Genomic DNA, 57,671 nt, shown 5'->3' with positions numbered 1-57,671 from the left:
CGAAATACGCGGGGTGAAGCTACATGGCGGGATGTAGTGATAACCATTCAAGGCGATCGCTATATGGATAACAGTTCGGATAATTGTGCTAGAGAAATGAAGCGCCTATAGTTCCCAAAATAGAAGATGTATGGTGCACATTGCATCCTTTTAATTGTTGGCCGTAATACAAAAACAATAGACAAACTTTAAACCGATACCATTAAATATGAACATGTTAACAATCTTCACTGCAGTGGTTTTATTGACATCCTGTAATGGACAGACAACTAAGCAACAGGTTAATTCAGTAGAAATTGTAAAAGGCGACATTGTATCAGAACTTGGAAAAAATATTATGGTAATCCATCAAGACAAAAAGAATGTCTATTGGTTCGGAAGTTGGGAGACAGGAGTCTATAGATTTGACGGAAAAACAATGACTAATTACACAACAGAACACGGTTTGCCAAGCAACAGAATTGACGAAATTAAAGAAGATAAATTTGGCAACATCTATTTTAATGGCTTCTATCCCAATTCAACAATTGTTAAGTTTGATGGACATACTTTTACTACTTTAACCGCAACACCCAGTAATGAATGGAAACTTCAATCGAATGATGTATGGTTTAAACATTCTTATGAATTTGAAAATAAAATATATCGGTATGATGGAAATATTTTATACGAATTGCAGTTTTCCAAGCCACCAAACCTACCCAATCCTTTTGGAATCTATAGCATTTATCAAGACCAAAAAGGAAATATTTGGTTTGGCACAAACCCATCTGGAGTGTGTCGCTATGACGGAAAATCATTTGAATGGATTACCGAAGACGATGTTACTGAGTTTCGCAACGAAGGTGCAAACGGAGTGCGTTCTATTACGGAGGACAAAAATGGTGACTTTTGGTTCAATACCGAATATCGATACAGTATTTACGATAGCACATCATTAAAAAGCGATAGTTTTTACACAAGACACAAAAGCATAGGTGGTTTAGATGGGAAGAAAGACAGCGATTTGGACGAGTATCTATCAGTGGTAAGAGATAACAATAATAATTTGTGGTTTGTAACCTATCTTGACGGCGTATGGAAATACGATGGGATGAAAATTATTCACTTTAACGTGCAAGCAAATTCAAAAGACATCTCACTGTTCAGTATTTACAAAGACAATAATGGCGGCCTTTGGCTTGGCACACACGAAAACGGAGCTTATAAGTTCAATGGAACAACATTTGAAAAATTTGCAATATAACGAATGAAAAGAGCAGGGATCATCAATGTCGGGATCTTTAACTAACCCATTACAATAGGGAATCGCCCTGCCAACAGGCATGCGACAGTTCCAGCACCTCTTCAACCTCCTACTTCTTACTTCAATTTGTATCTTTACGTATGAAATACACCCTACATTCGGAAAAGCGGGTCTATAACGGCCATTTTAAGGTTCGTGAAGCCAAACTCACTCACGACACCTTCCACGGGGGTGAGCTTACTGTCACCCGCCAGTGTTTTGAGCGAGGAGATTCGGTGGCCGTGTTATTGCACGAGACCAACACCGACCGATTGCTGTTCACCAAGCAATTTCGATATCCCACACTCCCACATACAAATGGTTGGATCGTGGAGATCGTTGCCGGTTCTTTAGAAGAAGGGGATCGCCCGGAAGATCGCATACGCACCGAGGTACAGGAAGAATTGGGATATACCGTTGGCACCTTGAAACACACGCATACTTTCTTTGCGTCTCCCGGTGGAAGTAGTGAACGTATTCTGCTGTATTTTGGGACCGTAACCAGCGATGCCAAGACCCACCCCGGTGGTGGCGCAGCCAACGAAACCGAAGATATTGCCCTTGTTGCACTTCCTGTAGCCGAAACCCGTTCACAGCTGGCAGCCGGTTTCTTTACCGATGCCAAGACCTTGATCGCATTGCAATGGTTCTTTAGTGATCGTTAATAATTATAATGCCTAATCAAAAAAAGAATTCCATTTCTAATTCAAAAAAAAAGATTTTAATTGGAATGCCGGAGATATCGATAATTTGAAAAAGTACTGTATCTTTCCTCTAAAATAAGTATCCTTATGAAAAACACATTCCTACTCGCTCTAATGTTGTGCATTGGTCTAACCGCTCTTGCACAAAACTCGAAATTTGCCGTTACCTATACGCTCACTGTTGATGCTACGGGGGAAGAAGGCGAAATGATGGCAATGATGATGCAAGGCGCAACCATGACACTTGCCAGTGACGGCACCAGTACCTATATGAAAAATAGTATGGGTTCCATGGGCGATCAAGAAGTGTTGATTAATATGGATACCAAAGAAATGACGATGTTAATGACCGGTATGATGGGCGATATGGCCTTTCAAGGAAAAAGCGATGACCTGGGTGAGGAAACTCCCAATACCGGAAAGGTCACGCTGGTTAATGAGACCAAGAAAATTCTGGGAATAAAATGTAAAAAGGCCATCTTACAGGATGCAGAGGGGGAAACCTCGGTCTTTTGGTATACGGAAAAGATCAAGCTTCCAAAGAATTCTAAGAACATGCCAAACGAACTACCGGGACTCGCCCTGGAAATGATCATTAGTACTGCCGGTGTCGATATGACCTACACCGCCACCGATCTAAAAGAGAACATTTCCATGAAGGACTATACCATCACCATCCCTGAAGGTGTGGAAGTTCAGCCGCTGGATGCTCTTATGGATATGGGTGGAAAGCAATAGTGTGATTAATGATGGAAATGGGAAATAGAGAAGTGTAACATCGGTTTTCTTATCGCTTTATTCTGAAAACTACTAAACTTCCCCTTTCAACCATTTATTCCTTATCTTCCAGCAGTGGCACAAATCGGAATTCTCCAAATTCCTCTTTTTCAAATTCTGTATCGTCTGTACGTGTAAAAACCGTCATAATCTGGACGTTTTCACCCACAGGAATGACCAGCTTCCCTCCTACTTTTAACTGAGCCAACAGCGGTTTCGGTACGAAGGGCGCACCTGCTGTTACGATAATCCCATCAAAAGGAGCTTCTGCCTCCAGTCCTGCATAACCATCGCCAAAGATGAGTTTTTTTGGGCGATAGCCCAGTTTCGGAAGAAAACGATTGGTCCTTTTAAACAGTTCGTTCTGTCGTTCGATGGAATAGACCACCGCGCCCATTTCCAGTAATACCGCTGTTTGATAGCCGCTGCCGGTTCCTATCTCCAGGATCTTATCTCCTCGCTCCACATCCAGCAGTTCCGTTTGACGCGCCACTGTATAGGGCTGCGAAATGGTCTGATCGGCTGCAATGGGAAAGGCTTTGTCCACATACGCATGGTCCACAAAACCACTGTCCATAAAGAGGTGACGCGGCACCGCATTGATGGCCTGCAGCACTCCTTTGTTCGCGATCCCCTTCTTTTTAAGGGTTTCGACAAGTCGTTTGCGCATGCCTTGATGAGTAAAAGTGTCTTTCACAGCTTCGGATTTGGTCTTACAAAGTACGTAAATTTTATGCGTTTCTTCAGAAGGATTTCTTCTGAAAATAATTTCTGAAGGTAGCCTTTCTGCTTTAAAAAAAACCCTTAGTGGAGCCCCGGACTAATTCAGAAAGGGCTTCGTATTTTCTTCTGAAACACCTACCTTTGTGAAAAACAAATGCCCATGCTAAAAGCAGGAGTTCTGGGTGCAGGTCACCTGGGCAAGATCCATCTCAAGCTTCTTCACCAGTCTGAAAAATACGAACTGGTAGGTTTCTTCGACGCAAACAAAGAAGCTTCCGCCGCAATAGAATCGGAATTAGGCTACAAGAGTTTCCCTTCCATGGAAGCCCTTATCAATGCCTGTGACATTGTGGACGTGGTGACACCCACCGTTTATCATTTTGAGTGTGCGAAACAGGTCATTGAAGCCGGGAAGCACCTTTTTATAGAAAAGCCCATTACGCACACTGTTGCTGAAGCAGAAGAACTCTTAAGCTTGGCAGAAAAACACGGTGTTCAAGGACAGGTAGGTCATGTAGAGCGTTTCAATCCGGCTTTCCGTGCGGTTCATGATAAGATCGATAACCCTATGTTTATCGAAGCACATCGCCTTGCCGAGTTCAATCCGCGCGGTACCGATGTCTCCGTGGTGCTCGATCTGATGATACACGACATCGATGCGATTCTAAGTGTGGTAGACTCAAAAGTGAAACATATCAATGCCAGCGGGGTATCGGTAATTAGTGAAACACCCGATATCGCCAATGCCCGTATCGAATTCGAGAACGGTTGTGTGGCAAACCTCACTGCCAGCAGGATCTCGCTAAAAAAGATGCGAAAGGCACGGTTCTTCCAGCGTGATGCCTATATCTCTGTCGATTTTCTGGAAAAGAAATGTGAGGTTGTTAAGATGAAGGATGCCCCAGAAGATGCCGATGATTTCGCCATGGTCCTTACCAACGCTGAAGGGATCAAGAAACAGATCTATTTTGATAATCCAAAGATCGATGTCAACAACGCCATACTGGACGAGCTGGAAACATTCGCCGATGCCATTAACCATGACACGACCCCAATTGTCACGCTGGCTCAGGGAACCGAAGCGTTACGCGTGGCCATGCAGATCATTTCCAATTTTAAAAAAATTTAATCAACATATATGAAAAATATAGCAGTCATTGGTGCAGGAACCATGGGAAATGGAATTGCCCACACCTTCGCTCAATATGATTATAAAGTGCAACTCATTGATGTATCGCAAGCATCACTGGATAAAGGAATGGCAACCATTACCAAGAATTTGGATCGTATGGTGGCTAAAGAGTCCATCACCGAAGCCGATAAAACCCGAACACTTAAAAATATCACTACCTACACCAATTTGGAAGAAGGTGTGGAATACGCAAGCCTGGTCGTGGAAGCTGCCACGGAGAATCTGGACTTGAAGCTGAAGATCTTTAGAGATCTTGATACCTTCTGTCCGGACGACACCATCCTCGCAAGTAACACCTCTTCTATTTCCATCACACAGATCGCCGCTGCGACCAAGCGGCCGGGGATGGTGATAGGAATGCACTTTATGAATCCAGTCCCCATCATGAAACTGGTGGAGATCATTAAAGGATATAGCACCAGTGAAGCGACCTATACTACGGTGAAGGAACTTTCAGAAAAGCTTAACAAGGTACCGGTAGAGGTGAACGATTACCCCGGATTTGTGGCTAATAGGATCCTAATGCCTATGATAAATGAAGCCATAGAGACGCTATACAACGGTGTGGCGGGCGTTTCTGAGATCGATACTGTGATGAAATTAGGGATGGCACATCCTATGGGGCCTTTACAATTGGCAGATTTTATTGGACTGGATGTTTGTTTGTCCATTCTTAAGGTGATGTACGATGGCTTTAAGAACCCAAAATACGCTCCTTGTCCGTTACTCGTCAATATGGTCATGGCCGGAAAACTGGGTATAAAAAGCGGTGAGGGCTTTTACGATTACAGCGAAAGCCGCAGGGCCGAGAATGTGGCAGCGATGTTTCGTTAGTCTTAAGGGTCCGTCTTGTATTGGTTCGTGATATAACTAATTAGTGAAGGCATTAAAAAAAGGTGTCACGGCATTGATGTCACTATTAATATTTAATTGAAAAAATGGCAACCATTCTTCCGTTCAAAGCAGTTCGACCCACCAGAGACAAGGTAAGTCTGTTGGCGGCACGATCTTATGATAGTTACACGCCTGCACAGGTGGAGTCGCGTCTTCGGGACAATCCATTTTCCTTCTTACACATCATCAATCCCGGGTATAAATACCAGAAGGAGATAGAAGGAGAAGAACGTTACACATTGGTTCGAAACAGATATCAGGAATTCAAGGAAGACGGAATATTTATGCAGGATGAAAATCCTTCGCTCTACATCTATAAGATCGTTAATCGCGACGGACTTGAATTTAACGGTTTGGTGGCTGCTGCGAGTGCACAAGATTACGAGAACGATGTCATCAAGAAGCACGAGGACACCTTAGAATACAAAGAGACCATCTTTGTAAAATACTTGAAAACCGTTGGCTTTAATGCCGAACCTGTGCTACTCACCTATCCCGATCACGACGAACTTGCCCACATCATTGAAACGGTGATGCAGGATCGCGCCGAATATGAGTTCACTACCACCTACAGGGATACTCACTATCTATGGAAGGTGGACGACACGGCATTGGTGAAACGCATCACTGCCATCTTTGGTGAGATGGAAACACTGTATATTGCCGATGGCCACCACCGTTCTTCCTCATCCTACCTCTTGGCAAAAGAACTTAAAGCCGAAAATGATGCGCATACCGGAACTGAAGCTTACAACTATTTTATGAGCTATCTCATCCCCGAGAGCGACCTGAAGATCTATGAGTTTAACCGGTTGATCAAAGACCTCAACGGTTTGACCAAAGAAGAATTTTTGATTAAATTAGATGCGCTATTCCGTATTGAAAATCGCGGACAAGAATATTACAAACCTTCAAAAAAGCATCATTTTAGTATGTATCTGGACGGTGCGTTCTATTCGCTATACCTTCGGAAGAACAACTATTCCATTGACACGGCGCTGGATGCCCTGGATGCGCAGATCCTGTTCAAAACCATATTACGTCCTATCCTGGGGATCGAAGACCTTCGGAATGATCACCGTATCGAGTATTCCCACGGAAAGAACGATCTCGCCTATGTGAAGACAGCCGTCGACAGAGGAGATTTCAAAGTAGGTTTCGGACTCGTGCCCGTAGACACAGAAGAGCTGAAGCAGATCGCCAACGAAGGACTAAAAATGCCTCCTAAGAGCACCTATATAGAGCCGAAGCTTCGAAGTGGGGTCACGATTTATGAATTTTGATAGAATGAAGAACGTTGAACAGCAGGTATGAACATTTCAGAAAATATAACGCAATTCAAAAAAAAGATTCCTACTCATGTCACACTGGTAGCGGTTTCCAAGACCAAACCGGTCTCGGAGATCATGGAAGCCTATAACACCGGACAACGTGTTTTTGGTGAGAACAAGATCCAGGAAATGGAAGCGAAATGGCAGGAAATGCCTAAAGACGTGCAATGGCATATGATCGGTCACGTGCAACGCAACAAAGTAAAATATATGGCACCATTTGTGAGTTTAATTCATGCGGTGGACAGTGAACGATTGCTGAAGGAGATCAACAAGCAAGCAAAGAAAAACGATCGTGTGATCGATTGTTTGCTGCAAGTCAAGATCGCCGAAGAAGACACTAAGTTTGGGATGGAAGCAGAGGAAGCCTTGGCGCTACTTACTTCAGAAACCACAAAAAACTTTAGGAATATTCGTGTGGTAGGGCTTATGGGAATGGCTACCTTTACTGAAGATGAGGCACAGCTTACAAGAGAATTTCAACAATTGAAATCTTTCTATGATGCTCATAAAGAGCGCTATGACTTTCATACACTTTCTATGGGCATGAGCGGTGACTATGAAATCGCCATCGAAATCGGCAGTACCATGATACGGGTTGGAAGCGCGATCTTTGGAGAACGAAATTATTAAATAACGCATATAGAATATACAGAATACGAGTGTACGCGATCTTAGATATAGAAACGACCGGAGGAAAATACAATGAAGAAGGGATCACTGAAATTGCGATCTACCGTTTTGACGGGCAGCGTATCGTAGACCAGTTTAGCAGTTTGATCAATCCCGAACGAAAGATACAGCCATTCGTTGTGAATCTTACCGGTATCAATGCCGAGATGTTACGCAACGCACCTAAGTTCTACGAAGTGGCCAAACGCATTATTGAGATTACAGAGGATTGTATTCTTGTGGCGCACAATGCACAATTTGACAACCGTATTCTTACTACAGAGTTCGACCGTCTGGGATATCCTTTTGAAAAAGAAACCTTATGTACAGTGGAACTTTCAAAGAAACTCCTCCCGGATCTTCCCTCCTACAGTCTGGGTAAACTCGTACGAAGCCTGGGAATTCCCTTGAGTGACCGTCACCGGGCCCAGGGAGACGCCAAAGCAACCCTGACACTTTTCAAGATGTTGCTGGCAAAAGACACTTCAAAAGAGATCATTACCCAACATGTGCGAAAAGACCCTAAGCGACAGCTGGAACCCAAACTACTGGATATGATCGCCGCGGCTCCTTCCTCCACCGGCGTGTATTATATGCACAATGCCGAAGGGGATATCATTTATATTGGAAAGAGCAAGAACATTAAGAAACGTCTTACACAACACTTTACAAACGACAACAGAAAATCGAAAAAAATCCAGTTGGAAGTGACCAGTGTGAGTTTTGAAGAGACCGGAAGCGACCTCATTGCTCAGCTAAAAGAAAGTGAGGAGATCAAGCACAACAAACCGTTATTCAACAGGGCCCTTCGAAGATCGATCTACAGCTACCAACTGGGCGTGTCCACAGATGATGATGGATACAAGCAATTAAAGATAGAAAAAGCAGATCCACGCAAACAACCCATACTCACCTTCACCAACTATCAACAGGCAAAGGCTGCCGTATACCGGATCACAGAAGAGTATCAATTATGCCAGAAGCTTACTGGGCTTCATAAAACACAACACAGTTGTTTTTCCTACGGAATCAAAGAGTGTCAGGGTGCTTGCATAGGCGAAGAAGCTGTAGAAACCTACAATGCCCGAGTAGAAGCTTTTTTGGAAAAGAACAGCTATGAGAATAGCCACATGCTGGTTATTGATAAAGGAAGAGATGTCGATGAACGATCGGTGATACTTATTGAGAATGGGAGTTACAAGGGATTTGGGTTTTACAATCTCAATTATCAGATCAATAATCCGGAGATCCTGCGATCTATCATCAGTCCTATGAAGAACGACCGCGATGCGCAGCATATCATACAGAGCTATTTACGGAAATATAAGGTAATGAAAATCGTAAATCTGCCCAAAGAGCCTGCTATCTAGAGAAAGTTGTTTAAATTTAGGGCAGTACATAAATACCACCTCATTGGAATCACAGCCAAAAAGAACCTGGAGAACTAAGTTACACACCATCATCTATGAGGCCGATACGCCATTAGGGAAGCTTTTTGACGTTGTTCTGCTTATACTCATCTTGTTGAGTGTCTTGTTCGTGATGCTGGAAAGTGTAAGAACGATAGACGAAAAATTTCACGACATCCTTTATGTTGGAGAATGGGTCATTACCATCTTCTTTACTTTCGAGTATATAGCCCGCATTATTACGGTAAAGAAGCCTAAGAGCTATATCTTTAGCTTTTATGGGATCATCGATTTTCTATCTACCATCCCGTTATACCTTTCTTTTATACTGGCAGGGAGTAACTTTTTACTTACGGTTAGGGCCTTGCGATTGTTACGGGTCTTTCGAATCTTAAAGATCACCCGTTATGTAGGGGAATCCAATAAATTAAAGAAAGCACTCATCGACAGTCGGCCCAAGATCTTCGTTTTCTTGTTCGCAGTGCTTATCATTTCCATCATAGCCGGAACACTCATGTACCTTATTGAAGGAGAAGAAAGCGGCTTTAAAAGTATTCCATCGAGTGTTTATTGGTGTATCGTAACTCTTACCACCGTTGGGTTTGGAGACATAGCTCCGGTGACTCCCTTAGGGCAGTTCATTGCAGCCATCATTATGATCATGGGATATGGCATCATTGCGGTCCCTACCGGAATTGTTAGTGCAGAATATGCTAAATCCATGGACAAAAAGACTCAGGATGATCCGCATTATGTACACGTGAATACCCAAGTGTGTCGCCACTGTGGCGCTTCACGCCATAGGGATGATGCAGACTATTGTCACCGTTGCGGAAACCACTTACATCCCGAAGATATAATTCCCGAGGATGGTAACTCCTAGACCCTTACTTGTTTGTATTGTTGGTCCTACGGCTATTGGCAAAACAGCCTTGTCTATTGACATTGCGCGTGCGTTTAAAACCCACATCCTCTCGGCCGATTCCAGGCAGTTCTATAAGGAAATGTCCATTGGCACTGCGGTTCCTTCTTCGGAAGAACTTTTAGCCGCCCCTCATCATTTTATTCAAAATAAGAGTATTTTCGAACCTTACAGCGTTGGGGATTTTGAACGAGAGGCCCTGGAAACACTGAATCTATTGTTTAAAGAACATCCCGTAGTGGTTCTCGTAGGCGGTTCGGGACTGTATGTTGATGCCGTGGTCAACGGTCTGGATGAATTCCCCGAGGTCCCTTCAGAAATACGCGAAGAGCTCAACAGCCTTTATGCTACGGCAGGTATCGAGCCACTTCAGAAAGAACTATCGCAGTCAGATCCTGTGTATTTTCAGAAGGTAGACATCCATAATGCACACCGCCTTATTAGAGCTTTGGAAGTGTGTCGAGGCACGGGGCGTCCGTATTCCTCCTTTCTGAAAAAAGGTAGCGTATCCCGGTCCTTTGATGTATTGTATATTGGATTAAGGGCGGAACGATCCCTCATCTACAACAGGATCAATGCACGTGTCGACGCAATGGTCGCTGCGGGATTGGTGGAAGAAGCACGCACATTATACGCACATCGTGAATTGAATGCTTTGCAAACAGTAGGCTACCGGGAACTGTTCGATCATTTTGAAGGATCGTTATCACTGGAGGAAGCCATTGAAGCGATCAAAAAGAACAGCAGGCGGTTTGCCAAACGCCAACTTACCTGGCTTCGGAAGAACGATGCCATCCACTGGTTCGATTTCCCTGTGGACCCTTCCGAAGTGATCCAACTTATTTCCATAAAAAAAGCCCGATAAACGGGCCTTCTTTACACTTATTCTTGTGGTCTTAAACTATTGATCTACCTCGTCCTTTACGACCAGACGAAATCCTTCACCATGAATATTGATGATCTCTACCCCGTCGTCCTTGCTTAGGTATTTACGCAGTTTTGCAATGTATACATCCATACTGCGTGAGGTAAAATAATTGTCGTCACGCCATATTTTGGTGAGAGCCAGTTCACGCGGCATGAGATCGTTCTTATGCAGTGCCAACAATCGCAACAGTTCATTCTCTTTGGGCGAAAGTTTAATAGGGGATTCCTTCTTATAAGTAAGAAAACGAAGCTTCGAATTAAGATGGAAATTACCCACGTTGAATTCAAATTGTTTACTGTCGGCGATCGAGTCGGTTGCCTTACGTTGAATGATCGCTTTGATCTTCATTAACAGTACCTCACTGTCGAAAGGTTTGTTAAGATAATCATCGGCCCCTACTTTATAGCCTTTTAAAACATCTTCCTTCATTGCCTTAGCCGTTAGGAAAATGATAGGCACATCTTCGTTCTTTTCTCTAATTTCTTTTGCCAAGGTAAATCCGTCTTTATACGGCATCATGACATCAAGAATACAGAGGTCGAAGTCGTCTTTTTTAAACTTTTCGAAACCTTCCATACCGTTCTTGGCATGAGTTACTTGATAATCGTTCATGGCCAGGTAGTCTTTAAGTACCGTACCAAAGTTGGGGTCGTCTTCTACTAAAAGGATTTTTTTGTTTTCAGTTTCCATAATTTAAGATATTAAGTGTAGTTTTAGTATAAATGTACTGCCTTTGCCTTTTTCGCTTTCTACGTAGATTTCTGCATCGTGATCGTCTAAGATGCGTTTTACGTAGGCAAGGCCAAGACCATGCCCTTTGACATTGTGTATGTCGCCGGTGGATTCTCTATAAAATTTTTCAAAGATTCGTTTTTGAACCGCTTTACTCATCCCCATACCCTGATCACGGATCTTTAGGATGATACTGTTCTTTACATTTTCGGTGTAGATATCGATCTTTGGAGTGTCTTCTGAATATTTTATCGCATTGTCCAGTAAATTGACCACCACATTGGTGAGATGCGAATCATTTCCCAACACCGAAGATTTCAAAGCGCCAAAATGTGTGGCTACATAGCCGCCGCGATCTTCCACTATGAGTTCTACGTGCGTAATAGCACTCTCTACAATATCGTGAATTTTTAAGCGCTCTTTTGGCAGATCTAATTCATTCTTCTCCAATTTGGAAATTCGCAGTACGTTCTCCACTTGAGCGTGCATTCTGCGGTTCTCATCCCGTATCATTCCCAAATACCTATTCAGGAATTCATGATCGTCCTTCACCTTGGGATTCTTGAGTGCGTCCAGCGCCAAATTGATGGTAGCGATGGGCGTTTTAAACTCATGGGTCATGTTATTGATAAAATCGGATTTGATCTGTGAGATCTGCCTTTGTTTGAATAGTTGAGATAAGGCACTGGAATACGCCAAAATGATCACTCCCGTAAAAACAAGAGACAGGAGTGCCATTCCTAAAATGGAACTAAGCACCTCCTGGCGTTTTCCCAGAAAATTTACATGTAAAGTATAGTTGGCGTTCATTTCTTCATTTTCAAAAAGCGGTACCTCATAAGTGGATTGGGGGTCCATTTTAAACTTCTTGGAGTGCACTTTGGTGGCCAGATCATTGCTATATACAGCATATTCAAACTTGGAGGTAACCCCTCTTTCCATAAGTTCCTTCCGAAGTTCTTTTTCGATCTCTTCCCCACTCACTCGTTTGTGGATGGGAGTTTTAGCCGATATATTTCTGAAAGCATCCTCGAATTGTTTACGCTCGTAGTCCTTTAACCTACTGAACGATTCTATGGTGCTTTTAGCTACATTGTTACTGCCGTCTACCCCAGGAAGCAATTTTGTGGTACTTTTTTTATTGGTGATCTTTTTAAACCGAATGCTGTCTATTTCGGTATCGAGAAAATTGGACGATAACTTATAATCCTCTTCCAGGATACCATCGGAAAAAATAACGGTTTCATCGGTTTCGTTATTTCGGGTAGTATAGATCAGTTCACTGAAATTTACATTATCCGGAACGTCAATACTGTCTACATAACCACTGTACACATTATAATAATCCTCTAATTCCCGAAGCTGTATAGTCGATGCCACTGCAATAAGTGTGTTGCGAACGTTAAAACTAAACTGATCTTCCTTGGTTTGATAGGAGTTTGTGATCCAATATCCCTGAACAAAAATGATCCCCAGCAATGAGAGCGTCATTAGGGCGATAAGGATTGCGAAAAGCTTTTTGTTCATATCCCCAAATGTAAGATTTTAACATTTAGGCGACTTTCCATTTAACCAAATGTTAACAAAATGATTTGGTCAGGTCTTCTCCCCTGTATTGATAAGCTTTTTGTGGATTTGTTTCACCTGTGCTTGCGTAGCCTTCAGATCAGTATTTTCAATGACAAAATCGGCCAGCGGGACCTTTTTTTCATCGGGCCATTGATTGGCCATTCGTTGTTCTATTTGTTCGATAGTCGTATCGTCTCGCTGCATAATCCGTTGTATACGCGTTTCGCGAGGAGCTACAACCAGTATGGTGAGATCGCATTGTTTATATCCTTCGTTCTCAAACAATATCGCTGTTTCTTTGATGCAGTAAACGCCCTGTTGACGTTTCATCCATCGTTTAAAATGTGCTGCTACCTTTGGGTGAATAATATTATTCACTTGTTGTAATATCTTAGGATCACTAAATACAATAGAGGCCACATAGGCTCGATCAAGACCTCCATGGGTATAAGCTGCTGCTCCCAAAAGTGCAATCAACTTCTTCTTTATAACCTTAGAGGTATTGGTGAGTCTCTTTGCTTCAACATCTGCGATGTACACCGGAACCCCCATGTGGTGAAACATTTCCGCCACTGTGGTTTTTCCACTTCCAATTCCGCCGGTAAGTCCTATGATCTTCACGATTTTTCAGTTACGTATGTATTATTTAAAAACAAGGTAATCGATCTTCTTTTCACTAAATTCTATGTTCCTAATGTTGGCGGGGCTTTCTTTAAGTTTGGGAATCATAAAATGTTCTTCCTGATTTCGTTCAGCAAAATCGCAGATCAATCGGAACTGTTTCAGATCGATCGTATTAAAGTCGGATACCGAGACTATAAAAGTAACTACAATCCGCTCCGGTATTAGTTTCAAAGAGATCCCTTCCGGAACGTTGACCACGCTTATGGGGAGGGTCAATTCTTTTTGGGTGAACTCTTCAGCATTTAACACAATTCTTGCTGTTGTGGTGCTTAATGATAGTTTTTTGTTGGGCGGGATTTGCAGCCCGATCTCTCGGTCAATATCACTATCAATATTTTCCAGTAACAGGGGTTCTGTATTAATGAATTGTATGGAATCCAATTGTGGTGCCGGACCTGTAACTTGTACCGAGTCGGGAGAAATTCGAAGTGAATCGGTAGTATTGAAGCCTTCTTTAAATGTGATTGAAACTTGTGGATGCAGCGGTACTTTTTTAGAGATCACTTCACTTAAGGAAATACGCAGTTCCTCCAGGGAAATGTTCTTCACCAGTATTTGCTGTTCCAACTGACTAGAAATAATCCTTGCCAGTTCGGTCTTATTGATCACAACCTGCGCTGCGTTCTTCTTATAATAGTTCCCTACATTGATCCTCACTTGAGGTCTTTTCAATTCATACAACAAAAACTGAAATCCACTCGCTGTCATATCGAAGCTCAACTCAGTTGGATTATCCTCTCCCAAAACCCTTGTTGCAGGCGGATTCTCATAGTGTAATGAAGCACTTAAACTTGCGGTATACTCTTTTGAGAATTTAGTGAGTGACCAGAAAAGTGCCGCTAACAAAAGAAAAAATAAAAAGGATTTTACTTTGGCACTTTTGTATTTTTTCTTTTTTAGCATAGATGAAGTGGGTATAGTCTCTAAATTACTTAAAAAATAAGTTTGGGAATTGTTTTTGCGGATCTCTTTTCAGCAACCGAATATAAAAAGAAGACCTTAAAAAAGAAATTCCGTAGCCAAAGAATTGAACAAAAAGAGCGATAACCGCTAATAACCCGATCCGTACACTCTTATTCTTAATGGCAGCATCGAAAAATAATAAAAGTACGTAACCCGCTAAAGGGATCAAAAACTTCCAGTCCAAAAAAAGTGCGCTTATCAAAGACGCGATCACAAAAGCAATAAACAAAGAAGGCAGCCAAAAGGTTACTTTGGCTGCTTTTGGATGCCATGTATTCAAAATAGGTCGCACCAGCCCGAATTTTTTGACTTGTATATAGAATTTTTTCCAAGAGATACGGCGCTTGTGATAGACATATGCATTGGGTAAAAAAGTTGTTTTAAAACCTTGCTTGCGAATACGTTGTGAAAGATCGGGATCCTCTCCCGGATGTATTTTACCAAACCCCCCTGTTTGTTCGAAAGCTTGCCTGGAGATGCCCATATTGAAACTTCTGGGTTCAAATTGTTGAACGCTTCTTTCACTGCCGCGAATGCCTCCGGTAGTTAGAAAAGAGGTCATTACATAATTGATCGCTTTTTGAAGGTTAGAAAATCCTGGGTGTGCAGCATCCGCCCCTCCATAACAATCAACATAGTGCTTCGACAAATAGGCGTCAACCGTATCGAGATAATGAGGCGGGATAAGGCAATCGGAGTCCAGTATGATAAAATAATTTCCTTTGGCCTTTTCCATTCCAAAATTTCTAGAATCGCCCGGTCCGGAATTCTCTTTGTAGTAATACGAAATTTGTAACGTCGTACTATATGCTTTACTTATTTCTTCTGAAGAAACGGTCGAACCATCTTCCACGATCACAACTTCAAAAGGGACACCAGTCACCATCTTTGAAAGGCTCTCAAGCAATTCTTGGGTTTCGTCCGGTCTGTTGTAGACAGGTATAATAAATGAATATTGACGATTCATTTACCAAAGGTACTCAAAAAAAAAAGCCACTCGCGTATAGCGAATGGCTTTTAAAACTAACTTGAAAAAAATTACTCCTTAATAATCTGATACGTTCCTATCTGTCCGTTCACGGTTGCTTTCAGGATATAGGTCCCTGTAGCAAATCCTGAAACATCCAGTTGTGAACTTGTAGCATTGATCTTCTGGTTCAACACCGTTTGACCCAGCATGTTGTATACGGCCACATGCTCGATAGTATCCAGTGCACTTATCGTCAAGATCTCATTGGCCGGGTTCGGATAGAAGCTAAAGCCTTCGATTCCATTCTCGTCCACACCTAATAAGTATCCCTGGATCAAGATATCGGACGCAGCTCCTGTGTTCAATACAAACACATAGTATGCCTGTCCGGCTACCGTATTGATCGATGCATTCACGCCCGGACCACACTGGTTGGTTCCCTGAGGTACCAAAGTAAGTTCTGCTTCGGTCGAGCTCTCATCCGGAGCTGTATAGAAAGTAACGGAACTTGCTCCTCCAGGATTCAAGATCGTACAAGACGCTCCGCCGTTTCCTTGAGAGACAAAGTTGTACCAAACTCCATTGGCTCCGTCTATGTTACAACCCGTTGGGTTGCCGGCCTCTGTCGTTGCAGCAGGCATCGCTACGTTAGGATCGGTATAAGGGAATCCTATCTCATCCACGTCAATGGAGTTGGCGATCATATCGTTTGGTGGAGGTACCGGAGTACAGTTAAGGTTCAAGGAGAAGTCGCCCTGAGCGCCTCCAAATCCGTGTACTAGGATGTAGTAGGTTGTACTACCATCACCCTGGAAGGCTACTTCCGACTGAAGACCACAGGTGTCGTCGTTGTCACCAATACAGGTCAACGTACCACAGTCTCCCGAGTACACCGTAAGTTTACTGTCATAAGCAGTGCCACCATCACAAAGTGATACCACATAGTCGGTTAGTAAGCCGCTAGTATCGGTAAAGGTATACCAAACACCGGGCGCAGTGATCGAAGTGTTACACACCGGAGCCGCAGCATCCAAGGTGGCAAAGTTGGTAGAACCTAAAATGGTCTGTCCACAGCTAATGGTTTCAGCATTCGCACATTCGTCGTTGGCAGCCACCGGGTTACAACTAACCGTCATGCTGAAAGCACCGGAATTTGTTCCAAATCCTTCCACAGCAATATAATATGTGCTTACCCCATCAGAAATAAAGGATACTTCAGACTGAAGGCCACAAGCGTCGTCGTTATTGACAACCACAGCTCCGCCACAGGCATCATACACGGTAAGCATAGAATCGTACGAAGTACCGCTACACAATGAAAGTGTCACGATCTCACCCACAACGGTCCCTGTAAACGAATACCACTCGTCCGGAGAAGCATTGAAGCCACCTTGATTGGTGTTGTCTGCTGTAGTACCTGTGATCACATCACCACAAACAACGGGAATTGCACCTGCACATTCGTCGCTGGTTGGAACTTCAACAAAGCTAATGTCCATCATAAGGTCCGGACCTGTACCTCCGGCAACACCGCATGTCGTTTGTCCGGCACCCCAAGAAGCACATGGAGTTCCAAAACCACCACCCGGGTTTTGCCATTGATAAGGGTTATCGTTGCCATCTGTAGCAGTAGACCAAAACCATTGTCCGCTTGTAGCAAAAGACATTTGTGCAACTACGCTTAACCAATAGGTTTCACCACCGGTTAAATTTGCACCACCAGTAGGTGAAAGTGTAAATGATCCTGTTCCACCCGGATCTACATCTGTTCCTAAGAACGATTCTGTATAAATGACATTTCCAGGTACCCCCGCCATATCATCGTAGATACGCATAATGATCATATTAGTAGGATCTGCCGGAATCCCGGCTCCAATACCTGTAATACTTACCTCACAAATGGCTCCGGCCATAGAAGGACCAACGGCTACAATAAAGTCATCTGCCGCCATGCTGTCAAATATATCATTGGCGGGAGAAAAATCCTGAGAGGGTGCTCCGTTTCCGGCATTTGTGCCATTAGTATAGTTGGCAATGGTTCCACCACAAGTGGGTCCGCCACCGCCGCCGCACACGAGTCCGGTTTCGGTGGTATCTGTACCTCCGGCGAGTTGACCACTAACGATCACGTTCCCATCGCAGGAAATAGTATAGTTAGGCGTGTTGTCATTGAACGTTCCCATGGATTCGATAAAGAATTCCAGAGGCTCATCTGAGGTGGTAACCATCTGCGTATCGCTATAAGGAGGTGCACCGTAAGGGCCGCCGCTTAACAGGATGTTCCCTCCATTGTTTCTCAACTCCCAGGTCACTTCATCTCCAAAGTTAGCTGTATCTTCAACCAATACGGTCCACATGCCGGAGCTTCCGCCTCCACAGACCAATCCCGGTTCTGTAGTATCGGTACCTCCTGTCAATTGTCCGGTAACGATAACGTTCCCGCCGCAAGACACCGTGTAGATTGGTGTATTGTCATTAAAGGTCCCCATGGATTCAATAAAGAACTCCAAAGGTTCGCCACTGGTAGTTACCATCTGGGTATCGCTGTAAGGAGGTGCACCGTAAGGGCCACCACTTAATATTACATTACCTCCATTGTCGCGAAGTTCCCATGTTACTTCATCTCCAAAGTTTGCGGTATCTTCCACAGTCACGGTCCATACATCACCACCACCGCCACCGGCAGTTTCGTAGATGATATTTCCATTAAAAACGCGGGGGCCGAAAGTTGTTCCTGTAAAAGGATACGGTTTGGCCGCTCCTTCTATAAATTCCATATTTGCATCACTCGCCCAAACATTTCCTACTCCGGTTCCATTGGTATACTGAAAACCATTACCGGTGGTAGGGTTAACAGGGGTCACATAGAATGCATGGGTCTCACCTGCAAGCATGCTATACCCTAAATTCAGGTTGAGTGGTGTAGGCACACCCAATCCGTTAGAGGTAATCCCCGTTGCGGTACCAATCAAAGTCCAGGCTGCAGCATTTCCTTCGAACCCTACGTGTGTACCCACTTTTGCATACACTTCTACATCGAATACTGCGGTAGCTTGACCATGAACGTCAAACGAGGTAAGCGTCACATCGTTCAGGATGTTCAGGTCGAACATATTTCCGAAGTTTCCGTTACCGCCAGCAAAACCGGTTGATAATACTTCGGTAGGAAGCGAACTTGCTGCTCTGGTATTAGACTGATCCAGGATTGCTCTTTGACAGTACTCTCCATTATCAGTGACCACCATTTCAGTAGCAGACTGCTTATAATCTACTGCTCTTTGCGAAGTATTCGCTTGTCTGTAATCAAGTACTCTTTGAGAAGGAGTTACTTGTTTTTTCTGAAGGGGTATCGTGGTCGATAGTCCCTTTGTTTCCTTTACCGGAATTTTTTGTGCCGTCGCTGTCCCTATAAACAACAGCATACACAACAAGAATGTAATTTTCTTCATAATAATTTAAAAGATTAGTTAATATCTTATGGAAGATACATAAATAACTATTCTCTTAAACTAAAATTCGACAAGTGACATTTTTTAACGCCAATAAGCCATTCAGAAAAATAAAAATCCTTTTAAGACCAAAAAATGCCTTAAAAGGATTCACTATATATTATTAAGGATCCTATTGCTATTGGTTGTCCATAAAGGACTCCATCACTTCGTTGCTAACACCCATATTGGAGAATCCGCCGTCGTTGTATAAATTCTGAAGGGTCACTCGTTTCGTAAGATCGCTAAACATGGCCACCGTATAATTTGCACAATCTAAAGCTGTTGCGTTGCCTAAGGGCGACATTTTTTCGGCATAAGCGATAAAGCCGTCAAAACCTTTGACTCCTTGACCCGCAGTGGTAGGTGTTGGTGATTGTGAAATAGTATTCACACGTACTTTTTTATCCTTTCCGAAGAAATACCCGAAGCTTCGCGCAATAGATTCCAGATACGCTTTATTATCGGCCATATCATTATAATCGGGAAAAACACGTTGCGCCGCCATATAAGTAAGCGCTACGATACTCCCCCATTCGTTCATTGCATTCTTGTTGTACAACACATTCATGGTCTTATGAAATGAGACCGCAGAAACATCCCATCCCTTGTGGGTCCAGTCGTAGTTCTGATCGGTATAATGCTTCCCTTTACGAACATTCACAGACATTCCAATAGAGTGAAGAACAAAGTCGAGCTTTCCTCCCAGGATCTCCATGGATTTTGCAATTAAATTCTCCAGATCCTCCATATTGGTTGCATCTGCAGGGATGATCTCAGATCCCGTTTTTTCGGCCAAGGCATTGATCTGCCCCATACGCATTGCAATGGGCGCATTCGTCAATACAAACTTTCCACCTTCTTCGTGTATGCGCTCTGCTGTCTTCCATGCGATGGAATTCTCATCCAGTGCGCCAAAGATAATTCCTCGTTTTCCTTGTAGTAAATTATATGCCATTGATTAAGTTGCTTAGATTAATACTTATGGTTTGATTGTAAAGATACATTTAATTCAATAATTCTTTAGCGTGGGCAATGGCCGAATCTGTCACTTCCTTCCCGCCTATCATTTGAGCGATCTCGACAATACGCTCTTCCTCGGTCAGGGTCTTTAATCGGGTTGCCGTCACCGCACCACTGTCCTCTTTATACACTTTTACGTGGTGATCTCCCTTGGCGGCGATTTGCGGTAAATGGGTGATACTAAAAAGCTGCATGGAACGACTCATCGTGCCCATGATAGTTGCCATTTTATGAGCGATCTCACCCGAAACACCTGTGTCGATCTCATCAAAAATAATGGTTGGTAATCTTTTATAATGAGAAAGCACCGCTTTTATTGCCAACATGATCCTGCTAAGCTCCCCGCCGGAAGCTACTTTTTTAAGCGGACTAAATGCCAGCCCTTTATTTGCCGTGAACAACAATTCCAACCGGTCTGTGCCCAGCATTCTAAAGTTTTCCGAAGGAGTCAGCTCGAATTGAAAACGTGCATTTGCCAAGCCTAACTCTTTTAATATTTCTTCCAGTTGTTCCTTTAATTTGGGAATGGCTTCTTCCCGCTTTTGATGCAGACTGTTGGCTTTGTCCAGGGTTATTTTCTTTTGAGAATGCACTTGCACTTCAAGCGAAGCAATGCGTTCGTCCATAGATAAGGTCACATCGATCTTTCCTTCCAATTCTTCCTGCAACGTCAGCAATTCCTTCACACTAGACACCAAGTGTTTTTCTTGAAGCGCATATAATACTCGTAATTTTTCGCCTATTTCCAATAATTTTTCGGGGTCGGCTTCAACCTGTGATGCTTTTTCTGAAAGGGTCTCCTCTATGTCCTCCAGTTCAATAATGACACTGTTCAGCCTATTCCAGAGGGACTCATATTCCGAAGAAAACGATCGTAACTTACCTAAGGCGATGCGTGCTTCTTTAGCTGTTTCCAGAGAACCTATCTGTTCTTCAGAAAGCAACTGAAGGATCCGAGCCAAGGATTCCTGTATATCTTCGGTATTGTTAAGGGTTTCATAGGTTTCTTCCAGGTCCTGTTGATCGATCTTATCCAGACCTGCCTGCTTTAGCTCATTGTATAAAAAAGTATTGTAATCGAGGTCTCGAGTGGCATCCTCTTTTTCTTTTTTGGCTTCGGAAAGTGCTTCGGAAAGATGCTTATATGTCTCCAGATTGTGTTGGTACTCCTGAAGCAACGAGGCATTACCAGCCAGTGCATCGATCACTTCCAACTGAAAGGTTTCTGAAGATAAAGTTAACGTCTCATGCTGACTATGGATATCGACCAAATGCGGACCCAGCTCCTGAAGCTGCGTCAAAGCAACGGGCGTATCGTTTACAAAAGCACGGGATTTACCTCCCGGTAGAATTTCGCGGCGTACGATGGTGCGGGGCTCGTAATCAAGATCATTTTCATCGAATACAGTTTGTAACTTATATGCTCCAATACTGAATTCGGCTTCAATCACGCATTTCTGGGTCGCATCCTTCACACTACTACTGTCGGCCCGTTTCCCAAGGACCAAGGCCAAAGCACCCAGTAAGATGGACTTCCCCGCTCCGGTCTCACCGGTAATAATGGTTAATCCGCTGTGGAAGTCCACGCGAATATCGTCGATGAGTGCGTAATTTTTTATGGCAAGGGTTGTAAGCACGGGTACAATTTAATACAGCAACGGTAAGTTGCTTAGATAGCTTCTAAAATAGAAGAGTTTTGTTACTCCTGCAAGAAAATCGAGGCGTTGTTTAAAACTTAATTTCAGCCCAGTTGGTGCGCTTGGTAGGTGCCATCCTATTGAGGTTCTCAACGAGGGAAACGATCTCTACCTGAGGTCCGCCGCTAAAGATCGCCTGGATCTCATCGCTCTTGGCATCAAAGAATGTGCGTAATAAGAAAGAGTTTGGGCGTCTGTCATTAATACTCTTAAGTTTCTCGATAGCCTTTACAATCTCGACTTTGGCTTCTTTGGGATTCTCATGCATCTTGTCGATCCCCAAACGGTGGTAATCGTACATTGCATCGTGGAATTCTTTGTAAACGTTAGACAACAATGCATCGTTGTAGCGGTAGCGCGATTGCACCCCGTCTGTAGCACGCCATCCCGAAAAGTTACTGGATGCTGCCGTATTGATGATCTGTTTTGCTACTTCAAAATATTCCTGACCGCCGTTCAACTCGAAGGTATCTGCATCCAATCCAATGATGGTGTATACGTGATATGCGATCACCGATATAAGATTACTATCGAAGCTGTTGATGTTAAAATTTAACGGCTGGAATTCAATATATCTAAAATTGAACTGCTTATCGTTATAATTATAAACAGGACTGTCGTAGGTAGAACCATATGCGGGACGCGAGGATTGGATTTGTAAAGTAGCCCCAAAGGAATCTCCGGTATATTCAGTAATGATAATGGTCATGTTACAATCAATACGCTCTTGATTGTTGTATGCCTTATCTGTCCATTTGCTGTTGTTGATAAATTCTGTTACCTGTTGTTCCAAAGTTCTAAACACCTGCTGATTGGGTTGTCCGGACTGCTCGGCGTCTACGGTTACGGTACAGTTCAATTCTTGGGCTTGAACGATCAAGCTGCTACACACTAAGGAACATAAAAATAATAATCTACGCATGGAGTTGTTCTATAATATATTGTAAAATATCGTTTGCGACTTCTGTCTTGGGTTTAACTGAAAAAGGAAGGACTTTATTGTCTTTTGATACCAAAGTTACTTTGTTGGTATCTTTACTAAATCCGGCTCCTTCATCATTCAGCGAATTTAACACAATTAAATCTAAATTCTTTTTTTTGAGTTTCGTTTTTGCATTCTCCAGTTCATTCTCGGTCTCCAATGCAAAGCCTACCAAAAATTGCCGCTTCTTTCGTGCGCCCAAAGATGCGAGGATATCATCTGTTTTTTCCAAGGAAAGTGTAAGTGGCCCCGCTGCTTTTTTGATCTTTTGTGTAGACACTTGTTTTGGGCGGTAGTCGGCTACAGCCGCACTTAAGATCGCAATATCGCAAGAATCGAAGTGGGAATGAGTCTCATTGTACATTTCTTCGGCGCTGGTGACTTTTACGAGGGTAAGCCTTTTTTCATTTACAGAAAGCGAAGAGGGTCCTGAAATAAGGATCACCTCAGCCCCGAGTTTTACTGCGGCTTCGGCAATGGCATAGCCCATTTTTCCGCTGGAATGGTTTCCTATAAAACGTACCGGATCTATGGCTTCATACGTAGGACCGGCCGTGATAACTACTTTTTTTCCTCGTAGCGGAAGTGTTCTTTTAATGGCATCTTCCAGAAAAGCGATAATGGTTTCGGGTTCTGCCATGCGCCCCTCCCCTACCAGACCACTGGCAAGCTCACCATGTTCGGCCGGAATACGAATGTTTCCAAAGGAATCCAGCGTCTCAAAGGTTTGTTTGGTCGACGGATGTTTGTACATATCCAGATCCATAGCCGGGGCATAATAGACAGGACATTTTGCCGAAAGATAGCAGGCAAGTAATAAATTATCGCTGGTGCCATGGGCCATCTTCGAAAGGGTGTTTGCAGTGGCAGGGGCGATCACAAATAGATCTGCCCAAAGGGCTAACTCAACGTGGTTATTCCATTGGGCATTTTCATCCTCATCATTCGTAAATGAAGAAAAGACCTCGTTCTTAGAAAGTGTGGAAAGTGTAAGCGGTGTCACGAACTCCTTGGCAGAAGGTGTCATCACAACTTTTACCTGTGCTCCTGCCTTTACAAGCAGCCGAACCAGAAAGGCCGATTTATAAGCGGCTATACCGGCTGTGACGCCTAAAAGTATATTTTTACCGCTTAGCACAGACATGATCTTATTTTTCTAAGGCTTCGTCCTTCGTGTTACGGTAGTAGATTTTATTCTCCAACCATTCCTGAACTGCCAAAGCGTGTGGCTTAGGTAGTTTTTCGTAGAATTTTGACACTTCTATCTGCTCTTTGTTCTCGAAGATCTCTTCCAAACTATCGTTGTAGGTAGCAAACTCATCTAGTTTTTCCAACAACTCCTTTTTAATATCCCCGTTGATCTGCACAGCTCTTTTGGAAATAATAGAGATGGCTTCGTAGATATTGCCGGTGGGAGCATCTACCATGTTCTTATCAATGGTGGTGGTATTGATAGGTGCTTCAGAATTTTTAATATCGCTCATAATCCTAATTTATACTTGTTGTTGCTGTTTCTGACTCCAAACGTTTGTTGATATCGTTCAAGATTTCATCCGCGTCGGCCTTCAGGTCACTATCGCTATAATATTTAATAAAACTGTTGTAATAACTCTTCGCTGTTACCAATCGTTCGTTCACCAAAGCAGGAATACTGTTGATGGCTAACTTATACGCCGCTTCAAATCTGCCAAAAAAGGCGTCTTTACGGTAGGTCGAGCCCGGATTGTCTGTAATAAAGTTATCGAACGCACTAATGGCAGCCTTATAGTCGGATACCCGCAAGTACTGCGCAGCTACTTCGAACTCTTTCTTCTCCTTCTTTTGTCTCAATTCTGAAACCAGGGAATTCACCTCGGTGCGTTTTTCACTATTTGGATACTTGTTCACAAATTCCTGAAGACGCTCCAGCGCTTTATCGGTATCTGTTTGGTCCAAAGAATAGCGCGGTGAGAGCTCGTAATAACTTCTGGCCGAAAGATAGGCGGCAGTTTCTACACTGTCACTCTTTGGATAAGAGGTCTCAAAACGCTCAAACTGATATCCGGCCAAATAAAAATCCTCAAGATTGTAAAAGGTATTGGCATACATGAACATCAATTTCTCTGCCTGTGGCTTTCCACGATATGCCGGAACGATCTGCTCCATAAGCTGCAATGCTTTTTTATATTTTCCCTGTTGGTACAGCGAATCTGCCATTGCGTACTTAGGTGCTATCTCGTCCGCTCGTAATACCTTTTGGTATTCGCTACACGAAACAAAAAACAACGCCATTACCAAAATTAAAAGACTCGCTTTCATATATTTAAAAAACATCGTGCAAAAGTAGTGAATTATACGTGATTATAAAAACTTATTATGCGACTAAAATAGCGCAATGAACCCCTGCAATTACTGGGGTTTTCAATTATGTAACGTTCTTATCCCTTTTTCAGTATTAAAAAGAGGCAACAAATGAATCAATTTTTGCTTTCAAGTTCTCGCTTACGCCAACCAACGGCAAACGAACCGTAGGTCCGCAGATCCCCAAAGCATTGAAAACGGCCTTTACACCCGCCGGATTTCCTTCAGCGAAAATGTAATCGATAGCCGGTGCGATCTTATAGTGGATCTTATAAGCTTCTACTGCTTTTTTATCCAACCCCAAGCGTACCATCTGTGAAAATTCCTTCGGAAAGACTTCTCCAATCACCGAAATAACCCCGGCTCCTCCCGCCAATACCATAGGTAACGTGACCATGTCGTCTCCCGAAATCACCAGGAAGTCCTTAGGACAGCCGGAGATTAATCGCATGGCCTGAACGATATCTCCCGCTGCTTCTTTGATGGCAACGATACTCTCGAAATCATTGGCCAACCGAATCACCGTCTCCGGCAGCATATTGGAAGCCGTACGTCCCGGCACATTGTAAAGAATAATGGGCTTGGGTGCCATTTGAGCGATGGCCGCAAAATGCTGGTAAATACCTTCTTGTGTAGGTTTGTTATACATTGGGGATACCGAAAGAACGGCTGCGAAATGCGTTAGATCCCTTTCTTGCATTTCATTGATCACAGCACGCGTATCATTCCCACCAATTCCCAACACCAAGGGTATTCTGCTGTTGTTTGCAGCTATAATTGTATCGATGACCAGCTGTTTTTCGCTTTTACTTAAGGTCACACTTTCGGCCGTGGTTCCTAACACCACTAAATAATCAATCCCATTCTCTATGTTGAAGTTCACCACACGGGTAAGTGCTTCGGTATCGACTTTATAATCTTCAGTAAAGGGAGTAATGAGTGCAACTCCGGTTCCAATAAGTTCTTTCATGATTTTTTTCGGTTTAGGCTACCTTTCCTCCGGCGCCGGCGCTTTCGGTTGATTAGCTAATTTTGTTCAATATCTTTAAATACTTTTTTAGTTCGTCTCTAAAAGCATTCACTTCTTCCGGCGGAATGGCAATTATTAGATCGTACAATCGGGGATCGGCATTGACGACACCCACTTTAAATTTGGCTTTGCTTGCGGAGACCATAAGGTCCAGAAATTCATTCGGACCTTTATAATACCCTATGAGCACATCGAAAGGTATGTCTAAGAATTCTTGCGCATTCTGGTTATGTAATTCCCCTTTCCATGTAAAATCTTTATTGTACACCTGATTGTTTCTCAAGGAAGGTAATTTTCGCTTCGACTCCAAGAAGGAAAACACTTTTACATCTTTTCTCTGAATACCCAGCACTGAAGCAAAATCGTAGAGTACATCAAACTCCTGAAACTCGCTCTCATCCACTAAAAATCCTAAGCGTGTCAACGGCGCATTAACCTGTGAAAGGTCCCGTTCTTTCAGGTTTTTCTCTGTAAGCTTTTGTAAGGATCTTTGTTTTAATTTTTTCAACATGGCAGTTCCAAAGAAGTGGAGCAAAAATACGATTTTCGCATCGCTTTACGAAGAATCAATCGATCATTTCCAAAAATTCGTCTTCAGAAATAATTGGCACTCCCAGATCGTCTGCCTTGGTCTTTTTACTAGGACCCATATTCTCTCCGGCAACCACATAATTGGTCTTTCCGGAGATAGAACCCGACACTTTCCCCCCGTTGTCCTCGATCAATTTTTTTAGTTCGTTTCGAGATACTTTCAAAAACACTCCCGACACGACAAAAGTGTTACCTGCCAATTTATCGGTTTGATTTGCCAGCTTCTCCGCCGAGATCTCCAGTTGCACGCCGTGCTGCTTCAGCCGTTCGATGATCTTTTTATTTTTTTCTTCGGAAAAGAACGCAACAACACTTTCGGCAATCCGATCGCCAATTTCATCTACCGTGATCAATTCTTCCACCGAAGCATTCGCCAAGGCATCAACCGTCTTGTAATGTTTGGCTAATTTCTTTGCTACGGTCTCCCCAACGTACCTAATTCCAAGTGCAAACAGCACGCGTTCAAAAGGGATCTTTTTCGACGCTTCGATCCCGGCAATAAGGTTATCGGCACTTTTCTCTGCCATACGATCCAGAGGGATCACTTGTTCTTTTGACAATTCATAGAGATCTGCATAATTCGAGATCAGATTGTTATTCACCAGAAGCGCTACGGTCTCTCCTCCCAGCCCTTCAATGTCCATGGCCTTACGGGAGATATAATGCTGAATACGTCCAATGATTTGAGGAGGGCACCCTTCAGAATTAGGGCAATAATGCTGTGCTTCACCTTCTTTTCGCACCAATTCTGTATGGCATTCGGGGCAATGAGCGATGTATTTTGTAGGGCTCGAATCCCTTTCTCTCTGCGGAAGATCGACCGCAATGATCTTGGGGATGATCTCTCCTCCTTTTTCCACAAAGACCGTGTCCCCTACCCGAATATCCAATTTGGCGATCTGGTCGGCATTGTGTAAGGATGCCCGTTTCACGATAGTACCAGCCAGTTCCACAGGTTCCAGATTCGCTACCGGGGTAATGGCTCCGGTACGTCCCACCTGATATGTGATCTCGTTAAGCACGGTCGAGACCTGCTCTGCCTTGAACTTATAAGCAATGGCCCAGCGTGGTGCTTTAGCCGTATAACCCAGTTCTTCTTGTTGTTGCAGGTCGTTGACCTTTACTACCACGCCATCGGTTTCGTAAGGCAATTGATGTCTTTGTGTGTCCCAATAAGCTATATATTCCAGAACCTCATCCATAGAATGCGCCAGTTTTGCCTCCGGAGGGACCTTAAACCCCCAATCCCTTGCTTTTTGAAGGCCTTCAAACTGTGTCTTAATATCAAGTCGCTCACCTTTTATACTGTAAAGCAAGCATTCCAACGGACGCTTGGCAACTTCACTACTATCCTGTAGTTTTAAACTTCCGGAGGCTGTATTTCGAGGGTTCCGGTACGGCTCTTCTCCAATCGCAATTCGTTCGGCGTTCATCCTCTCAAATCCCGCAAAGGGCAATACGATCTCTCCCCGTATTTCGAAGAACGGCGGATAGCCACCTTTAAGTTGTAATGGCACCGACTTAATCGTCTTGACATTGGTGGTGACGTCATCCCCTTGAAATCCATCACCACGTGTGACTGCCCGTTGCAGTTTTCCATCTTTATACGTGAGACTCATGGATGCGCCGTCGTATTTTAACTCACATGTATAGGTAACGGCATCGTCAATTTGTTTCAGGATGCGTTTCTCCCAGTCCTGCAGATCTTCCTTAGAATACGAATTGTCTAACGAGTACATCCTATAGGTATGCGCCACTGTTTCGAAATTCTTTGTCACTTCTCCCCCTACGCGTAAGGTTGGTGAATTGGGGTCATGGTACTCCGGATGCTCGGCCTCCAGATGCTGCAAGGTTTTCAGCTTTTGATCGAACTCAAAATCGGAAATCGTTGGATTATCCAGTACGTAATAGTTGTAATTATGCTCCCGGAGTTCGTTGCGAAGCTGGATGATCTGCTGTTCGATGTTCATGTAACAAATATAAAATTCCTTCAGAAAAATTAAAGGGGTTGAACACACAGTTTATAAACAAAACTACGTAGCACTTAGGTGCGCTCTTCGGTAAGCCAATGTGGAATGGGGGGTGCTTTAAATTGGGACATTTTTTCCAGCAAACCATCTATGGTCGTACCGACTAAAAGCAATTCGTAATTTTCCATAGAAACAAATCCCTTGCGCACCATGGTTTCCAATAATTGCAGAAGATCATTATAAAAACCATTAATGTTAAGAAGTCCAATGGGCTTGGTATGTAAGCCGAGTTGAAGCCAGGTAAGGATCTCGAACAGTTCCTCCAAAGTACCAATACCGCCGGGCATTGCAATAAAACCATCACTTAATTCATGCATTCTAAGCTTGCGTTCGTGCATATTATCGGTTGTGATCAATTGTGTAAGTCCCAAGTGCACGACCTCTTTCTTTTTAAGGAAGCCCGGGATCACTCCCGTAACCTTTCCGCCTGCATCCAAAGTCGCTTTTGCGATAATGCCCATAACTCCAATCTTGGCAGCACCATACACAAGGGTGATTTCACGCTTTGCAAACGTTTCGCCCAAACGCACCGCAGCATCGATAATGGCCTGATCATTTCCTTCACTGCTTCCGCAGAAAACACATATTTTTTCAATTGCCGGCATGAAGCGTTGCTTTTATCATTCGGTCTTTCCCGAACATGTCCTGTTCAATTACAACATGATCAAATCCTTCATTTTGAAGCATCTGTGTCATTTCGTTACTAAGATACTCATTAATCTCGAAGTAAAGAACTCCTTGATCGCGTAATCCTCTCTTTGCCAGTTGGGCGATTTTTCGGTAGAACCGTAAGGGATCATCGTTGGGAACAAAAAGGGCCCCTTCCGGTTCGTATCGCAACACATTGGCTTGCATTTGCTCCTTTTCCTGTTCCCGTACGTATGGCGGATTTGAAATAATGAGATCGTACTGTTGGGGAAGATTGTCCATAGCGAAGATGTCTTGATGCTGAAGGTTCACGGAAACGTCCTGCCGTGCTACATTTTGTGCCGCGATCTTCAAGGCTTCTTCGGAAATATCCATTGCGTCGACCTTTGCTTGCGGAAGGTGTTTTGCCAGTGCAATAGCAATACAGCCCGAGCCCGTTCCCAGATCTAGAACTGAAACCTTCTCCTCTGTAAAATCTTTTTTGTGATCAAGGATCCATGCCACGAGTTCTTCGGTCTCAGGACGCGGAATCAATGTATGGGAATTCACTAGAAAGGACATTCCGAAGAATTCGGTCTTTCCAAGGATGTATTGAATGGGTTCCTGTTCTTTAAGCCGACGCACCGCAGCTTGAAATTGGCTCTGATCGAGAGTCGAAACCGAAATGGCAGGCTCTAAAGCAATTTCCAATCGCGTCTTCTTCAGGATTTCTTCAGAAAGCATTGAAAAGAACGATTGAACTTCTTCTGTAGGATAACTTGGCTGCAGTTCAGAAAAAAAGAGTTGTTTAAGTTCAGTAATCGTCACATTAAAGATCTTTTATCATGTGTACCGGACACGAATAATGACCGGTGTCCCCCATAGGTCCGTCGATATATCTAAAGCCTACACGTTCGTATAACTTTTGGGCAGCGGTCATGTACGGCATGGTTTCCAGATAACATTGCTCAAACCCGAAGGTTCGCGCCTTGGTGAGACATAGCTTGATCATTGCATCTCCAACGCCGCGCCCCCGCGCTTCCGGCAGGAAGTACATTTTTTGAAGCTCACACACATTGCCGTCATAATTATCTAATGGCGCCACCCCGGCCCCTCCAATGAGTTTTCCGTTCTCCTCTACTACAAAATACGCCATTCGCTCGTTCTGATAGGTTTCAAACATCGCATCCAATGCTTTATCGGCGTAGGCAGTTCCAACCTTTGGGACGCCTAAATCCTCTAACACACTGCGTATCAGGTTCGCAATATGAGGATTATCTTTTTTTTCGATAGGCCGAATGACAGGTGTACTCATCTAACTTATTCCTTGTATTTTTACGTTTTGGAAGGAACATTGAGTGTTCTTCCTTCAGGGTGGTAAAAATAGGATTTAAATTTGAATACGCGTTCCAAATACACAGGATCGAAAACCTTTAACACCCTCTTTTAACCACCAAAGAATCGCATGCCTTTGAGCAAACATGAGACCTATATGATGCGTTGTGTACAACTGGCCCGAAACGGGCTGGGCACCAGCTATCCCAATCCGCTGGTGGGCAGTGTGATAGTGCACAACGATCGCATCATTGGAGAAGGATGGCACTACAAATCGGGAATGGCTCACGCCGAAGTGAATGCCATTGAAAGTGTTAGAGAAAAACACTTTGTAAAAGAAGCCACGCTTTATGTTTCTTTAGAACCTTGCAGTCATTACGGAAAAACCCCTCCCTGTGCCAATCTTATAATCGACAGCGGAATTAAAAAAGTTGTTGTGGGAATCCTTGATCCCAATCCGCTGGTAGCCGGACGCGGAATACAAAAACTGATGGAAGCCGGCTGCGATGTTCTGGTTGGTGTTGCTTCGGAAGCATGTGAGGAATTGAATAAACGGTTTTTTACATATCATACCAAGAAGCGTCCTTATATCTTTTTAAAATGGGCCCAGACAGAAGACAGATATGTAGCACCTTCCAAAGAATTAAGGACCTCAAAAGCGCCTTACTGGATCACCGGAAAAGCTGCTCGCCAATGGTCACATAAGTTACGGGCAGAAGAACAATCCATATTAGTGGGAACCCAAACAGTACTTGATGATGATCCCGGTTTAACGACCCGTGACTGGTCGGGTCCCTCGCCACTACGGATAGTGATCGACCGGAATTTGATCATTCCCGAAACAGCAACTGTTTTTAAGGGAGATGCCGAAACCTTAATCATCACAGAAAAGGAAAAAGAGGATACCACCACGGTGCAATATGCGACGATCTCATTTTCAGAAAACCTTCCGAAGCAGATCTGTGAGATCTTGCACGCTCGCAGGGTGCAATCTGTAATTGTAGAAGGAGGGGCGAGAACGCTTGAGTCTTTTATAGCGTTGGATTTATGGGATGAGGCCTATATTTTTACGGGCAGCGGACGTTTTACATCGGGTATTTTGGCCCCGATACTTTCAGGCAGATTGCTTTCAGAAAAAAAAATAAAAGAAGATCTACTTCATCATTATAAAAACCCCAACACTTGATCTATCTACTCCTTAGTATAGCAGCCTCTGTAGTGATCTTTATCGTCTTCAAACTTTTTAGTCGGTATAAGGTACATACGTTCCAAGCGATCGTCGTAAACTATATTATTGCTTGCAGTTGCGGTCTTATTGCCTATGAAGGGCCGGTTCTTATAAGTGTGATCGTGGATTATGGTTGGTTCTATTACACCTTGGCACTGGGCGCTCTGTTCATTACCGTTTTTAACCTTATGGCCTTAACGACACAGCGCAGCGGACTATCGGTCGTTTCAGTAGCCACAAAGATGAGTGTAGTAGTCCCAATAGTTTTTGGTCTGGTCTACTATAAGGAGTCCTTAGGCTTGTTAAAGGTCGTAGGTATCATCATGGCGCTGGCGGCAGTGTATCTTGCTTCCATTAAAAAAAGGGAAGGACTTACCATAAAGACCAAGAATCTTATCTTTCCCCTTCTGGTATTTGCAGGGAGCGGCGTGATCGACACTAGTATAAAGTATCTTGAGGGTAATTTCGTTGCAGCAAATGATGTCCCGTTGTTTTCGGCAACTATCTTTGCCAGTGCTGCCGTCATAGGCATTATAAGCATGGTGGTTCTAGCAGCTCGCGGCAAGATAACCCTTCAGTTAAAGAACATACTTGGCGGCATCGCATTAGGAATACCCAATTATTTCTCAATTTACTTTCTAGTAAAAGCCCTTAGAAGTGGGCTATTGGACAGCTCGGGAATTTTCACGGTAAATAATGTGGCCATTGTCATGGTATCCACTCTGGTAGGAATCCTGCTGTTCAAGGAGCGGCTACTGCCAAAGAACTGGTTGGGTATAGCCCTGGCTGTACTAAGCATCTTTTTAGTCACAATATCGGGTATGTAATGGATTTTTCAGAAAAGGATACCTATAGAACCATCAGCAAGCCCTCGAAGGAGATTATATATAAAGATCGGGGGAGTAAATTCTACGGGTACGCCTTCCCTGTGAAGGACGAAGAGGCCGTAAAAACGTATCTTGAAACCCTTAAAAAGCAACACCATAATGCACGTCACTGGTGTTATGCCTGGCAGTTGGGGGCAGATTACTCCAGCTACAGAGCCAATGACGATGGAGAGCCCTCGAACAGCGCCGGTATGCCTATATACGGTCAGATCCAATCTTTTGAGGTCACGAACATAGTAGTCGTTGTCGTACGCTATTTTGGCGGCACCAAGCTAGGGGTGGGAGGCTTGATACAAGCCTATAAAACTGCTGCTCAGCATGCTTTGGAGGCCTCTAAGATCGTGACCCGAACCATTGATGTATCTTTTTTCCTCACTTTCGAATATGCTGAGATGAATACAGTCATGCGTCTTATAAAGGAAGAGAATATCAAGATCGTGAAGCAGGACATGGAACTAAAATGTGTCTTTAAGATTGCCGTACGCAAAAAAGAAGCCAACAGGGTTTTCGAACTTTTTAATAATACGTATAAGGTAGAAATCAAGCAACTGGAAAATAGTTGAGCTAATCTTGTAATTTCTTCAACAAATAATCGGGTGCCTTTTGTATTTTTTTGGTGGTACTGTTCACGAAGACAAGGGAGGTCGTTGCAGTGATCAAAAGGACCCCTTCGGCATTGTGAATTTCGTAATAAAATTCAATTTTGAAAGTAGGAATTTTCTTTAATGTCGTTGTAACCAACAAAACATCGTCATAATGCGCAGGAGCCTTATAGTCAATCGTTAAACTAATGACCGGCAGATGGACATTATTAGCTTCCATCCATTTGTAAGAAAAGCCTAAATCCCTTAGCCATTCGGTTCTTCCCTGTTCCAAATATTGTGCGTAATTCCCATAGTAGACCACACCCATTTGGTCGGTTTCTCCGTAACGCACCCGTAATTTTGTAAGATTTTTTTTCACTGCATTTGGCTTAAAAGGGGAACTTTTTTCGTAGATTTGAATGAAGTACAGTATGAGAAAAAAAAACAACAAATTCAATACGCTTTCGGTTTTTTTTTTCAATAATTTGTTCACATATTTGCAGTGTTAAGAAAATGTTACAGAAAACACTTTTTCTACATTTTTCACGGCATCATTTAACTAACTAAAACTTCACCATAAACTATGAGCAAAACTGCGGAATCGGTTTGGAAAAATTGTTTGTCCTTTATTGAAGATAATATCACTTCACAAGCATACAAAACCTGGTTCGAGCCTATCAAAGCAGTGAAGCTTACAGACAACGCCCTTAGTATACAGGTTCCCAGCAAGTTTTTTTATGAATGGCTGGAAGAACACTACGTAAAGTTGTTGAAGGTAGCATTAACAAAAGAATTGGGTGCCACAGCCAAGTTGGTCTACGTGATCAAAATGGAGAACACTTATGGCAACAAGCAACCTTTCACCGAAAAGATCCCCAGTTCCAACAGGAGTAATTCGCAAGCTTCTCAAGAAGTTGACGTTCCATTAAAGAATAAAAGTCCTGAGCTTAAAAATCCTTTCGTGATCCCCGGGATCCGGAATGTGAAGATAGAATCTCAACTAAATCCCAATTATAATTTCGACAACTTTCTTGAAGGAGAGTCCAATAGATTAGCACGCTCTGCGGGGATGGCTGTAGCCAACAAACCCGGAGGCACGTCTTTTAATCCGTTACTTATCTTTGGAGGTGTAGGACTGGGCAAAACCCATTTGGGTCATGCCATAGGCGTGGAGATCAAGGACAAATATCCCGAAAAGACCGTTTTATATATTTCTGCTGAAAAATTCACACAGCAATACATAGAATCTGTAAAGAAGAACAACCGTAACGATTTTATACATTTCTATCAAATCATCGATGTGTTGATCGTAGACGACATCCAACTGTTATCGGGTAAGGCCGGAACACAAGATGTTTTCTTTCATATTTTTAATCACTTGCATCAAAACGGAAAACAGGTGATCTTGACCAGTGACAAGGCACCCGTTGATATGATCGATATTGAGCAACGTTTGTTATCTCGGTTTAAATGGGGTCTTTCGGCAGAATTGAACCACCCCGATTACGATACGCGTGTAGCTATTATAAAAAACAAATTGTATCGTGATGGTGTGGAAATGCCCGAAGATATTGTGGAATTCCTTGCAAACAATATCAAGACCAATATTCGCGAACTGGAAGGAGCTATTATCTCATTGATCGCTCATTCCTCATTCAATAAGCGAGAGATCACTATCGATCTTGCCAAGAAGATCGTTGATAACTACGTAAAGCATACCAAACGCGAGGTATCCATTGATTACATCCAGAAAGTGGTGAGCGAGTATTTTCAAATGGACGTGGATACACTGCAATCAAAAACACGAAAAAGACATATAGTGCAGGCACGACAGCTGGCTATGTTCTTCGCAAAGAAATTCACCAAAGCTTCATTGGCTTCCATTGGCTCCCAGATCGGTCAGCGTGATCACGCTACCGTGCTACACGCCTGTAAGACGGTAGATAATTTGTCGAGCACCGATAAGCAATTCAGAAAATACGTAGAAGACCTTAATAAGAAACTCACCTTGTAATGGACGATCCCCGGAATTTCGGGGGTTTTTACTTTTCCGCATTATGCAAACAAAAATACTCATGGTCTGTTTGGGCAATATTTGCCGCTCTCCCCTGGCTGAAGGTATTCTAAAATCTAAAGTCGATACGGCAAAAATACACGTGGCATCGGCGGGCACCGGTGGCTGGCACGTAGGGGAACTCCCGGATCCTCGAAGTATAGAAGTTGCTCGTAAAAATGGTTTGGACATCACCGACCAACGGGGACGGAAATTTTCTGCATACGACTTTGAAACCTACGACTATATCTTTGTGATGGACACCTCCAACTATCGTGATGTCATTGCTCTTGCACAAAGTGAATCTGAAAAACGAAAAGTACAGCTCATTCTAGATGAACTTTTTCCGGGTGAGAATGTAGATGTTCCCGATCCTTACTACGGGGGCGATCAAGGATTTGATCATGTTTATAAGATGCTGGACGAGGCATGTGAGAAGATCGCGAAACGCATTTAACTTTTATTATAACAGGGTTTTACTTACTTTAGTAGGAAATCAAATTAGCACGCTATGAAAACATTATTCCTCAATGCATTGGGCTTTTTCTTTTTTGGAATGTCGGTTGCACAGGTTAATTTCGCTCCTTTTGTTGAAAATTTAAATAGTCCTGTCGATCTGCAACATGCGGGCGATGATCGCCTATTTGTAGTAGAACAAGGCGGCGTCATTAAAATCCTAGATCTCAATGGAAATGTGAATCCCACGCCATTCCTCGATATCTCCGGTCTGGTATCCGGCGGCAGTGAACAAGGCCTCTTAGGGTTGGCTTTTCATCCTGATTATGCTAACAATGGTTTCTTCTTTGTAAATTATACAAAAATCAACGGTGACACGAGAATCGCAAGGTTTTCTGTGGATCCCGGAGATCCGGATATAGCACTTCTTGGCTCTGAACTAATGATCCTTGAATATTCGCAACCCTTCTCTAACCACAACGGAGGAGGCATCGCATTTGGTCCGGATGGTTATTTATACATCGCTTCCGGAGATGGCGGCAGTGGTGGTGACCCCGGAAACAGAGCTCAAAACACAACCATTCTGTTAGGAAAATTACTACGTATCGATGTCGACAATCCTTCAGGAGGGAATAATTATGGTATTCCGGCCGACAATCCTTTCGCCGGTAGTATTACAAACGCTCAGGAAATATGGGCGTACGGATTACGTAATCCGTGGCGCTTTTCTTTTGACAGCCTTACAGGCGATATCTGGATTGGAGACGTTGGACAAGGAGATGTGGAAGAGATCGATAAAGCAGGGCCTACCGAAGCCGGTTTAAATTACGGCTGGCGGTGTTATGAAGGCTCAGAACCGTTCAATACTTCCAATTGCCCGGATCCAAGTATGTTAACATTTCCTGTGGCCGAATATTCTTCAAGCACAGGTTCCGGAAATTGTTCGGTGACCGGTGGTTACGTGTACAGAGGAGATATCTATAATGGCAGCTACGGACTTTATCTCGCGGCGGATGTTTGCAGCGGAAGAGTATTCACGGTCGATGCCGGCAATAATCTGGTGGATCAAGGAACTTTTGGCGGTTCGTGGGTTTCGTTTGGTGTAGATTTTACAAATGAACTTTACATTGTTGATATTGCCGGGAGAATCTTAAAATTTGAAGGCACCTTGATAGGTGTGGACGAATTCGATGTGAAGACGTTCACATTGATCCCTAACCCGGCTCATACTGAAGTTCGTATTGCTTCGGAAAATGATAAGATCGCGTCCATTGTTGTGACCGATCTTAAAGGAAGTATTATATTTTCTGAAGAGAATGTAGGTGCTTCAGAAGCATCCCTTTCAGTAGAACAATACAGCAAAGGCATGTATTTGGTTCGGATCACTTCCGAAGTTGGTGCAACGAGCGTTCAGAAATTGGCGATCCAATAATAACTTTTATGGATTCCAAAAAGGGACATTTGTACCTAATACCTTGTACCTTGGGCGATACGCCTCCGTTAGAGGTACTCCCCCTATTAGTTAAAAAAGCGGTAGAACACATCGATCATTACATTGTAGAGCATGAAAAGAGCGCACGCCATTTTATAAAAAATATCGTCCCTCGCAAATCACAACCCGACCTCCATTTTCAGCACATCAACAAATTTACGCATGATACAGAGATCCCCGAAATGCTTGCTCCATGTTTTGAAGGACATGATGTGGGCGTCATTTCAGACGCCGGATGTCCCGGAATAGCAGATCCCGGTGCCCTGGTGGTGCGGCAGGCACATTTGCAAGGTATAAGGGTCGTTCCATTGGTGGGTCCTTCCTCGCTTTTACTGGCTATGATGGCCAGTGGCTTCAACGGACAGAATTTTGCATTTAACGGTTACTTGCCTATTGATAAACAAGAGCGAAAAACCGAATTGAAACGGCTGGAGCGACTTTCGGCAGAACAAAATCAATCTCAATTATTTATTGAAACCCCGTACCGGAACAATCAAATGCTTGAAAGTCTGTTGCAAATACTGCATCCGGAAACGCAGTTATGTGTAGCTTGTGATATTACGTTGCCTTCAGAATATATACATACCACCAGTGTAACCTTATGGAAAAAAATAAAGGTGGACCTTCATAAAAGACCCACCTTGTTTATTCTTCAAAAGTGATCGCCTAGATCGCCTTTGCCTTTTTATTCGCTACAATATGAGAAGTATCATACCCTGAGAATTTCTTGAGATAGTAACGAATTGATGTCCCGTTCGCGTCTGCGAAGCCAACTTCGCCGCCACTGCGTAAAAACTTCTTAACATTACCCGCTCCTGCAAGATGCGCTGCGGCCAGTATCCCGGATTCTGTGATCTTCACACCACCTATATAACGCCCTCTGTACCGCTTAATGTCTCTGCGTAAGATCCATTTGTTGCGTGAGGTGTAGGCATCGAAGGCCCTTTCTTGTAAGTATGTATCCCCTAAAAAAGTTTCTGCATTCTTGATACCGATCATTCGTAAGGTTCCTTTACCAAATTGATATTTTCCCAAATATCCAAATTGATTGATCGTTTCGTAATCCCCCCTGGATTCTTTAAAGCCAAGTGCCTCTTTAAATCCAACGTAGGTTTTTCCTAAAAATAAAGTATAGGAAGGAACTATGGTTGAATTGAAGTCCATTACATCCATCTCATTCGGAACATCGTAACAGAGTTCAATTTCTACCATTCGGTACTGTGAAAGATCGACCCCATCTCGTGTCGAAAATCCCGTTACCACAAGTGATGTGATAAACAGCAAACCAAATAATCGTAGTAAATTACGTTTCATTTTTATTAAAAATTTGAATCCCCGGAGGTATTCTCTTTTCAGCGTGCAAAGATACGGCTTTTTTTACAAATTTGATTTTCAGTCTGTTAAAAAATGTTAAAGCCGAACTGGACCTCGTTTGTACGAAAAAGGTTACAGGTTTTGCTACTAAAAATACGCTTTTTTTAGATCAAAAATACTCTTGTGAAATGAAATTAATGACAGGGTTATGAACACAGACCAAAACAGTATAAAATGAAAAAACCAGGCTTGTCAACCTGGTTTTCTCAATAATTATAATGTCGCTTTGGCATTATTATCGGGTAGTATGGAAGTAAGATCGTAGTGTGCAAACTCTTTCATGTACCGTGTTATAGGTACATTATTGGCGTCTGCAAATACGTCCTCTCCATTCGATTCAAGAAACTTCATTACGTTTCCTGCACCGCCCAAATGCGCTGCGGCGATCAAGCCGGATTCGGTTATTCGTATGCCATCAATTACTTGACCATTGAATTTAGTAATATAGTCTTTTAGTACCCATTTGTTTTTGGAGATAAGCGCTTCGAACGCTTTTTCCTGTAACAAAGGGGAGTTTAAAAATTGACTTTTATTATAAATTCCTACCCAGTTAAGGGCAGAACGGCCAAATTGATATTTGCCCATATAACCTAATCTGTTTACAGCGTTGTAATTTCCACTGCTTTCGCTAAAGCCGAGGTCCTCACAAAAGCCTAAATACGACTTCCCAACAAATGGTATATTTTGCTGGGGATTCATATCTACTTCATATGCAAAAGGAACATAGGCGAGTTCACCTTCAATTTCCGAAGTAAATATCGAACTGCTTTTACTTTCCTTGCGAAAGGAAAAACCAGATACCACAAATGTGGCGACTAGCAGCAGCACAGACAATTTCATAAAACGTTTTCGCATGTTCTACTTAGTTTAAGAATTATAATTATTGCACCATTTCCTCGTGAAATGGCGAAATACTCTTAAAAGCAAACAAAAACCGCTCCAAAACGCTTGCTATAAAGGTTTTATGAATTGTAAGGTCTTATGTCAAAGAACATTCTAAAAATGATGTAATTCTTGATTATTAGCGTAGTACAACGCTTGGTCAACGCATTAACTACATTAACAAATATAAGGGGACAGCAAGCCGTTAAAGGAGCTCTTAACAGTCTTTAACCCGTCATTTTGTAAAGGTTTAACAGATTTTAGCGATTCACCCCGTTTGCATTCACCCAACGCACATATTCGGCTTTATTAACATTGTGCTGCGCCAGGGTCTTGGCGAATTTATGGTAGCCGAAGTTGGTAACATCGGCCACAAAATAAAGGTAGTCGTGCTGTTCCGGCTGTAAAACAGCATCGATAGCAGAAATATCCGGCATGGCGATAGGCCCCGGAGGCACCCCGGCATATTTATAGGTATTAAAAGGTGAATCCAATTCAAGATCCACATAAAGTACTCTTTTTATAACTTGTTCAAAGTCGTTCTCTTTTTTCTTTTTGGCATAGATCACTGTAGGGTCTGCCTGTAACAGCATGCCTCGTTTCAGCCTGTTGATGTACACACCTGCAACACGAGGCCGTTCTTCCACCTTGGCGGTTTCCTTTTGTACAATGGCTGCCAGCGCCATGACCTCCCCCTTACTTAAGCCCAGAGCTTTCGCTTTTTGCACTCTGGATTCGTTCCAGAAGCGATCGTATTCGGTACGCATCCTATCCCGAAAGGTTTCGGCAGAACTGTTCCAGTAGAATTCATACGTATTGGGAATGTACATCCCAAGTGCGGTATCTTGGCTGAAATCATTTTCAGTTAAAAATTGCGGATCCCGCATGGCGGTAAGCAACGCAAGGCTATCGGCCTCTATCTGTCTTGAGATATGACCCGCAAGGTCCTCTAGCCGCTCCTGATTATTAAATTTTACGTTAATGGGAATGTTCTTGCTTCTAATGGTATTGATAATATCATTATTGTTCATTCCTTTTTTAATAATAAAATGTCCCGGTTTAATATTCGTGTGGTATCCTTTGCGCCTGGCCACCAGTTCGAACGAATCGATATTGTCCACTAAAGGCTCTAACTCTTCAAGCACATCCCTAAACTGTGCATTGGAAGGGATGTATACATGTGCCTCCTTATTGTTAAAGGCTGTATTTTCTGAAAAGACATTAGTATAAACATAGAATGCAAAGGCACCCATACCCACAAGCCCCAATAGAACGACGGCGATTAGAATTTTTTTAATGTACATCTGCTATTAACTGGTATAAATATTCATTTTTATAGGTCCCTTCGGAAAAAATCCAATCCTGCTTCCGCCCTGCTTCCACAAATCCCGCTTTTGTAAACAATTGCATACTCTTTTTATTGTCTTCGGAAATATTTGCATAGACCTGATGCATTTGTAACTGCCGGAAGGCGAATTTACAAACAAGTGAAACTGCTTCCGAAGCATAGCCTTTACCTCGATCTGTTTCCGAAGCAATAACAATACCCAAACCAACTCGGTGGTTCTTCGGGTCAAAATCAAACAGATCGATCAAACCTATGGCCTTGTTGTTTTCTTTAGTACAAATGACCAGCCGCAGTTGTTTCACCTCGTAAATATCGCGGTGCGCATTCTCAAGATACTGTTTCAGCACAAATTTAGAATAAGGAGTCACGGTATTACTTAGCTCCCAAATGCTTTCATCGTTCTCAATGCTGTAAAGAAAATCCAGGTCTGTAAGCTCCAAGGCTCGAAGTGTAATATCACTTCCCGTAAGTGTGATCATGACCAAATTCCTTTAAATACCTGAACCGCAGGACCAATTAAATAAATATCCTTATATCCGGATGTCGTTTTAGTAAAGGTAACCGTTAAATTTCCACCCGGTGTCTCTAAAGTAACCCGTGGTGCGCTTGTCTTTTCCGTGGCATGCATCGCAATTGCTACTGCCGTAACCCCTGTGCCACAGGACAAGGTTTCATCTTCCACTCCGCGTTCGTAGGTGCGAACTGAAAAAATGTCATTCTCCTTGGGTGTCACGAAATTTACATTCGCGCCGGCTTTTCCGTAGCGATCGTTTCTAATGGAGCGACCTCTCTCAAACACCTCAAACTTGGCTACATCGTCAACGATCTCCACGTGGTGTGGGGATCCGGTGTCCAAAAAGACAAAATCTTCAGATCTGGATACAGCAGTCACATTGTTCATCTTCAAGGAAACAAGATCTCCCTCGACCGTTGCTTCATGCATTCCGTCTACGGCTTCAAATTCTGCTTTGGAATCTATAATTCCTAAATGTTTCGCAAAGTGAACGATGCAACGTCCTCCATTACCACACATGGAACTAAGGTTGCCATCGGCGTTGTAATAGACCATGGAAAAATGCGCCGTTGCGTGCGGTTCCAGCAGGATAAGTCCGTCGGCACCAATGCCAAACTTCCGGTCACAGAGTTGCGCTACCAATTTGGTATTATTTTTGGAGAAGATGTGTTGACGATTATCGATCATCACAAAATCGTTTCCAGTTCCTTGATATTTATAAAACTCAAAGGCCATTGTGGCAAAGGTATAAAAAGCCCAGGCTAGTTTTTAAATAAAAGGCTTGTTAAATGGACGTTAAAAGTGAAATAGTTCAAGAATAATCTCGTCTTTATAAAGTTAAGTATAATATTAAAATAGTTTACAAATGAAACAGACACTTCAATTTTTTATCGTAGCGCTGTTTGCAGGCGCTCTCACCTTGGGCGGATATAAAATTTTCATGGAGCCAGAAACCGCTGCTCTAACAACTCAAAATGAGTCCGCTTCTTTTATTCCTACAAACTTTAACTCGGCCAATACCCCGGCAGGGAGTATTGATTTTATAGAAGCCGCCGAGAAAACGGTGCACGCCGTGGTCCACGTAAAGAATAAGACCATTACCACACAACCTCGAAATATGATGGATTATTTCAATGGTGGCGGTGTACCCCGAGAAATGATAGGTTCGGGTAGCGGCGTGATTATCTCCGCCGACGGTTACATTGTAACGAACAATCATGTGATCGCCAATGCTTCAGAACTATCGGTCACATTGAATAACAATAAAACCTACAATGCCGAATTGATAGGAACAGATCCTAAAACAGACATTGCCCTTATAAAATTAGACAGCAATGAAGATTTCCCGTACGTTCCCTTCGGCGATTCCAACGAGATCAATTTGGGAGAATGGGTCCTTGCCGTAGGAAATCCGTTCAACCTTACTTCAACTGTCACCGCCGGAATCGTTAGCGCCAAAGCGCGCGACCTCAACCAATTTGACGCCAACCCCCAGTCCTTTATACAAACCGATGCGGCCGTCAATCGAGGAAACAGTGGTGGTGCCCTGGTCAATACAAGAGGTGAGCTTATTGGAATCAATACTGCCATCACTTCCGAAACCGGATCGTATGTTGGATATTCGTTCGCAGTTCCTTCCAACATTGCGAGAAAAGTGATCGAGGACATCATGGAATTTGGTAATGTACAACGCGGTATTCTGGGGATCACCGGGGGTACGTTGAATTCGCAGATTGCCAAGGACATCGGAATCAACGATACAGAAGGTGTGTATATCGCGGGCGTTGAAAAAGGAAGCGGTGCCGAGAAGAGCGGCCTGCGAGAAGGCGATGTGATCAAGAAATTGGATGGCTACAAGGTTGGAAAATTCTCTGATCTGTCGGGATACTTAGGATCGAAAAGACCTAATGATGTGGTCCAGGTGACAATTCTTAGAAACGGAAACGAAAAGAACATTCCTGTTACCCTTGTGAAACTTGAGACCTTCGAGATCTCAGATCTGGGACTTGAAGTGAAGAATGCAAGCACGTCCGATCTAAAGTCAAGAGGTGCCTCAAACGGGGTTCTTGTGACCAGAACATTGACCCAGGATATGTCTCGTTACAACTTGGCCGGCATCTTGATCACGAAGATTAATGATGAGACCATAGAAGATATTGACGATGTAAAACGAATCATGAATCGTCGCGACTACAGCGCTCCTATCAAGATGACCTTTGTAGATCAGCGTGGCGAAGTAAACACGTTCATCTTCAGATAGTGCTTGTTTCTTTCTGAAGAAGGTACCCCTCTAAAAATCTGATTTTTGGAGGGGTATTATTTTTAATATTTGCTTCATCATACCATTGGAAATAATTACTTTTGCAGCAAATTTAAAACCCCGCTCTCTTACATGTGAGCGCCTTAAACCACACAACTATGAGTTTTGATGACGTTTATGAAAAAGAACTGTCTTTTCAAACCGACCGCCGTAAAGCGACCGTAGAATTTATAAAGATCGTAAGTGATCTTTGGTACGACAAATCCATTGAACTTGTACTTTTCAGAAATCAATTGATCGACAGAAATGTAAGTGAGATCTTGAACCTCCATGAATATGCCGGAGAATTTGTTCAGAAACCCATCTCCATTTTCGATTCTGTAGAAATTGCACAAGCCATTAAAACGCTGGATCTTCCTCCTGCGAAACTGGATATTGGAAAACTTACTTACGAATATCATTTGGAAGATAATAAATATGAAGATGCCATTGCATTTGTAAGCGACAAACTGAAAGATGCTAAGCAAACGCACAACATTACACCAAAAGATGTGGTTTTGTATGGTTTTGGTAGAATTGGTCGTTTGTTGGCGCGAGAGCTGATGACCCGAACCGGACAAGGAAGTCAGATGCGCTTACGAGCTATCGTAACACGCGGGGCGATCGATGCTACAGTTTTGGAAAAAAGAGCTTCATTGCTGCAGTATGATTCGGTTCACGGGGACTTTCCCGGAACCGTTCGTGCCGATCTTGAGAACAAAGCATTGATTATTAATGGTACTACCGTCCATATTATTTCGGCCGACAACCCTGAAGAGATCGATTATACTGCGTATGGTATCGAAGACGCTCTTGTTATTGATAATACCGGCGCTTTTAGGGACAAAGAAGCCTTGAGCCGCCATTTGGTGTCCAAAGGAGCCGCCAAAGTATTGCTTACTGCCCCCGGAAAAGGAGTTCCCAATATTGTTCACGGGGTGAATCACCAAGAATACAACCCAAATGAAGTAGATATCTTTTCTGCTGCCTCCTGTACAACCAATGCTATCACACCTGTATTGAAGGCAATTGAAGATAGTTTTGGTGTTGTTCAAGGACACTTAGAAACCATCCATGCCTATACCAATGATCAGAACCTGGTCGATAACATGCATAAGAAATACCGAAGAGGCCGTGCTGCCGCATTGAATATGGTAATTACTGAAACAGGTGCCGGAAGTGCTGTTTCTAAAGCATTGCCCTCTTTTGAAGGTAAATTAACCTCGAATGCCATCCGGGTACCTGTTCCCAACGGCTCCTTAGCCATCCTGAAACTGGAGCTCGAAGCCAAAACCTCTATTGACGGGATCAATTCTGTAATGAAAAAATACGCCCTGGAAGGAGATTTGGTAGAGCAGATCAAGTATTCATTGAACAACGAATTGGTCTCCAGCGATATCGTGGGATCCTCTGCACCTTCTATTTTCGACAGCAATGCTACCATTGTAGCCAATGACGAAAAGAATGTGGTGCTCTACGTATGGTATGACAATGAGTACGGGTACAGTCATCAGGTAATTCGACTGGCGAAATACATATCGAAAGTAAGACGCTATACCTATTATTAGAAGTATTATTGTTTTATTTCTGAAAGCCCGTCGAAGTTTCAACGGGCTTTTTTTATACATCGATTTTTTTCAAAAAGGTGCCGAAAGCAAGATGAAACATATCACCCCCTCTAAGCATCTTACCTATTTGGTTTCTGAAAGCCGTATCTTCGTATCATAGAATGCACACATGAAGATATTAAAAGCTACACCCGAACATCTTAAAGAACTTGTGCCACTTTTTGACGGATATCGAGTTTTCTACAAGCAGCCTTCCAACCCCGAAGCAGCACATGACTTTTTGAACGAACGGTTGCTGAAGCAAGATTCTGTCATTTTTATGGCACTGGACAAAAAGGGAAAGGGTTTTGGATTTACTCAGTTGTACCCGAGTTTTTCGTCGGTATCCTTACAACGCACCTATATCCTGAACGATCTTTTTGTCGCTCCCGAAGCGCGAGGAAAAGGTGTGGGCGCAGCATTGATGAATCACGCGAAAAAGTTTGCCATAGCTGAAAGCAGCAAAGGACTTACGCTGGAAACTGCTGTCGATAATCCGGCTCAAAATCTATACGAACGGTTGGGCTGGGTAAAAGACACTAATGTTTTTCATTATACTTGGGAAGTACAAACTCAATGAATTGCCGTATTTTTACTCCCTAACTTTAGTACTATGGATCATTTGACAAAACTCGAAGAACTCTTGGACCAGGCCAATATGGACATTAAGAACGGACAATATGATGAAGCTACCAATAAGCTTGAAAAAATTATAGATATGGATCCCAATTTCGGGAAAGCGTATAACCATCTGGGTTATTTATATGAAGTAAAATTCAAGGAATATGAAAAGGGAGAAACGCTGTATAAATTGTGTTTGGAAAAAAGCCCTATGTATCCGGCTGTCTATTATAATTACGCCGTTCTTCTTTCTACGCTAGAGAAATATGATACACTAAAAGAATTATTGGATCAGGCGATCACGATCCCCGGGATCACCAAATCGACTATTTATAATGAGTATGCCATCATGTACGAGCAGCAAGGAAAGCTCGCCGAAGCTATTGAACATTATAAAAAAGCAGCATTGAACACCTTAGATAAAAGTGTTTTGGAACGGGCGAAGGGCTCTATTGAACGTTGTAAAATGAAGCAAGAATTTCTGTAAGCATGCGTATTGATATCATCACCGTTTTACCTGAACTATTAGAGAGTCCGTTTGAGGCTTCCATATTAAAACGAGCTATAGAAAAAGGGCTGGTGGAAGTACATACCCACAATTTAAGGGAATATGCCACAAACAATTACAAACAAATAGATGACTATCAGTTTGGCGGAGGCGCCGGAATGGTCATGATGATCGAACCCATAGATAAATGTATCACCCGGCTTACGAGCGAACGGGAGTACGACGAGGTGATCTATATGACCCCGGACGGTAAAACCTTGAACCAAGGCATGGCTAACGAGCTATCCTTAAAAAAGAATATCATTATTCTTTGTGGCCATTATAAAGGCGTAGACCAACGGGTACGGGATCATTTTATTACACGGGAAATATCCATTGGTGACTTTGTGCTAAGCGGCGGGGAACTCGCTGCAGCCATTGTATGTGATGCGGTGATAAGGTTACTGCCCGGCGTGCTGGGCAATGAGACCAGTGCGCTGACTGACAGTTTTCAGGATGATTTGTTGGCGCCGCCTATCTATACACGTCCGGCCGACTATAAAGGCTGGAAAGTTCCGGAGATACTGTTAAGCGGTAATACTCCTAAAATTGAAGCCTGGCGTGAAGCTGAAGCATATAAAAGAACAGCGACACGAAGACCTGATCTTTTGGAAGAGTAACCCGCGATAGCGATTGAGGGGACCTACCCCACCGCGGGCTGCAAACAGCAGCCAAGGTGTGTAGTCACGAAAGCGCGACCCTCCTTCTAAAAGGAGGGGATCGCCCGAATAAAAAAAGAAAAAACAGTTGCACCCTAATAGAAAATGCTTATTTTTGCAACCGATTTAATCCAACCTCTGGCGAGATCCGTGCATGTTGTTTTAAACAGAACGTTAAGTAAACAACAATGGAAGAGTTAGTAAAATTTGTACAAGACGAATTTATAACCAAAAAAGAATTCCCAAAGTTTAGTGCGGGAGATACCATTACGGTGTATTATGAGATCCGTGAAGGGGAAAAAACAAGAACACAGTTCTTTAAGGGTGTTGTGATCCAGATTAAAGGTACCGGAAGTTCACAAACCTTTACAATTAGAAAAATGTCTGGAACGGTAGGAGTAGAGCGTATCTTCCCTGTCAATTTACCTGCACTTCAAAAAATTGAAGTAAATAAGACCGGTAGTGTACGTAGAAAACGTATCTATTACTTTAGAGGTCTTACCGGTAAGAAAGCAAGAATTAGAGAAAAGCGATCGTAGTTTTTCTTTGAAAACACTTCTAAAAAAGCACTCTTTTCCAGGGTGCTTTTTTTATGAACAAATGTTTATAACCTACGTTTATAATTGGTTAATATTTAAACTCTTATAAAAGTTGTTTTATTGAATTTCTGTTCTATATTAGCAATATCAAAATGGTGTTACAGCCAGATTGTATACATAAAGTAACGTTCTTTATATACTTTTTTTTAGTTGTTTGAGATGCTAACGATCCTTGTGATGGTTAGGATTGAGATTAAAGAAAAGTTCGAGACTGTTTTTTGAGACCAAGAGTAGCTTTTTGTTACTGGTTCGATAAAAACAATTCTCTTGAAACCCATCACAACTGCAAGGGTATAATAAACTTGCTTTGATTCGCCTTCGGCGAATGGTTGGTAACGATGTGTTTCACAAGAAGCCATAGCAATGTAGCAATACAATGTTATGGCTTTTCTTGTTTTAAAATCGTCCTCGCGAATTTTTTTTGCACAGTTGTTGATGTGTTGTATGAGTACGTAAACGAATTAATGTATTTTTACAAAAACTATTATCATGAAAAAAAATATTTCCATTTTACTTTTGTCTTTATTTTCCTTAGTATGTTTTTCACAAACAGAAGGGGCTTATTATCAATTACAGGTTAAGAAGATCGATGTCGAACAACTAAATGCCGCTTTTGGGATTACAGACGCAGATTTAGCCAATATTGAAGGTTCTCCATATAGCAACGAAAACTTTTTGCCCGGAAATATCTATAAAAGCGACAAGGTGGTGGCCGCTAATAAATTAATGCGCTACAATGCTTTTGCAGATGAAATAGAAACTAAAACAAACTCAAATGACACCGAATATGGTGCGCTTATTAAGGATCCTAACGTATTCGTGAAGATTGTAAATGATCTATATGTGTTCATCCCTTTTGAGGATTCAGTTGATAAGGGACATTACTTTCAAATTATTTCTGAAGAAAAGGTCTTTGATCTTTATAAAAAAACCGATGTAACGTATGTTCCTCCCTTCTTTGCAAAAACCTCCTATGAGACCTCAAAACCGGCAAAATTCGATAAGGAAGTAACTTACTACCTCGTAAATAAAAACGGTGTCTTTTACGAATTACCTTCAAATAAAAACAAGCTTATTAAAGTGATGTCAAGCCATGATAAGGAAATAAAGAATTTTATCCGTATGAACCGCACTGACTTGGACGAGGAAAAAGACCTAATACGCTTGGTCTCCTATTACAATTCACTTCAAAATTAAAGATCTTAGATCACCCTGTGATCTACTAAATTATATTTCCGATTTATAAGCTATAAAAGCCATAACACTGCTATGCGGTCGTTTTATGGCTTTTTCATTATTTTGTAAGTTCACGGCATTAACAAAATTATAGTAGCACCCATCTTTTAAAAGCCTGTTCAAATCGTTATATTTGCCATTCTTTACTATTAAAAGTTCATTTTTTTTAAACTGAAAAAACCAACCCACTCAATGTCGAATAAAGCGAAAATAATCTATACAAAGACCGACGAAGCACCGTATCTGGCAACTCACTCACTACTTCCCATCCTGGAAGCCTTTACAGCTCCTTCGCAGATCGAAATTGAAACACGTGACATCTCTCTGGCCGGACGTATCCTTGCCAATTTTCCGGAATACCTTACAGAAGACCAACGCGTGAATGATGCTTTGACAGAATTGGGAGAACTCGCCAAACAACCCGATGCAAATATTATAAAGCTTCCTAATATTAGTGCTTCCATTCCTCAATTAACTGAAGCGGTCACAGAGCTGCAATCACAGGGCTACGCCCTACCCGATTATCCCGAAGATCCTAAAACCGATGAAGAGAAAAAAATAAAAGCTACATACGACAAGATCAAAGGTAGTGCGGTGAATCCGGTGCTTCGTGAAGGAAATAGCGACAGACGGGCTCCAAAAGCCGTAAAGAATTACGCAAAAAAGAATCCGCATAGTATGGGAGCATGGAGTGCCGACTCCAAAACGCATGTGGCCACCATGGAGCATGGTGATTTTAGACATAACGAGAAATCCGTGACCCTTGCTGCAGCAGGAGCACTGAAGATCAAACTCAAGGAAACATCGGGAACGGAGACCGTACTTAAAGAAGCTGTTCCTGTGTTAGCAGGTGAGATCATTGATGCCACGGTGATGAGCAAGAAAGCATTGCTCTCCTTTCTGAAGCACCAGGTAAAAGATGCGAAAGACAAAGGGGTGTTATTTTCATTGCATATGAAAGCGACCATGATGAAGGTAAGTGACCCTATCATCTTTGGTCATGCCGTTCACGTATATTTTTCGGAATTGTTCGATACATATAAAGACACCTTTGATGCCTTGGGCGTAGATGTGCGTAACGGATTTGGAGATCTTACCAGTAAACTTTCGGAATTGCCTTCAGAAAAAAGAGAAGCGATCGAAGAGGATATTACCCGTATCTTAGAGGAACAACCCGATCTGGCTATGGTCAATAGCGATAAAGGGATCACTAATTTACACGTTCCCAGCGATGTGATCATTGATGCTTCGATGCCGGCCATGATCCGTAATTCGGGACAAATGTGGGATAAAAATGGTGCCACGCGTGATACCAAAGCTGTGATCCCCGATAGTAGTTATGCCGATGTGTATCAAGAAACCATCGATTTCTGCAAGGAACACGGCGCATTCGATCCAACGACCATGGGAACAGTCCCTAACGTAGGACTTATGGCACAAAAAGCCGAAGAATACGGATCCCACGACAAGACTTTCGAGATCCCTGCAGACGGAACGGTGGCTGTAATTGATCAGGACGGCAACACCTTAATGGAACACGCTGTTGCTAAAGGCGATATCTGGCGTATGTGTCAGGTAAAAGACCTACCTATACGCGACTGGGTAAAGTTGGCAGTAAGCAGAGCCAGAGCGACCGGCAGTCCTGCGGTATTCTGGCTGGACGAGGAGCGTGCCCATGACGCTCAGCTGATTCAAAAAGTAAAAGAGTACCTTCCACATCACGATACACAAGGATTGGAAATTAAAATATTATCCCCAAAGGACGCTACAAAATACACCCTGGAACGTGTAAAAGAGGGTAAAGACACTATATCGGTGACCGGAAATGTGTTGCGGGATTACCTTACAGACCTCTTCCCTATCCTCGAATTAGGCACCAGTGCCAAAATGCTGTCCATTGTTCCCCTTATGAACGGCGGAGGGCTCTTCGAGACCGGAGCCGGTGGTTCTGCACCGAAGCACGTAGAACAATTTGTTGAGGAAGGACACCTCCGGTGGGATTCGCTGGGAGAGTTTTTGGCCATTGCTGTTTCCCTCGAGCATTTGGGGAATACGTTTGGAAATGAACGTGCGCTCTTATTGTCGGAAACACTGGACGAAGCTACCGAGAAACTCTTGGAAAATAAAAAAGGCCCTTCCAGAAAAGTTAATGAGCTTGACAACAGGGGCAGTCATTATTACTTGGCTTTATACTGGGCACAAGCATTGGCGGCTCAAAACAAGGATACAACACTTAAAGAACGCTTTGCTCCTATTGCAAAGGCATTGAAAGCGGAAGAAAAGAACATTCTGAACGAACTGACCGCTGCACAAGGACATCCCGTATCCATTGGCGGCTATTACTGGCCTGACGAGACCAAGGTCTTTAACCAAATGCGACCCAGCAAAACGTTCAACACCATAATATCCGGTATACAATAAATCTGTGTTAAAAAGCCTTCGGAATTTAAGAAGGCTTTTTTTTATCCCTATTTTTAAAAAAAATTGCATTGAAAAATCTTTTTGTGATGTTAGCGTGCTTCGGAACTTCGGTGCTGTTGGCACAGGACCGATATACCGTGAGTGGAACTGTTTCCGAAGCAGACACAGGTGAAACACTTATTGGTGTTAATGTGATAATACCCGATCTTCAAACCGGAACGGTCACGAATCAGTATGGCTTTTATTCCATTACACTGCCCGCGGGAGACTATGAAATCTATTACAGTAATCTGGGCTTTGCTACAAGAACCGCCACAGTATCACTCCAACAGAATGTTCAACTGGACATCGCCTTAGAAATAGACACCGAAGAACTTAACGAGGTCGTTCTTAAAGCCGATATTGAGAAACTCAACATCAAAAAACCTCAGATGAGTGTGAATACATTGTCGATGGAGACCATCAAGCAGCTGCCCGTGGTCTTGGGTGAGACCGATGTTATTAAATCCATTACCTTACTTCCCGGAGTGACCAATGCAGGAGAAGGCGCCAGCGGATTCAATGTGCGAGGTGGAGCAGCCGATCAAAATTTAATCCTGTTGGACGAGGCGACGCTTTATAATTCCTCCCACCTGTTCGGGTTCTTTTCGGTGTTCAATCCGGATGCCATTAAAGATCTTACGCTCTATAAAGGCGGTATTCCGGCACGGTATGGCGGGCGTGTATCTTCGGTATTGGATATCTATCAAAAAGACGGAAGCAAACGGGAGTTTCGTGCCAAAGGAGGTATAGGTTTGGTGGCCAGCAGGTTGTTGGTGGAAGGCCCCATTAAAAAAGATTCCGCTTCATTTTTAATAGGCGGCAGAAGCAGTTATGCACATTTGTTCCTTCCGTTGTTCGACAACGATAATGTGGCTTATTTCTACGATCTCAATACAAAGATAAGCTACAACCTCAATAAGAACAATCGGCTGTATATGTCGGGTTACTTCGGAAGGGATGTATTTAGTATCGCAGACAGCTTTGCCAATAGCTTCGGAAATACGACCTTCAACCTGCGTTGGAATCATTTGTTCTCCGACAAGCTCTTCAGTAATCTATCGCTCATCTATTCCGACTATTTTTACGGCCTTGAGCTGAAGTTTGTGGAATTCGATTTCGACAGTGGCATCCAAAACCTGAACTTGAAATATGACTTCACCCATTTCCTTTCAGAAAAAATAGATCTTCGCTACGGTCTTAACAGCATCTATTACACTTTTAATCCGGGTGATATTAAACCAACCACAGAAGGTTCCGGAATAAATCCCTTTAAACTTACCGATAAGTACGCCTTTGAGAATGCCGTTTATGTAGATGCCGAAGTGACACTTTCCGATCGATTTGCTGTTCAAGCCGGATTACGTTTTTCAACCTTCAATCGGTTAGGGCAGGATGCCCTGAATATATACGAGAATGACAACCCCTTACTGTACAACGAGGACTTAAATATATACCAAAAAGCAACACCAATAGATACGCTCTACCTATCTCGCGGGAAGACCATTCAAGCATTTGCTCAATTGGAGCCGCGTATGGCGGTCGCTTACCAACTAAGTGATAATACTTCTCTAAAGGCCAGCTATAACCGCATGGCACAGTACATTCACCTAATAAGCAATACCACTTCGCCTACCCCCTTCGATATCTATGCGCCCAGTGGTAAATATATTGAACCACAACTGGCCGATCAGGTAGCCATTGGATATTTCAAAACCTTTGAGTCGTACTCGCTGGAAATAGAAAGTTTCTATAAAACCGTACAGAACAGGTTGGATTATGTGGATGATGCAGATCTTATTGCTAACAACGCCATCGAACAGATTCTTTTAAATGGAGAAGCAAGGGCTTACGGATTGGAAGTTCTTTTCAGAAAAACAGAGGGAAAATTACAAGGCTGGGTCGCCTATACCCTCTCCAAAAGTGAACAACGTACACCCGGGAGGACACCCGTTGAAACGGGGATCAATAATGGATCTTGGTATAATTCACCATGGGACAAGACCCATGACATTAGCGTGACGGCACAGTACGAACTGTCTAAAAAATGGTCTTTTGGAGCGAATATGGTCTACCAAACGGGACAGCCATCTACCTTTCCCAGCGGACAATACGTTTATAATGATATTGTCGTGCCCGTGTACGAAGCACGTAACAGCAGTAGGCTTCCGTCGTATCATCATCTGGATCTGTCGGCCACCTGGGTACCCAAACCCAACACTGAAAAAAGGTGGAAGAGCGAATGGGTCTTCAGCATTTACAATGTGTACAATCGAAAGAATGCTGCCTCGATTTCGTTCAGGGAAAACACCGATATCAATAGGAATGAAGCAGTGCGTTTATCTATTTTTGGCATCATTCCAGCTATTACTTATAACTTTAATTTTTAGATTATGAAGCAGATGTTTATGTTCTTCGTTCTGTTGACAACACTCTCTTCCTGTGAAGATGTGATTGATGTTGATCTAAATGAAAGCGCGCCTAAACTTGTTGTCGATGCACGAATTATAAAGAATATTGAAAATGATGATGCGTTTGCAAGGGTGAAACTTTCCATCACCAAACCCTTTTTTGAAACGGGGACGACACACGTGAATGAAGCCATGGTAACAATTACCGATGCCAACGGTATTGTATATCCGCTTCCCAACTTGGGAAATGGTCTTTATGGCCTTGATCCTTTTATAGTAGAAGCGAACACAAGCTATACATTAGAAGTCGATTATGAAGGTGAGCGCTATATGGCTACCGAAATATTGGAACCTGTTGTTCCCCTGGAGTTTGTGGAACAGCGAAATGATGGTGGGTTTTCGGGAGAAGATATTGAGCTGAAAGCTTTTTTCAACGATCCTCCTAATGAAGAGAATTATTATTTCTTTGAAGGGCTAAGTGATCGTGGAGATGTGTACGATACCTTTAACGATGAGTTTTTTGACGGGAACCGGATCTTCGGATTTTATTCTGTGGAAGATCTGGAAACCAATGATCAGGTAACTTTTTATCTGCATGGTGTCGACAGAAACTTTTACAACTTCATGTTTGTATTATTGCAGCAAAGTACCGACCAAAGTGACGGTCCGTTCGAGACGCAACCCGCCACGGTGAGAGGTAATTTAGTGAATACTACCACGCCCGATAATTTCCCGCTGGGTTATTTCAGGATTTCTGAAGTGTCAATCTTAACGTATACCGTTCAATAATCCTAATGTAGGTTCTAGAAAGTATCGTAAATTTGTATATGGAATTTACCAAAACCACCGAAGCAGTGTCACAGTACGATCATTTAGAACAAATGAGCGTTTCCGACCTTCTTAAACATATCAATACCGAAGACAAAACGGTGCCAACAGCAGTAGAACGGGCATTACCACAGATCATACGACTTACCGAAGTGGTTTCACAAAAGTTAAAGGCTGGTGGACGTTTGTTCTATATTGGTGCGGGTACCAGCGGCCGCTTGGGAATTGTAGACGCAAGTGAATGTCCCCCTACCTTTGGTGTTTCACATGAATTAGTAATAGGTCTCATTGCCGGTGGTGATCAGGCCATCCGTAAGGCCGTAGAATTTGCCGAAGATTCACACGCACAGGGATGGGCAGATCTTCAGGCACATGCAGTTTCAAAAAACGATGTCGTTATTGGGATCGCTGCTTCCGGAACTACACCATACGTCATTGGTGCCTTAGAAAAATGTAACAAAGAAGGGATCGTCACCGGCTGCATCACGTGCAATGAAGGTAGCCCTCTGGCAGTAACTGCATCCTACCCTGTTGTGGTCGTCGTAGGGCCCGAATTTGTTACCGGTAGCTCCCGCATGAAAGCAGGAACTGCTCAAAAATTAGTGCTCAATATGATCTCAACCGCCGCAATGATTCAGTTAGGTCGAGTGAAGGGCAATAAGATGGTAGACATGCAATTAAGCAACAATAAGCTCGTAGATCGTGGCACTAAAATGGTCATGCAGGAGCTCGATATTTCAGAAAAAGAAGCACAACAATTATTGAACATCCATAAGAATGTTCGTTCTGCCATTCAAGCCTATCGCAATGAGACACACTAACAAACAAATTTTAGTGAAAGGGATCAAAAGGCTGGTACTATGTATTCCGCTATTGGTCTTAACGACCTATATTCTCACTTTCGCATTTTTAAATAAAGAAACAATCCCACTCTATATCTTTTTACCCTTGGGAATCATTGCTATGGCTGTAACCATCTTTCTTCTTTTTAGTGGGATCAAGATCGTTTTGACTGCTGTATTTGGGGAAAAGGGTTCTTCATAATTATTCCATTTTTATAAACCGAAGGGTATGTTGCTTGTCTTCAGCTTCAATGGTAAGAAGGTATACGGCAGCTTTCAGGGTGGAAACGTCTAGCGTTATACTTTCTGAATGTGCTGATTGTTCTAAGATTTGTTGCCCTAATAAGTTCATGACCAAAACACGCTGTATAATCCCGCTGTATTGAACGGTCAAAATGTTTTTGGCTGGGTTGGGATACACCCTAAGCGTATGTTGATCAAAATCTGAAGCGCCCAGAACAATATTGACCGTAACCGCTAGCGGATCACTCAAACAATTATCTACGATACTCACTGCGTAATACGTAGTCGCATCCACAAGAACGGTTGATAACGGCAATGGATTAGCCCCTGTCATCGCATCTGCCTCTGTTGCAAACCATGTTACGTTGGCCGGTGACACAACAATGTCGGCCAGTGTCGCCCCGTCGTTAAAAGTCTGACTGGCATTACCCGTAGGGGTTGGTGGAGGAGTACAAGGTGTTAAGCTAATCCTTCCAAAATATTGGCTTGATGCTGAGTTAATCACAGTGCTTGTGCCTGTATTGGGATTCAAGCTGCGTACCCCGGCTGCATTTGACACAAGTACGTTATCATTCTGCAGAATTGCGACACCTCTTAGATTCCCTTCGTTCCAATAGTTAAGTATGGAGCCATCGGTAATTGAAAATTCATAAAGTCCCGAACTGTTGGGTCCGGTAACACTGAAAACTGCTGCATACACTGAGTTATTGGTAGTATTGACCTCTATTTGTTGGATAAAATTTACAATACCTTGATTCAGTATATTTCCTAATACATTACCAGTATAATCACGACGTTCAATTTTAGATTCCGATCCGATATAGGAGATATAAACCTCGCCGCTACCCACGTCAATAATGTCGAAGGTAGAATCATTTCCGGTAGTAGCGAAAAAACCAAGATTATTACCATCCAGATCGAACCGCACTATGGCATTGCCGGGCGCACCATTATTGGTTCCTGCGTTGGTGACCCATACTTCTCCATTGACGAGCTCCATTCCACGAACATTATCTAAACCTCCTCCTGCAACCTGGCCACCTATGGTGCTAAGATAGTTTCCGGCAATATCAAAACGATCGATACGATCGCGTATTTGGTCTGTGATCCAAATCTCATCCACTACTTGTAGCAATGCTTTTGGAGTTCCGGGATCCAATGGGGTAAGATCGATAAAGGACGGGTCCAATATACTTCCATCGTTTGGATCTAAAAGCACAACCACCGGATCTTGAAGGACGGCAATCCTATCTTGCGCTTTTAGTAAGGAAACACATAAGACGAAAATTGTAAAAAAAGACACTTGAAGATACGTAGAAATAGCATTCATTTTTTGATGGTTTTAAAACTACAAGATAGGAATTAAATCGGCTTACAGTAAAAAAAAAGAATACAAGGAATGAAATTTGGGTTATACTAAAGTCGACTCCCAAAATTTCTTAAACAGCAAGATCCTGCATTTTGTAAATTAAAAAAGTACAAAATGCAGGATCTCGCTACCACCCCATTCGTGGAAGTGTTGGGTTTATTGTATAAAAAAATCCCTCATCGTTTAGATGAGGGATTTTAAAGAAGGCGGCGACCTACTCTTCCACAATGTAGT

Annotated in this window: 56 protein-coding genes (1 of these 56 running past the window's edge); 30 read left to right on the top strand and 26 right to left on the bottom strand. The window is 42.9% G+C overall.

Features of this window, described 5'->3' with window-relative positions; genetic code table 11:
* From JS40_RS00355 to JS40_RS00340, 4 genes are all read left to right on the top strand, one after another.
* A protein-coding gene (locus JS40_RS00355) for a hypothetical protein (RefSeq protein ID WP_034257654.1) crosses the window boundary here: on the top strand, nucleotides 1-111 show its end. The gene continues 231 nt to the left of window position 1, outside the view; 111 of the gene's 342 nt are visible here — the last part of the coding sequence; the start codon falls outside the window, past its left edge; it ends in the stop codon at nucleotides 109-111.
* A gap of 103 nt (nucleotides 112-214) precedes the next feature.
* Nucleotides 215-1,246, top strand: a complete 1,032-nt coding sequence (locus JS40_RS00350; protein WP_233273925.1) for a ligand-binding sensor domain-containing protein — start codon at nucleotides 215-217, stop codon at nucleotides 1,244-1,246.
* Between the two features lie 140 nt (nucleotides 1,247-1,386).
* Entirely contained in the window at nucleotides 1,387-1,950 is a 564-nt protein-coding gene (locus tag JS40_RS00345) for an NUDIX domain-containing protein (protein WP_034257652.1), read from the top strand.
* Between the two features lie 126 nt (nucleotides 1,951-2,076).
* On the top strand, nucleotides 2,077-2,727 hold the full coding sequence (locus JS40_RS00340) for a hypothetical protein (RefSeq protein WP_152558090.1): 651 nt from the start codon (nucleotides 2,077-2,079) through the stop codon (nucleotides 2,725-2,727).
* 94 nt (nucleotides 2,728-2,821) lie between these two features.
* Here the strand turns inward: JS40_RS00340 and JS40_RS00335 are convergent, their stop codons facing one another.
* Nucleotides 2,822-3,463 carry a protein-L-isoaspartate(D-aspartate) O-methyltransferase gene (locus tag JS40_RS00335; RefSeq protein ID WP_034257650.1) on the bottom strand — a complete coding sequence of 214 codons (642 nt, stop codon included), beginning with the start codon at nucleotides 3,461-3,463 and terminating at the stop codon, nucleotides 2,822-2,824.
* Nucleotides 3,464-3,649: 186 nt separating this feature from the next.
* Here JS40_RS00335 and JS40_RS00330 point away from each other — a divergent pair, with 186 nt between their 5' ends.
* The 7 genes from JS40_RS00330 to miaA all read left to right on the top strand — a co-directional run bounded on the left by JS40_RS00330 (nucleotide 3,650) and on the right by miaA (nucleotide 10,774).
* Nucleotides 3,650-4,618: a Gfo/Idh/MocA family protein gene (locus JS40_RS00330; RefSeq protein ID WP_034257649.1), complete on the top strand. Its 969-nt coding sequence runs from the start codon at nucleotides 3,650-3,652 to the stop codon at nucleotides 4,616-4,618.
* Nucleotides 4,619-4,627: 9 nt separating this feature from the next.
* Entirely contained in the window at nucleotides 4,628-5,515 is an 888-nt protein-coding gene (locus JS40_RS00325) for a 3-hydroxybutyryl-CoA dehydrogenase (RefSeq protein WP_034257648.1), read from the top strand.
* A 104-nt stretch (nucleotides 5,516-5,619) separates the two neighbouring features.
* Entirely contained in the window at nucleotides 5,620-6,858 is a 1,239-nt protein-coding gene (locus JS40_RS00320) for a DUF1015 domain-containing protein (RefSeq protein WP_034257647.1), read from the top strand.
* A 27-nt stretch (nucleotides 6,859-6,885) separates the two neighbouring features.
* Nucleotides 6,886-7,539: a YggS family pyridoxal phosphate-dependent enzyme gene (locus tag JS40_RS00315; RefSeq protein ID WP_034257646.1), complete on the top strand. Its 654-nt coding sequence runs from the start codon at nucleotides 6,886-6,888 to the stop codon at nucleotides 7,537-7,539.
* A gap of 29 nt (nucleotides 7,540-7,568) precedes the next feature.
* Nucleotides 7,569-8,948, top strand: a complete 1,380-nt coding sequence (locus tag JS40_RS00310) for an exonuclease domain-containing protein (protein WP_034257645.1) — start codon at nucleotides 7,569-7,571, stop codon at nucleotides 8,946-8,948.
* A gap of 43 nt (nucleotides 8,949-8,991) precedes the next feature.
* Nucleotides 8,992-9,870, top strand: coding sequence for an ion transporter (locus tag JS40_RS00305; RefSeq protein ID WP_034257644.1), 879 nt, complete (start codon nucleotides 8,992-8,994; stop codon nucleotides 9,868-9,870).
* Nucleotides 9,857-10,774 (top strand): tRNA (adenosine(37)-N6)-dimethylallyltransferase MiaA, encoded by a 918-nt coding sequence (gene miaA, locus JS40_RS00300; protein ID WP_034257643.1) that lies wholly within the window; start codon nucleotides 9,857-9,859, stop codon nucleotides 10,772-10,774. The genes JS40_RS00305 and miaA overlap by 14 nt, the downstream gene beginning before the upstream one ends.
* Nucleotides 10,775-10,810: 36 nt before the next feature.
* Here the strand turns inward: miaA and JS40_RS00295 are convergent, their stop codons facing one another.
* The 18 genes from JS40_RS00295 to JS40_RS00210 form a co-directional block, all read right to left on the bottom strand.
* Nucleotides 10,811-11,527 (bottom strand): response regulator transcription factor, encoded by a 717-nt coding sequence (locus tag JS40_RS00295; RefSeq protein ID WP_034257642.1) that lies wholly within the window; start codon nucleotides 11,525-11,527, stop codon nucleotides 10,811-10,813.
* Between the two features lie 3 nt (nucleotides 11,528-11,530).
* The gene (locus tag JS40_RS00290; RefSeq protein ID WP_034257641.1) at nucleotides 11,531-13,096 is read right to left on the bottom strand and encodes a sensor histidine kinase; all 1,566 of its coding nucleotides are present in this window, start codon (nucleotides 13,094-13,096) and stop codon (nucleotides 11,531-11,533) included.
* Nucleotides 13,097-13,165: 69 nt separating this feature from the next.
* Nucleotides 13,166-13,759 (bottom strand): dephospho-CoA kinase, encoded by a 594-nt coding sequence (gene coaE / locus JS40_RS00285; protein WP_034257640.1) that lies wholly within the window; start codon nucleotides 13,757-13,759, stop codon nucleotides 13,166-13,168.
* Nucleotides 13,760-13,780: 21 nt separating this feature from the next.
* Complete coding sequence (locus JS40_RS00280; protein ID WP_034257639.1) at nucleotides 13,781-14,725, bottom strand: CdaR family protein; 945 nt, start codon at nucleotides 14,723-14,725, stop codon at nucleotides 13,781-13,783.
* A gap of 25 nt (nucleotides 14,726-14,750) precedes the next feature.
* Nucleotides 14,751-15,752: a glycosyltransferase family 2 protein gene (locus JS40_RS00275; RefSeq protein WP_034257638.1), complete on the bottom strand. Its 1,002-nt coding sequence runs from the start codon at nucleotides 15,750-15,752 to the stop codon at nucleotides 14,751-14,753.
* Between the two features lie 71 nt (nucleotides 15,753-15,823).
* Nucleotides 15,824-19,204, bottom strand: coding sequence for a T9SS type A sorting domain-containing protein (locus tag JS40_RS14690; RefSeq protein ID WP_084677404.1), 3,381 nt, complete (start codon nucleotides 19,202-19,204; stop codon nucleotides 15,824-15,826).
* A gap of 178 nt (nucleotides 19,205-19,382) precedes the next feature.
* Nucleotides 19,383-20,201 (bottom strand): enoyl-ACP reductase FabI, encoded by an 819-nt coding sequence (locus JS40_RS00265; RefSeq protein WP_034257637.1) that lies wholly within the window; start codon nucleotides 20,199-20,201, stop codon nucleotides 19,383-19,385.
* 49 nt (nucleotides 20,202-20,250) lie between these two features.
* Nucleotides 20,251-21,903, bottom strand: a complete 1,653-nt coding sequence (gene recN, locus JS40_RS00260) for a DNA repair protein RecN (protein ID WP_034257635.1) — start codon at nucleotides 21,901-21,903, stop codon at nucleotides 20,251-20,253.
* A 91-nt stretch (nucleotides 21,904-21,994) separates the two neighbouring features.
* Nucleotides 21,995-22,885: a type IX secretion system protein PorD gene (gene porD / locus JS40_RS00255; RefSeq protein ID WP_034257634.1), complete on the bottom strand. Its 891-nt coding sequence runs from the start codon at nucleotides 22,883-22,885 to the stop codon at nucleotides 21,995-21,997.
* On the bottom strand, nucleotides 22,878-24,089 hold the full coding sequence (gene coaBC / locus JS40_RS00250; RefSeq protein ID WP_034257633.1) for a bifunctional phosphopantothenoylcysteine decarboxylase/phosphopantothenate--cysteine ligase CoaBC: 1,212 nt from the start codon (nucleotides 24,087-24,089) through the stop codon (nucleotides 22,878-22,880). Before coaBC ends, porD begins: the two co-directional genes overlap by 8 nt.
* Nucleotides 24,090-24,093: 4 nt before the next feature.
* Nucleotides 24,094-24,429: a DNA-directed RNA polymerase subunit omega gene (locus JS40_RS00245; protein ID WP_034257632.1), complete on the bottom strand. Its 336-nt coding sequence runs from the start codon at nucleotides 24,427-24,429 to the stop codon at nucleotides 24,094-24,096.
* A 4-nt stretch (nucleotides 24,430-24,433) separates the two neighbouring features.
* Nucleotides 24,434-25,243: an outer membrane protein assembly factor BamD gene (locus tag JS40_RS00240; RefSeq protein ID WP_034261815.1), complete on the bottom strand. Its 810-nt coding sequence runs from the start codon at nucleotides 25,241-25,243 to the stop codon at nucleotides 24,434-24,436.
* A 136-nt stretch (nucleotides 25,244-25,379) separates the two neighbouring features.
* Nucleotides 25,380-26,255 (bottom strand): 4-hydroxy-tetrahydrodipicolinate synthase, encoded by an 876-nt coding sequence (gene dapA / locus JS40_RS00235; RefSeq protein ID WP_034257631.1) that lies wholly within the window; start codon nucleotides 26,253-26,255, stop codon nucleotides 25,380-25,382.
* Between the two features lie 52 nt (nucleotides 26,256-26,307).
* A complete protein-coding gene (locus JS40_RS14685; RefSeq protein WP_152558089.1) occupies nucleotides 26,308-26,850 on the bottom strand; it encodes a DUF6913 domain-containing protein in 543 nt (180 codons plus the stop codon).
* A gap of 31 nt (nucleotides 26,851-26,881) precedes the next feature.
* Entirely contained in the window at nucleotides 26,882-28,876 is a 1,995-nt protein-coding gene (gene ligA, locus JS40_RS00225; protein WP_034257630.1) for an NAD-dependent DNA ligase LigA, read from the bottom strand.
* A gap of 74 nt (nucleotides 28,877-28,950) precedes the next feature.
* On the bottom strand, nucleotides 28,951-29,541 hold the full coding sequence (locus JS40_RS00220; RefSeq protein ID WP_034257629.1) for an LOG family protein: 591 nt from the start codon (nucleotides 29,539-29,541) through the stop codon (nucleotides 28,951-28,953).
* Nucleotides 29,528-30,391 (bottom strand): peptide chain release factor N(5)-glutamine methyltransferase, encoded by an 864-nt coding sequence (gene prmC / locus JS40_RS00215; protein WP_051957438.1) that lies wholly within the window; start codon nucleotides 30,389-30,391, stop codon nucleotides 29,528-29,530. Before prmC ends, JS40_RS00220 begins: the two co-directional genes overlap by 14 nt.
* A 1-nt stretch (nucleotide 30,392) precedes the next feature.
* Nucleotides 30,393-30,878: a GNAT family N-acetyltransferase gene (locus JS40_RS00210; RefSeq protein ID WP_034257627.1), complete on the bottom strand. Its 486-nt coding sequence runs from the start codon at nucleotides 30,876-30,878 to the stop codon at nucleotides 30,393-30,395.
* A 150-nt stretch (nucleotides 30,879-31,028) separates the two neighbouring features.
* On the opposite strand from JS40_RS00210, the gene ribD reads away from it, so the two are divergent.
* Genes ribD through JS40_RS00195 form a run of 3 tightly spaced genes read left to right on the top strand, consistent with a single transcriptional unit; the run spans nucleotide 31,029 to nucleotide 33,576 of the window.
* Nucleotides 31,029-32,084 (top strand): bifunctional diaminohydroxyphosphoribosylaminopyrimidine deaminase/5-amino-6-(5-phosphoribosylamino)uracil reductase RibD, encoded by a 1,056-nt coding sequence (gene ribD, locus JS40_RS00205; protein WP_084677403.1) that lies wholly within the window; start codon nucleotides 31,029-31,031, stop codon nucleotides 32,082-32,084.
* A complete protein-coding gene (locus JS40_RS00200; RefSeq protein ID WP_034257626.1) occupies nucleotides 32,081-32,953 on the top strand; it encodes a DMT family transporter in 873 nt (290 codons plus the stop codon). The genes ribD and JS40_RS00200 overlap by 4 nt, the downstream gene beginning before the upstream one ends.
* Complete coding sequence (locus JS40_RS00195; RefSeq protein WP_034257625.1) at nucleotides 32,953-33,576, top strand: IMPACT family protein; 624 nt, start codon at nucleotides 32,953-32,955, stop codon at nucleotides 33,574-33,576. Before JS40_RS00200 ends, JS40_RS00195 begins: the two co-directional genes overlap by 1 nt.
* Before the next feature lies 1 nt (nucleotide 33,577).
* On the opposite strand, the gene JS40_RS00190 is transcribed toward JS40_RS00195, so the two are convergent.
* Complete coding sequence (locus tag JS40_RS00190; RefSeq protein WP_034261806.1) at nucleotides 33,578-33,976, bottom strand: acyl-CoA thioesterase; 399 nt, start codon at nucleotides 33,974-33,976, stop codon at nucleotides 33,578-33,580.
* Nucleotides 33,977-34,180: 204 nt separating this feature from the next.
* Here JS40_RS00190 and dnaA point away from each other — a divergent pair, with 204 nt between their 5' ends.
* From dnaA to JS40_RS00170, 4 genes are read left to right on the top strand one after another with little or no spacing between them, the layout of a single operon-like run.
* Nucleotides 34,181-35,611, top strand: coding sequence for a chromosomal replication initiator protein DnaA (gene dnaA, locus JS40_RS00185; protein ID WP_034257624.1), 1,431 nt, complete (start codon nucleotides 34,181-34,183; stop codon nucleotides 35,609-35,611).
* Nucleotides 35,612-35,654: 43 nt separating this feature from the next.
* Complete coding sequence (locus tag JS40_RS00180) at nucleotides 35,655-36,107, top strand: low molecular weight protein-tyrosine-phosphatase (RefSeq protein WP_034257623.1); 453 nt, start codon at nucleotides 35,655-35,657, stop codon at nucleotides 36,105-36,107.
* 54 nt (nucleotides 36,108-36,161) lie between these two features.
* Complete coding sequence (locus JS40_RS00175; protein ID WP_051957437.1) at nucleotides 36,162-37,538, top strand: PQQ-dependent sugar dehydrogenase; 1,377 nt, start codon at nucleotides 36,162-36,164, stop codon at nucleotides 37,536-37,538.
* 8 nt (nucleotides 37,539-37,546) lie between these two features.
* On the top strand, nucleotides 37,547-38,260 hold the full coding sequence (locus tag JS40_RS00170) for an SAM-dependent methyltransferase (RefSeq protein ID WP_034257622.1): 714 nt from the start codon (nucleotides 37,547-37,549) through the stop codon (nucleotides 38,258-38,260).
* Between the two features lie 4 nt (nucleotides 38,261-38,264).
* On the opposite strand, the gene JS40_RS00165 is transcribed toward JS40_RS00170, so the two are convergent.
* From JS40_RS00165 to dapF, 5 genes are all read right to left on the bottom strand, one after another.
* Nucleotides 38,265-38,912: a hypothetical protein gene (locus JS40_RS00165; protein WP_034257621.1), complete on the bottom strand. Its 648-nt coding sequence runs from the start codon at nucleotides 38,910-38,912 to the stop codon at nucleotides 38,265-38,267.
* Nucleotides 38,913-39,185: 273 nt separating this feature from the next.
* The gene (locus JS40_RS00160; RefSeq protein ID WP_034257620.1) at nucleotides 39,186-39,827 is read right to left on the bottom strand and encodes a hypothetical protein; all 642 of its coding nucleotides are present in this window, start codon (nucleotides 39,825-39,827) and stop codon (nucleotides 39,186-39,188) included.
* Nucleotides 39,828-40,114: 287 nt separating this feature from the next.
* The gene (gene mltG, locus JS40_RS00155; protein WP_034257619.1) at nucleotides 40,115-41,158 is read right to left on the bottom strand and encodes an endolytic transglycosylase MltG; all 1,044 of its coding nucleotides are present in this window, start codon (nucleotides 41,156-41,158) and stop codon (nucleotides 40,115-40,117) included.
* A complete protein-coding gene (locus tag JS40_RS00150; RefSeq protein ID WP_034257618.1) occupies nucleotides 41,148-41,681 on the bottom strand; it encodes a GNAT family N-acetyltransferase in 534 nt (177 codons plus the stop codon). The genes mltG and JS40_RS00150 overlap by 11 nt, the downstream gene beginning before the upstream one ends.
* On the bottom strand, nucleotides 41,678-42,451 hold the full coding sequence (gene dapF, locus JS40_RS00145; RefSeq protein ID WP_034257617.1) for a diaminopimelate epimerase: 774 nt from the start codon (nucleotides 42,449-42,451) through the stop codon (nucleotides 41,678-41,680). The genes JS40_RS00150 and dapF overlap by 4 nt, the downstream gene beginning before the upstream one ends.
* Before the next feature lie 130 nt (nucleotides 42,452-42,581).
* Between dapF and JS40_RS00140 the strand changes: the two genes are divergently transcribed.
* The 12 genes from JS40_RS00140 to JS40_RS00080 all read left to right on the top strand — a co-directional run bounded on the left by JS40_RS00140 (nucleotide 42,582) and on the right by JS40_RS00080 (nucleotide 56,027).
* A complete protein-coding gene (locus JS40_RS00140) occupies nucleotides 42,582-43,976 on the top strand; it encodes a trypsin-like peptidase domain-containing protein (RefSeq protein WP_034257616.1) in 1,395 nt (464 codons plus the stop codon).
* 158 nt (nucleotides 43,977-44,134) lie between these two features.
* Nucleotides 44,135-45,583: a glyceraldehyde-3-phosphate dehydrogenase gene (locus tag JS40_RS00135; protein WP_034257615.1), complete on the top strand. Its 1,449-nt coding sequence runs from the start codon at nucleotides 44,135-44,137 to the stop codon at nucleotides 45,581-45,583.
* A gap of 169 nt (nucleotides 45,584-45,752) precedes the next feature.
* Entirely contained in the window at nucleotides 45,753-46,202 is a 450-nt protein-coding gene (locus JS40_RS00130) for a GNAT family N-acetyltransferase (protein ID WP_034257613.1), read from the top strand.
* Nucleotides 46,203-46,235: 33 nt separating this feature from the next.
* Complete coding sequence (locus JS40_RS00125) at nucleotides 46,236-46,730, top strand: tetratricopeptide repeat protein (RefSeq protein WP_034257611.1); 495 nt, start codon at nucleotides 46,236-46,238, stop codon at nucleotides 46,728-46,730.
* A gap of 2 nt (nucleotides 46,731-46,732) precedes the next feature.
* Nucleotides 46,733-47,410, top strand: a complete 678-nt coding sequence (trmD, locus tag JS40_RS00120) for a tRNA (guanosine(37)-N1)-methyltransferase TrmD (RefSeq protein ID WP_034257609.1) — start codon at nucleotides 46,733-46,735, stop codon at nucleotides 47,408-47,410.
* Nucleotides 47,411-47,637: 227 nt separating this feature from the next.
* Nucleotides 47,638-47,988 carry a 50S ribosomal protein L19 gene (rplS, locus tag JS40_RS00115; RefSeq protein ID WP_034257607.1) on the top strand — a complete coding sequence of 117 codons (351 nt, stop codon included), beginning with the start codon at nucleotides 47,638-47,640 and terminating at the stop codon, nucleotides 47,986-47,988.
* A 549-nt stretch (nucleotides 47,989-48,537) separates the two neighbouring features.
* Nucleotides 48,538-49,245 carry a hypothetical protein gene (locus tag JS40_RS00110; RefSeq protein ID WP_034257605.1) on the top strand — a complete coding sequence of 236 codons (708 nt, stop codon included), beginning with the start codon at nucleotides 48,538-48,540 and terminating at the stop codon, nucleotides 49,243-49,245.
* Nucleotides 49,246-49,476: 231 nt separating this feature from the next.
* On the top strand, nucleotides 49,477-51,705 hold the full coding sequence (locus JS40_RS00100) for an NADP-dependent isocitrate dehydrogenase (protein ID WP_034257602.1): 2,229 nt from the start codon (nucleotides 49,477-49,479) through the stop codon (nucleotides 51,703-51,705).
* An 86-nt stretch (nucleotides 51,706-51,791) separates the two neighbouring features.
* The gene (locus JS40_RS00095; protein ID WP_051957436.1) at nucleotides 51,792-54,134 is read left to right on the top strand and encodes a TonB-dependent receptor; all 2,343 of its coding nucleotides are present in this window, start codon (nucleotides 51,792-51,794) and stop codon (nucleotides 54,132-54,134) included.
* A 3-nt stretch (nucleotides 54,135-54,137) separates the two neighbouring features.
* A complete protein-coding gene (locus tag JS40_RS00090) occupies nucleotides 54,138-54,944 on the top strand; it encodes a DUF4249 domain-containing protein (RefSeq protein ID WP_034257598.1) in 807 nt (268 codons plus the stop codon).
* A gap of 38 nt (nucleotides 54,945-54,982) precedes the next feature.
* Nucleotides 54,983-55,804, top strand: coding sequence for an N-acetylmuramic acid 6-phosphate etherase (murQ, locus tag JS40_RS00085; protein ID WP_034257595.1), 822 nt, complete (start codon nucleotides 54,983-54,985; stop codon nucleotides 55,802-55,804).
* Nucleotides 55,791-56,027 (top strand): DUF6095 family protein, encoded by a 237-nt coding sequence (locus tag JS40_RS00080; RefSeq protein WP_034257594.1) that lies wholly within the window; start codon nucleotides 55,791-55,793, stop codon nucleotides 56,025-56,027. The genes murQ and JS40_RS00080 overlap by 14 nt, the downstream gene beginning before the upstream one ends.
* Here JS40_RS00080 and JS40_RS00075 read toward each other — a convergent pair whose 3' ends face one another.
* Nucleotides 56,028-57,398, bottom strand: coding sequence for a T9SS type A sorting domain-containing protein (locus tag JS40_RS00075; RefSeq protein WP_034257592.1), 1,371 nt, complete (start codon nucleotides 57,396-57,398; stop codon nucleotides 56,028-56,030). It abuts the gene before it with no gap.
* Between the last annotated feature and the right edge of the window lie 273 nt (nucleotides 57,399-57,671).

It is taken from the genome of Altibacter lentus (assembly GCF_000746845.1).
Taxonomy (GTDB): Bacteria; Bacteroidota; Bacteroidia; order Flavobacteriales; family Flavobacteriaceae; genus Altibacter; species Altibacter lentus.
This window is presented reverse-complemented; position numbering and strand designations above follow the sequence as displayed.

What these genes read in the sequence shown, in the direction of transcription:
- JS40_RS00220 (WP_034257629.1), bottom strand. Translation starts at nt 29,541, where the DNA reads ATGCCGGCAATTGAAAAAATATGTGTTTTCTGCGGAAGCAGTGAAGGA.
- JS40_RS00180 (WP_034257623.1), top strand. Translation starts at nt 35,655, where the DNA reads ATGCAAACAAAAATACTCATGGTCTGTTTGGGCAATATTTGCCGCTCT.
- JS40_RS00245 (WP_034257632.1), bottom strand. Translation starts at nt 24,429, where the DNA reads ATGAGCGATATTAAAAATTCTGAAGCACCTATCAATACCACCACCATT.
- ligA (WP_034257630.1), bottom strand. Translation starts at nt 28,876, where the DNA reads ATGAACATCGAACAGCAGATCATCCAGCTTCGCAACGAACTCCGGGAG.
- murQ (WP_034257595.1), top strand. Translation starts at nt 54,983, where the DNA reads ATGGAATTTACCAAAACCACCGAAGCAGTGTCACAGTACGATCATTTA.
- JS40_RS00210 (WP_034257627.1), bottom strand. Translation starts at nt 30,878, where the DNA reads ATGAGTACACCTGTCATTCGGCCTATCGAAAAAAAAGATAATCCTCAT.
- JS40_RS00175 (WP_051957437.1), top strand. Translation starts at nt 36,162, where the DNA reads ATGAAAACATTATTCCTCAATGCATTGGGCTTTTTCTTTTTTGGAATG.
- JS40_RS00080 (WP_034257594.1), top strand. Translation starts at nt 55,791, where the DNA reads ATGAGACACACTAACAAACAAATTTTAGTGAAAGGGATCAAAAGGCTG.
- JS40_RS00130 (WP_034257613.1), top strand. Translation starts at nt 45,753, where the DNA reads ATGAAGATATTAAAAGCTACACCCGAACATCTTAAAGAACTTGTGCCA.
- JS40_RS00340 (WP_152558090.1), top strand. Translation starts at nt 2,077, where the DNA reads ATGAAAAACACATTCCTACTCGCTCTAATGTTGTGCATTGGTCTAACC.
- JS40_RS00150 (WP_034257618.1), bottom strand. Translation starts at nt 41,681, where the DNA reads ATGATCACACTTACGGGAAGTGATATTACACTTCGAGCCTTGGAGCTT.
- JS40_RS00110 (WP_034257605.1), top strand. Translation starts at nt 48,538, where the DNA reads ATGAAAAAAAATATTTCCATTTTACTTTTGTCTTTATTTTCCTTAGTA.
- rplS (WP_034257607.1), top strand. Translation starts at nt 47,638, where the DNA reads ATGGAAGAGTTAGTAAAATTTGTACAAGACGAATTTATAACCAAAAAA.
- JS40_RS00160 (WP_034257620.1), bottom strand. Translation starts at nt 39,827, where the DNA reads ATGCGAAAACGTTTTATGAAATTGTCTGTGCTGCTGCTAGTCGCCACA.
- JS40_RS00295 (WP_034257642.1), bottom strand. Translation starts at nt 11,527, where the DNA reads ATGGAAACTGAAAACAAAAAAATCCTTTTAGTAGAAGACGACCCCAAC.
- miaA (WP_034257643.1), top strand. Translation starts at nt 9,857, where the DNA reads ATGGTAACTCCTAGACCCTTACTTGTTTGTATTGTTGGTCCTACGGCT.
- coaBC (WP_034257633.1), bottom strand. Translation starts at nt 24,089, where the DNA reads ATGTCTGTGCTAAGCGGTAAAAATATACTTTTAGGCGTCACAGCCGGT.
- JS40_RS00290 (WP_034257641.1), bottom strand. Translation starts at nt 13,096, where the DNA reads ATGAACAAAAAGCTTTTCGCAATCCTTATCGCCCTAATGACGCTCTCA.
- porD (WP_034257634.1), bottom strand. Translation starts at nt 22,885, where the DNA reads ATGCGTAGATTATTATTTTTATGTTCCTTAGTGTGTAGCAGCTTGATC.
- dapF (WP_034257617.1), bottom strand. Translation starts at nt 42,451, where the DNA reads ATGGCCTTTGAGTTTTATAAATATCAAGGAACTGGAAACGATTTTGTG.
- JS40_RS00195 (WP_034257625.1), top strand. Translation starts at nt 32,953, where the DNA reads ATGGATTTTTCAGAAAAGGATACCTATAGAACCATCAGCAAGCCCTCG.
- JS40_RS00330 (WP_034257649.1), top strand. Translation starts at nt 3,650, where the DNA reads ATGCTAAAAGCAGGAGTTCTGGGTGCAGGTCACCTGGGCAAGATCCAT.
- JS40_RS14690 (WP_084677404.1), bottom strand. Translation starts at nt 19,204, where the DNA reads ATGAAGAAAATTACATTCTTGTTGTGTATGCTGTTGTTTATAGGGACA.
- JS40_RS00090 (WP_034257598.1), top strand. Translation starts at nt 54,138, where the DNA reads ATGAAGCAGATGTTTATGTTCTTCGTTCTGTTGACAACACTCTCTTCC.
- JS40_RS00350 (WP_233273925.1), top strand. Translation starts at nt 215, where the DNA reads ATGTTAACAATCTTCACTGCAGTGGTTTTATTGACATCCTGTAATGGA.
- JS40_RS00325 (WP_034257648.1), top strand. Translation starts at nt 4,628, where the DNA reads ATGAAAAATATAGCAGTCATTGGTGCAGGAACCATGGGAAATGGAATT.
- JS40_RS00315 (WP_034257646.1), top strand. Translation starts at nt 6,886, where the DNA reads ATGAACATTTCAGAAAATATAACGCAATTCAAAAAAAAGATTCCTACT.
- JS40_RS00100 (WP_034257602.1), top strand. Translation starts at nt 49,477, where the DNA reads ATGTCGAATAAAGCGAAAATAATCTATACAAAGACCGACGAAGCACCG.
- JS40_RS00165 (WP_034257621.1), bottom strand. Translation starts at nt 38,912, where the DNA reads ATGAAACGTAATTTACTACGATTATTTGGTTTGCTGTTTATCACATCA.
- JS40_RS00125 (WP_034257611.1), top strand. Translation starts at nt 46,236, where the DNA reads ATGGATCATTTGACAAAACTCGAAGAACTCTTGGACCAGGCCAATATG.
- ribD (WP_084677403.1), top strand. Translation starts at nt 31,029, where the DNA reads ATGCCTTTGAGCAAACATGAGACCTATATGATGCGTTGTGTACAACTG.
- JS40_RS00345 (WP_034257652.1), top strand. Translation starts at nt 1,387, where the DNA reads ATGAAATACACCCTACATTCGGAAAAGCGGGTCTATAACGGCCATTTT.
- trmD (WP_034257609.1), top strand. Translation starts at nt 46,733, where the DNA reads ATGCGTATTGATATCATCACCGTTTTACCTGAACTATTAGAGAGTCCG.
- mltG (WP_034257619.1), bottom strand. Translation starts at nt 41,158, where the DNA reads ATGTACATTAAAAAAATTCTAATCGCCGTCGTTCTATTGGGGCTTGTG.
- JS40_RS00135 (WP_034257615.1), top strand. Translation starts at nt 44,135, where the DNA reads ATGAGTTTTGATGACGTTTATGAAAAAGAACTGTCTTTTCAAACCGAC.
- dnaA (WP_034257624.1), top strand. Translation starts at nt 34,181, where the DNA reads ATGAGCAAAACTGCGGAATCGGTTTGGAAAAATTGTTTGTCCTTTATT.
- JS40_RS00140 (WP_034257616.1), top strand. Translation starts at nt 42,582, where the DNA reads ATGAAACAGACACTTCAATTTTTTATCGTAGCGCTGTTTGCAGGCGCT.
- JS40_RS00265 (WP_034257637.1), bottom strand. Translation starts at nt 20,201, where the DNA reads ATGGCATATAATTTACTACAAGGAAAACGAGGAATTATCTTTGGCGCA.
- dapA (WP_034257631.1), bottom strand. Translation starts at nt 26,255, where the DNA reads ATGAAAGAACTTATTGGAACCGGAGTTGCACTCATTACTCCCTTTACT.
- JS40_RS00280 (WP_034257639.1), bottom strand. Translation starts at nt 14,725, where the DNA reads ATGCTAAAAAAGAAAAAATACAAAAGTGCCAAAGTAAAATCCTTTTTA.
- JS40_RS00320 (WP_034257647.1), top strand. Translation starts at nt 5,620, where the DNA reads ATGGCAACCATTCTTCCGTTCAAAGCAGTTCGACCCACCAGAGACAAG.
- JS40_RS00240 (WP_034261815.1), bottom strand. Translation starts at nt 25,243, where the DNA reads ATGAAAGCGAGTCTTTTAATTTTGGTAATGGCGTTGTTTTTTGTTTCG.
- JS40_RS00095 (WP_051957436.1), top strand. Translation starts at nt 51,792, where the DNA reads ATGTTAGCGTGCTTCGGAACTTCGGTGCTGTTGGCACAGGACCGATAT.
- JS40_RS00170 (WP_034257622.1), top strand. Translation starts at nt 37,547, where the DNA reads ATGGATTCCAAAAAGGGACATTTGTACCTAATACCTTGTACCTTGGGC.
- JS40_RS00275 (WP_034257638.1), bottom strand. Translation starts at nt 15,752, where the DNA reads ATGAATCGTCAATATTCATTTATTATACCTGTCTACAACAGACCGGAC.
- JS40_RS00075 (WP_034257592.1), bottom strand. Translation starts at nt 57,398, where the DNA reads ATGAATGCTATTTCTACGTATCTTCAAGTGTCTTTTTTTACAATTTTC.